62 protein-coding genes and 3 pseudogenes (2 of these 65 running past the window's edge) are annotated in these 54364 nt (G+C 68.6%); 21 read left to right on the forward strand and 44 right to left on the reverse strand.

Annotation, left to right across the window (positions count from 1 at the left end):
• The 3 genes in view from ABD209_RS14995 to ABD209_RS15005 are tightly spaced (at most 25 nt apart) and all read left to right on the forward strand, a layout consistent with a single transcriptional unit that may run on beyond the window.
• On the forward strand, positions 1-260 hold the 3' end of the coding sequence (locus ABD209_RS14995) for a PfkB family carbohydrate kinase (RefSeq protein ID WP_344067637.1). 667 nt of this gene lie to the left of the window's left edge; 260 of the gene's 927 nt are visible here — the last part of the coding sequence; the start codon falls outside the window, past its left edge; it ends in the stop codon at positions 258-260.
• Positions 261-285: 25 nt separating this feature from the next.
• Positions 286-2010 carry a fumarate hydratase gene (locus ABD209_RS15000; protein WP_344067639.1) on the forward strand — a complete coding sequence of 575 codons (1725 nt, stop codon included), beginning with the start codon at positions 286-288 and terminating at the stop codon, positions 2008-2010.
• The gene (locus ABD209_RS15005; RefSeq protein WP_344067641.1) at positions 2007-2645 is read left to right on the forward strand and encodes a carbonic anhydrase; all 639 of its coding nucleotides are present in this window, start codon (positions 2007-2009) and stop codon (positions 2643-2645) included. Before ABD209_RS15000 ends, ABD209_RS15005 begins: the two co-directional genes overlap by 4 nt.
• A gap of 25 nt (positions 2646-2670) precedes the next feature.
• On the opposite strand, the gene ABD209_RS15010 is transcribed toward ABD209_RS15005, so the two are convergent.
• From ABD209_RS15010 to ABD209_RS15020, 3 genes are all read right to left on the reverse strand, one after another.
• Positions 2671-2973: a hypothetical protein gene (locus ABD209_RS15010; protein WP_344067643.1), complete on the reverse strand. Its 303-nt coding sequence runs from the start codon at positions 2971-2973 to the stop codon at positions 2671-2673.
• Between the two features lie 291 nt (positions 2974-3264).
• Positions 3265-4626 (reverse strand): phosphoglucosamine mutase, encoded by a 1362-nt coding sequence (gene glmM, locus ABD209_RS15015; protein ID WP_344067645.1) that lies wholly within the window; start codon positions 4624-4626, stop codon positions 3265-3267.
• A gap of 118 nt (positions 4627-4744) precedes the next feature.
• The gene (locus tag ABD209_RS15020; RefSeq protein WP_344067647.1) at positions 4745-5281 is read right to left on the reverse strand and encodes a PadR family transcriptional regulator; all 537 of its coding nucleotides are present in this window, start codon (positions 5279-5281) and stop codon (positions 4745-4747) included.
• A gap of 29 nt (positions 5282-5310) precedes the next feature.
• Here ABD209_RS15020 and ABD209_RS15025 point away from each other — a divergent pair, with 29 nt between their 5' ends.
• On the forward strand, positions 5311-5595 hold the full coding sequence (locus ABD209_RS15025; RefSeq protein ID WP_344067649.1) for a hypothetical protein: 285 nt from the start codon (positions 5311-5313) through the stop codon (positions 5593-5595).
• Between the two features lie 141 nt (positions 5596-5736).
• Here ABD209_RS15025 and rpsI read toward each other — a convergent pair whose 3' ends face one another.
• Positions 5737-6231, reverse strand: a complete 495-nt coding sequence (gene rpsI / locus ABD209_RS15030; RefSeq protein ID WP_344067651.1) for a 30S ribosomal protein S9 — start codon at positions 6229-6231, stop codon at positions 5737-5739.
• 38 nt (positions 6232-6269) lie between these two features.
• The gene (gene rplM, locus ABD209_RS15035; protein ID WP_324387684.1) at positions 6270-6713 is read right to left on the reverse strand and encodes a 50S ribosomal protein L13; all 444 of its coding nucleotides are present in this window, start codon (positions 6711-6713) and stop codon (positions 6270-6272) included.
• Positions 6714-6958: 245 nt separating this feature from the next.
• Here rplM and ABD209_RS15040 point away from each other — a divergent pair, with 245 nt between their 5' ends.
• Entirely contained in the window at positions 6959-7540 is a 582-nt protein-coding gene (locus tag ABD209_RS15040; protein ID WP_324387685.1) for a winged helix-turn-helix domain-containing protein, read from the forward strand.
• On the forward strand, positions 7537-8811 hold the full coding sequence (locus tag ABD209_RS15045) for an MFS transporter (RefSeq protein ID WP_344067654.1): 1275 nt from the start codon (positions 7537-7539) through the stop codon (positions 8809-8811). The genes ABD209_RS15040 and ABD209_RS15045 overlap by 4 nt, the downstream gene beginning before the upstream one ends.
• Here ABD209_RS15045 and ABD209_RS15050 read toward each other — a convergent pair.
• Complete coding sequence (locus ABD209_RS15050) at positions 8801-9442, reverse strand: LuxR C-terminal-related transcriptional regulator (RefSeq protein WP_344067656.1); 642 nt, start codon at positions 9440-9442, stop codon at positions 8801-8803. The genes ABD209_RS15045 and ABD209_RS15050 overlap by 11 nt on opposite strands.
• A complete protein-coding gene (locus ABD209_RS15055; protein ID WP_344067658.1) occupies positions 9394-10632 on the reverse strand; it encodes a sensor histidine kinase in 1239 nt (412 codons plus the stop codon). Before ABD209_RS15055 ends, ABD209_RS15050 begins: the two co-directional genes overlap by 49 nt.
• Before the next feature lie 141 nt (positions 10633-10773).
• On the opposite strand from ABD209_RS15055, the gene ABD209_RS15060 reads away from it, so the two are divergent.
• Entirely contained in the window at positions 10774-12963 is a 2190-nt protein-coding gene (locus ABD209_RS15060; protein ID WP_344067660.1) for an MMPL family transporter, read from the forward strand.
• Here the strand turns inward: ABD209_RS15060 and ABD209_RS15065 are convergent.
• The 8 genes and pseudogenes from ABD209_RS15065 to ABD209_RS15095 form a co-directional block, all read right to left on the reverse strand.
• Positions 12924-13505, reverse strand: coding sequence for an ATP-dependent metallopeptidase FtsH/Yme1/Tma family protein (locus ABD209_RS15065; protein ID WP_344067662.1), 582 nt, complete (start codon positions 13503-13505; stop codon positions 12924-12926). The genes ABD209_RS15060 and ABD209_RS15065 overlap by 40 nt on opposite strands.
• Positions 13481-13894, reverse strand: coding sequence for a hypothetical protein (locus tag ABD209_RS15070; protein ID WP_344067664.1), 414 nt, complete (start codon positions 13892-13894; stop codon positions 13481-13483). The genes ABD209_RS15065 and ABD209_RS15070 overlap by 25 nt, the downstream gene beginning before the upstream one ends.
• Positions 13891-14532, reverse strand: a complete 642-nt coding sequence (locus ABD209_RS15075; RefSeq protein WP_344067666.1) for a hypothetical protein — start codon at positions 14530-14532, stop codon at positions 13891-13893. The genes ABD209_RS15070 and ABD209_RS15075 overlap by 4 nt, the downstream gene beginning before the upstream one ends.
• A complete protein-coding gene (locus tag ABD209_RS15080; protein WP_344067668.1) occupies positions 14529-14672 on the reverse strand; it encodes a hypothetical protein in 144 nt (47 codons plus the stop codon). Before ABD209_RS15080 ends, ABD209_RS15075 begins: the two co-directional genes overlap by 4 nt.
• Positions 14673-14728: 56 nt before the next feature.
• Positions 14729-15124, reverse strand: a complete 396-nt coding sequence (locus ABD209_RS15085) for a tautomerase family protein (RefSeq protein WP_344067670.1) — start codon at positions 15122-15124, stop codon at positions 14729-14731.
• A 54-nt stretch (positions 15125-15178) separates the two neighbouring features.
• Entirely contained in the window at positions 15179-15673 is a 495-nt protein-coding gene (locus ABD209_RS15090) for a carbohydrate kinase family protein (RefSeq protein ID WP_344067672.1), read from the reverse strand.
• Between the two features lie 55 nt (positions 15674-15728).
• Positions 15729-16103 (reverse strand): annotated as a pseudogene (locus ABD209_RS19875) (PfkB family carbohydrate kinase); the annotation flags it as partial.
• Positions 16100-16765, reverse strand: coding sequence for a TetR/AcrR family transcriptional regulator (locus tag ABD209_RS15095; RefSeq protein WP_344067674.1), 666 nt, complete (start codon positions 16763-16765; stop codon positions 16100-16102). The gene ABD209_RS15095 and the pseudogene ABD209_RS19875, both read right to left, overlap by 4 nt.
• Before the next feature lie 109 nt (positions 16766-16874).
• Between ABD209_RS15095 and ABD209_RS15100 the strand changes: the two genes are divergently transcribed.
• The 8 genes and pseudogenes from ABD209_RS15100 (at position 16875) to ABD209_RS15130 (ending at position 21857) form a co-directional block, all read left to right on the forward strand.
• Complete coding sequence (locus ABD209_RS15100; RefSeq protein WP_344067676.1) at positions 16875-17726, forward strand: alpha/beta fold hydrolase; 852 nt, start codon at positions 16875-16877, stop codon at positions 17724-17726.
• A pseudogene (locus tag ABD209_RS19880) lies at positions 17666-17833 on the forward strand (hypothetical protein); the annotation flags it as partial. The gene ABD209_RS15100 and the pseudogene ABD209_RS19880, both read left to right, overlap by 61 nt.
• Before the next feature lie 47 nt (positions 17834-17880).
• On the forward strand, positions 17881-18714 hold the full coding sequence (locus ABD209_RS15105) for a VOC family protein (RefSeq protein WP_344067678.1): 834 nt from the start codon (positions 17881-17883) through the stop codon (positions 18712-18714).
• Positions 18711-19412 (forward strand): FAD-dependent monooxygenase, encoded by a 702-nt coding sequence (locus tag ABD209_RS15110; RefSeq protein ID WP_344067680.1) that lies wholly within the window; start codon positions 18711-18713, stop codon positions 19410-19412. Before ABD209_RS15105 ends, ABD209_RS15110 begins: the two co-directional genes overlap by 4 nt.
• Positions 19369-20121, forward strand: coding sequence for an FAD-dependent monooxygenase (locus ABD209_RS15115; RefSeq protein WP_344067682.1), 753 nt, complete (start codon positions 19369-19371; stop codon positions 20119-20121). The genes ABD209_RS15110 and ABD209_RS15115 overlap by 44 nt, the downstream gene beginning before the upstream one ends.
• Positions 20118-20468, forward strand: a complete 351-nt coding sequence (locus tag ABD209_RS15120; RefSeq protein ID WP_344067684.1) for a hypothetical protein — start codon at positions 20118-20120, stop codon at positions 20466-20468. The genes ABD209_RS15115 and ABD209_RS15120 overlap by 4 nt, the downstream gene beginning before the upstream one ends.
• Positions 20465-21466, forward strand: a complete 1002-nt coding sequence (locus ABD209_RS15125) for an amidohydrolase family protein (protein ID WP_344067686.1) — start codon at positions 20465-20467, stop codon at positions 21464-21466. The genes ABD209_RS15120 and ABD209_RS15125 overlap by 4 nt, the downstream gene beginning before the upstream one ends.
• 34 nt (positions 21467-21500) lie before the next feature.
• Positions 21501-21857 (forward strand): VOC family protein, encoded by a 357-nt coding sequence (locus ABD209_RS15130; protein WP_344067688.1) that lies wholly within the window; start codon positions 21501-21503, stop codon positions 21855-21857.
• Positions 21858-21899: 42 nt separating this feature from the next.
• Here the strand turns inward: ABD209_RS15130 and ABD209_RS15135 are convergent, their stop codons facing one another.
• From ABD209_RS15135 to ABD209_RS15155, 5 genes are all read right to left on the reverse strand, one after another.
• Positions 21900-24395 carry an alpha-amylase family glycosyl hydrolase gene (locus ABD209_RS15135; protein WP_344067690.1) on the reverse strand — a complete coding sequence of 832 codons (2496 nt, stop codon included), beginning with the start codon at positions 24393-24395 and terminating at the stop codon, positions 21900-21902.
• 49 nt (positions 24396-24444) lie between these two features.
• Positions 24445-24792 carry a PIN domain-containing protein gene (locus tag ABD209_RS15140; RefSeq protein WP_344067691.1) on the reverse strand — a complete coding sequence of 116 codons (348 nt, stop codon included), beginning with the start codon at positions 24790-24792 and terminating at the stop codon, positions 24445-24447.
• Positions 24789-25004, reverse strand: a complete 216-nt coding sequence (locus ABD209_RS15145; RefSeq protein WP_344067693.1) for a type II toxin-antitoxin system Phd/YefM family antitoxin — start codon at positions 25002-25004, stop codon at positions 24789-24791. Before ABD209_RS15145 ends, ABD209_RS15140 begins: the two co-directional genes overlap by 4 nt.
• A 175-nt stretch (positions 25005-25179) precedes the next feature.
• Positions 25180-26892, reverse strand: coding sequence for an ABC-F family ATP-binding cassette domain-containing protein (locus ABD209_RS15150; protein ID WP_344067695.1), 1713 nt, complete (start codon positions 26890-26892; stop codon positions 25180-25182).
• Positions 26893-27070: 178 nt separating this feature from the next.
• On the reverse strand, positions 27071-28327 hold the full coding sequence (locus tag ABD209_RS15155) for an NAD(P)/FAD-dependent oxidoreductase (RefSeq protein ID WP_344067697.1): 1257 nt from the start codon (positions 28325-28327) through the stop codon (positions 27071-27073).
• 124 nt (positions 28328-28451) lie between these two features.
• Between ABD209_RS15155 and ABD209_RS15160 the strand changes: the two genes are divergently transcribed.
• The 4 genes from ABD209_RS15160 to ABD209_RS15175 are packed head-to-tail and all read left to right on the forward strand — an operon-like array spanning position 28452 to position 31552.
• Complete coding sequence (locus ABD209_RS15160; protein WP_344067699.1) at positions 28452-30080, forward strand: helix-turn-helix domain-containing protein; 1629 nt, start codon at positions 28452-28454, stop codon at positions 30078-30080.
• Between the two features lie 36 nt (positions 30081-30116).
• Complete coding sequence (locus ABD209_RS15165; protein ID WP_344067701.1) at positions 30117-30392, forward strand: hypothetical protein; 276 nt, start codon at positions 30117-30119, stop codon at positions 30390-30392.
• Complete coding sequence (locus ABD209_RS15170; protein ID WP_344067703.1) at positions 30389-30811, forward strand: type II toxin-antitoxin system VapC family toxin; 423 nt, start codon at positions 30389-30391, stop codon at positions 30809-30811. The genes ABD209_RS15165 and ABD209_RS15170 overlap by 4 nt, the downstream gene beginning before the upstream one ends.
• 18 nt (positions 30812-30829) lie before the next feature.
• The gene (locus tag ABD209_RS15175; RefSeq protein WP_344067705.1) at positions 30830-31552 is read left to right on the forward strand and encodes a glutamine amidotransferase-related protein; all 723 of its coding nucleotides are present in this window, start codon (positions 30830-30832) and stop codon (positions 31550-31552) included.
• 136 nt (positions 31553-31688) lie between these two features.
• Here ABD209_RS15175 and meaB read toward each other — a convergent pair whose 3' ends face one another.
• From meaB to truA, 6 genes are all read right to left on the reverse strand, one after another.
• Positions 31689-32672 (reverse strand): methylmalonyl Co-A mutase-associated GTPase MeaB, encoded by a 984-nt coding sequence (gene meaB / locus ABD209_RS15180; RefSeq protein WP_344067707.1) that lies wholly within the window; start codon positions 32670-32672, stop codon positions 31689-31691.
• Positions 32669-33100: a type II toxin-antitoxin system VapC family toxin gene (locus ABD209_RS15185; RefSeq protein ID WP_344067709.1), complete on the reverse strand. Its 432-nt coding sequence runs from the start codon at positions 33098-33100 to the stop codon at positions 32669-32671. Before ABD209_RS15185 ends, meaB begins: the two co-directional genes overlap by 4 nt.
• The gene (locus ABD209_RS15190; RefSeq protein WP_344067711.1) at positions 33097-33345 is read right to left on the reverse strand and encodes an AbrB/MazE/SpoVT family DNA-binding domain-containing protein; all 249 of its coding nucleotides are present in this window, start codon (positions 33343-33345) and stop codon (positions 33097-33099) included. The genes ABD209_RS15185 and ABD209_RS15190 overlap by 4 nt, the downstream gene beginning before the upstream one ends.
• Before the next feature lie 36 nt (positions 33346-33381).
• Positions 33382-35541, reverse strand: coding sequence for a methylmalonyl-CoA mutase (gene scpA / locus ABD209_RS15195; protein ID WP_344067713.1), 2160 nt, complete (start codon positions 35539-35541; stop codon positions 33382-33384).
• Positions 35538-37391 carry a methylmalonyl-CoA mutase subunit beta gene (locus ABD209_RS15200; RefSeq protein ID WP_344067715.1) on the reverse strand — a complete coding sequence of 618 codons (1854 nt, stop codon included), beginning with the start codon at positions 37389-37391 and terminating at the stop codon, positions 35538-35540. Before ABD209_RS15200 ends, scpA begins: the two co-directional genes overlap by 4 nt.
• 65 nt (positions 37392-37456) lie before the next feature.
• Positions 37457-38386 (reverse strand): tRNA pseudouridine(38-40) synthase TruA, encoded by a 930-nt coding sequence (truA, locus tag ABD209_RS15205; protein WP_344067717.1) that lies wholly within the window; start codon positions 38384-38386, stop codon positions 37457-37459.
• An 82-nt stretch (positions 38387-38468) separates the two neighbouring features.
• Here truA and ABD209_RS15210 point away from each other — a divergent pair, with 82 nt between their 5' ends.
• The gene (locus ABD209_RS15210) at positions 38469-38771 is read left to right on the forward strand and encodes a DUF2087 domain-containing protein (protein WP_344067719.1); all 303 of its coding nucleotides are present in this window, start codon (positions 38469-38471) and stop codon (positions 38769-38771) included.
• 90 nt (positions 38772-38861) lie between these two features.
• Here the strand turns inward: ABD209_RS15210 and ABD209_RS19975 are convergent, their stop codons facing one another.
• The 12 genes and pseudogenes from ABD209_RS19975 to trxA all read right to left on the reverse strand — a co-directional run bounded on the left by ABD209_RS19975 (position 38862) and on the right by trxA (position 46524).
• A complete protein-coding gene (locus ABD209_RS19975) occupies positions 38862-39671 on the reverse strand; it encodes a sunset domain-containing protein (RefSeq protein WP_486348463.1) in 810 nt (269 codons plus the stop codon).
• Positions 39672-39718: 47 nt separating this feature from the next.
• Positions 39719-40142: pseudogene (rplQ, locus tag ABD209_RS15215) on the reverse strand (50S ribosomal protein L17); the annotation flags it as partial.
• Between the two features lie 112 nt (positions 40143-40254).
• Positions 40255-41280, reverse strand: a complete 1026-nt coding sequence (locus ABD209_RS15220; protein ID WP_344067721.1) for a DNA-directed RNA polymerase subunit alpha — start codon at positions 41278-41280, stop codon at positions 40255-40257.
• Positions 41281-41426: 146 nt separating this feature from the next.
• On the reverse strand, positions 41427-42035 hold the full coding sequence (gene rpsD / locus ABD209_RS15225) for a 30S ribosomal protein S4 (protein ID WP_344067723.1): 609 nt from the start codon (positions 42033-42035) through the stop codon (positions 41427-41429).
• A 31-nt stretch (positions 42036-42066) separates the two neighbouring features.
• Positions 42067-42465 carry a 30S ribosomal protein S11 gene (rpsK, locus tag ABD209_RS15230; RefSeq protein ID WP_344067725.1) on the reverse strand — a complete coding sequence of 133 codons (399 nt, stop codon included), beginning with the start codon at positions 42463-42465 and terminating at the stop codon, positions 42067-42069.
• On the reverse strand, positions 42465-42842 hold the full coding sequence (gene rpsM, locus ABD209_RS15235) for a 30S ribosomal protein S13 (RefSeq protein ID WP_344067727.1): 378 nt from the start codon (positions 42840-42842) through the stop codon (positions 42465-42467). Before rpsM ends, rpsK begins: the two co-directional genes overlap by 1 nt.
• 217 nt (positions 42843-43059) lie before the next feature.
• Entirely contained in the window at positions 43060-43173 is a 114-nt protein-coding gene (rpmJ, locus tag ABD209_RS15240; RefSeq protein WP_022925314.1) for a 50S ribosomal protein L36, read from the reverse strand.
• A gap of 60 nt (positions 43174-43233) precedes the next feature.
• Entirely contained in the window at positions 43234-43455 is a 222-nt protein-coding gene (gene infA / locus ABD209_RS15245; RefSeq protein WP_048549119.1) for a translation initiation factor IF-1, read from the reverse strand.
• Between the two features lie 562 nt (positions 43456-44017).
• A complete protein-coding gene (locus ABD209_RS15250) occupies positions 44018-44542 on the reverse strand; it encodes a hypothetical protein (protein WP_344067732.1) in 525 nt (174 codons plus the stop codon).
• Between the two features lie 203 nt (positions 44543-44745).
• Positions 44746-44958 (reverse strand): hypothetical protein, encoded by a 213-nt coding sequence (locus tag ABD209_RS15255; RefSeq protein ID WP_344067734.1) that lies wholly within the window; start codon positions 44956-44958, stop codon positions 44746-44748.
• A gap of 303 nt (positions 44959-45261) precedes the next feature.
• Positions 45262-45792 carry a VanW family protein gene (locus ABD209_RS15260; protein ID WP_344067736.1) on the reverse strand — a complete coding sequence of 177 codons (531 nt, stop codon included), beginning with the start codon at positions 45790-45792 and terminating at the stop codon, positions 45262-45264.
• Between the two features lie 366 nt (positions 45793-46158).
• Positions 46159-46524 (reverse strand): thioredoxin, encoded by a 366-nt coding sequence (gene trxA / locus ABD209_RS15265; RefSeq protein ID WP_344067738.1) that lies wholly within the window; start codon positions 46522-46524, stop codon positions 46159-46161.
• 422 nt (positions 46525-46946) lie between these two features.
• On the opposite strand from trxA, the gene ABD209_RS15270 reads away from it, so the two are divergent.
• Complete coding sequence (locus ABD209_RS15270; protein ID WP_344067740.1) at positions 46947-49166, forward strand: helix-turn-helix transcriptional regulator; 2220 nt, start codon at positions 46947-46949, stop codon at positions 49164-49166.
• Positions 49167-49247: 81 nt separating this feature from the next.
• Here ABD209_RS15270 and ABD209_RS15275 read toward each other — a convergent pair whose 3' ends face one another.
• The 6 genes in view from ABD209_RS15275 to ABD209_RS15300 are tightly spaced (at most 1 nt apart) and all read right to left on the reverse strand, a layout consistent with a single transcriptional unit that may run on beyond the window.
• On the reverse strand, positions 49248-50009 hold the full coding sequence (locus tag ABD209_RS15275; RefSeq protein WP_344067742.1) for an alpha/beta fold hydrolase: 762 nt from the start codon (positions 50007-50009) through the stop codon (positions 49248-49250).
• Positions 50006-50971 (reverse strand): Rieske 2Fe-2S domain-containing protein, encoded by a 966-nt coding sequence (locus ABD209_RS15280; RefSeq protein WP_344067744.1) that lies wholly within the window; start codon positions 50969-50971, stop codon positions 50006-50008. The genes ABD209_RS15275 and ABD209_RS15280 overlap by 4 nt, the downstream gene beginning before the upstream one ends.
• Positions 50968-52221, reverse strand: coding sequence for a flavin monoamine oxidase family protein (locus tag ABD209_RS15285; RefSeq protein WP_344067746.1), 1254 nt, complete (start codon positions 52219-52221; stop codon positions 50968-50970). Before ABD209_RS15285 ends, ABD209_RS15280 begins: the two co-directional genes overlap by 4 nt.
• A complete protein-coding gene (locus tag ABD209_RS15290; RefSeq protein ID WP_344067748.1) occupies positions 52218-53375 on the reverse strand; it encodes a cytochrome P450 in 1158 nt (385 codons plus the stop codon). Before ABD209_RS15290 ends, ABD209_RS15285 begins: the two co-directional genes overlap by 4 nt.
• A 1-nt stretch (position 53376) precedes the next feature.
• Positions 53377-54255, reverse strand: a complete 879-nt coding sequence (locus ABD209_RS15295; RefSeq protein ID WP_344067750.1) for an ABC transporter permease — start codon at positions 54253-54255, stop codon at positions 53377-53379.
• Positions 54252-54364 carry the end of an ABC transporter ATP-binding protein gene (locus ABD209_RS15300; RefSeq protein WP_344067752.1) on the reverse strand. 829 nt of this gene lie beyond the right edge of the window, so 113 of the gene's 942 nt are visible here — the last part of the coding sequence; its start codon lies off the right edge, out of view — the gene reads right to left on this strand; its stop codon occupies positions 54252-54254. Before ABD209_RS15300 ends, ABD209_RS15295 begins: the two co-directional genes overlap by 4 nt.

Here is a 54364-nt window from a genome sequence, read left to right on the forward strand (position 1 = left end):
TGACGAACTCCGGTGACTTTGTGACCCTGGCCGCACCCCCGACCCGCGTCGTGGATACCGTTGGGGCAGGAGATTCGTTCATGGCGGGGCTACTGTCCGGCTTGTCCTCCAGCGGCCTGATCGGTGGCGTGGACGCCCGCGACCGGCTCCACCGGGCGAGCGTCGCGGACATCACGCCCGCGATCCAGCGGGGCAGCCGCTGCGGGGCCATTACCGTCTCGCACGCGGGCGCCTACGCTCCGAGCTTGGACGAGTTGTGATGACAGCGGGAAGGACCGTGCGGCGATGGCCGATTTTGCGTTCGAACACCTGCTCCCCGGGGCGGGGAGCAATGGCACGGAGCAGACGCCCTGGCGGCTGCTGACCACCGAGGGCGTCGAGGTCGTCGCCGGCCCGGGCGGTCGCCAGTTCCTGCAGGTCGCGCCCGATGCGCTGCGCACGCTGACCGAGACCGCGATGCACGACATCGCGCACTACTTGCGTCCCGCTCACCTGCAGCAACTCGCCACCATCCTCGCCGACGACGAGGCGAGCAATAACGACAAATTCGTCGCCCTCGACCTGCTCAAGAACGCCAATATCGCCGCGGGCGGCGTGCTCCCGATGTGCCAGGACACCGGCACCGCGATCGTCGTCGGCAAGCGCGGTCAGCACGTCCTAACCGACGGCGACGACGAGATGGCGATCTCCGAGGGTGTGTATGACGCCTACACCCGCCTCAACCTGCGCTACAGCCAGATGGCCCCGGTGACGATGTGGGAGGAGAAGAACACGGGGTCCAACCTCCCCGCGCAGATCGAGATGTATTCCGACACCGCCGTCGGCCACGAGACGACCTACAAGTTCCTGTTCATGGCCAAGGGCGGCGGCAGCGCCAACAAGTCCTATCTGTTCCAGGAGACCAAAGCCATCCTCAACCCGGACGGGATGCTGCGCTTCCTCGATGAGAAGCTCCGCGGCCTGGGCACGGCCGCCTGCCCGCCCTATCACCTGGCCATCGTCATCGGCGGCACGAGCGCCGAATACGCCCTGAAGACCGCGAAGTATGCCAGCGCCAAATACCTCGATGCGATGCCCACCTCGGGCGACGCCGCCACCGGCCACGGCTTCCGCGACCTCGGCCTCGAGGCCCAGGTCCTGGAGTTGACCCGCCAGTTCGGGATCGGCGCGCAGTTCGGTGGGAAGTACTTCTGCCACGACGTACGCGTCATCCGCCTGCCGCGCCACGGTGCGTCGCTGCCCGTGGCGATCGCCGTCTCATGCTCGGCCGACCGGCAGGTGCTGGGCAAGATCACCGCCGAGGGCGTCTTCATCGAGCAGCTGGAGACCGATCCGGCGCGGTTCCTGCCCGATGCGACCCATGAGTCCCTCGGCGCCCACGCCGGCGAGGCGGTCGGCGCGGGCTCGACCGGCCAGGGCGCCGTCGTCGCCATCGACCTCAACCGACCGATGCCCGAAATCCTCGCCGAGTTGAGCAAGCACCCGGTCAAGACCCGCCTGTCGCTGACCGGCCCGCTGGTCGTGGCCCGCGACATCGCGCACGCCAAGATCCGCGAACGGCTCGACGCCGGCGAGGAAATGCCGGCCTACCTGCGCGACCACCCGGTCTACTACGCCGGCCCGGCGAAGACACCGGCCGGTATGCCGTCAGGCTCCTTCGGTCCGACCACCGCCGGCCGGATGGACTCCTATGTCGATCAGTTCCAGGCGGCCGGGGGCTCGATGGTCATGCTGGCCAAGGGCAATCGCAGCCAGCAGGTCACCGATGCCTGCCAGGCGCACGGCGGCTTCTATCTCGGCTCCATCGGTGGGCCGGCCGCGCGGCTCGCCCAGGACTGCATCAAGTCGGTCGAGGTCATCGAATACCCGGAGTTGGGCATGGAGGCGATCTGGAAGATCGAGGTTGAGGACTTCCCCGCCTTCATCGTCGTCGACGACAAGGGCAACGACTTCTTCGCCTCGGTGACCAAACCCGTCGCGTTCACGATCGGGAAACGGCAAGGACTATGACAACGAGCCCCGACCGGGTCCTGACCCCGGCCACGGCCTGGAAGCGCCTGCTGGACGGGAACGCGCGGTTCGTGGCGGAGCAAAGCGAACACCCTAACCAGGACATCGGGTTGCGCCACCAGCTGGCGGGCTATCAAAACCCGTTCGCCATCTTCTTCGGCTGCGGCGACTCCCGGGTGGCGGCGGAGATCATTTTCGACCAGGGCCTGGGCGACCTCTTCGTCGTCCGCACGGCCGGGCATGTCATCGACCCCAGTGTGCTCGGGTCGCTCGAGTTCGGTGTCGCGGTGCTCGATTGCCCGCTGATCGTGGTCCTGGGGCACGACTCCTGCGGCGCCGTCAAGGCCGCGATGGAGGCCGTCGCCACGGGGGTTATGCCGCCCGGTTATCTGCGCGACATCGTCGAACGGGTGACCCCGAGTGTCCTGGTCGCGACGCGGGCAGGGCGGACCTCGGTCGAGCAGATCGAGGGCGAGCACGTCGCCCAGACCTGCCACTTGATCGCCGATCGCTCGGCCATCATCGCCGAGCGCATCAGCGACGGCCGGCTCGCGATCGTCGGCGCCGAGTATCACCTCGCCCATGGCGCGGCCCAGGTTGTGACCGTCGTCGGCGACGTCTCAATCGCCGAATGAGCTTGCGCCTGCAGGCGATTCACCTTCATTCGGTCAAGGGCACGGCCATCCGGCCGGTCCCGTATGCCGGCGTGGACGCCCTCGGCCTGACTGGCGACCGCCGCAGGATGGTCGCCGACCGGGCGGGCGAATGGGTCACGGCGCGCCAGTTGCGCGCCCTCTTCCGGGTGGTTGCGGAACCCCGCAGACGGCCGGCGAGGCCGTGGCCCGGCGCCAGCGCTGGATCGACGAGAGCGCCGATTTCGCTGCAGCGCAGGAGATTCCCGTGCACGGATTTCGGCCGAACCGCATCGTGGACGGCGACGTCGAAGCCTTTGCCGAGGGACACCTGCGGCACGGTCGAGGTGGGCGAGGTCAGCCGCCACGTAGATGTGGTTGGGGATGCCGTTGACACCCGACGGTGTCGGTGGTACCAGGGTGGTCGATGCACCTGTGCGATGACGTGACGATCACGTCCCGTGATCTTGGGATAGGGCAGTAGGTGACTTTGGTGTACCCGTGTACATGATCGAAGGCCTGGGGTTGCTCGGCGAGCATGTGTGAATTGGGTCCGCCGCATTGTGGTCCATCGCTATCTGTCCGTTACGCCTCTCGGGCGGGCATGCCCTTTACGCGCCGGTCAACTGACCGGTGGTGCTGAGGCGAGGCAATCCTTGACGACGGCAGCCAGGCGATCGGCAACCGCCCGCGCCTGCTCCTGCGTGGCGGCCTCGACCATCACCCGGACGAGTGGCTCGGTGCCCGACTTGCGCAGCAGCACGCGACCGTTGTCCCCGAGCGCCACGATCTCAGTGGCGACAGCCGCCTGCAGCGTCTCGTCGGACTCGACCCGTGCGGTGTCGACGCCCTTGACGTTGACGAGCACCTGCGGCAGCCGAGTCATGACCGCGGCCAACTCGGCCAGAGGTGTGCGGGTCGCCGCCACGCGAGCCGCGACTAGCAGACCGGTCAGCACACCGTCGCCGGTCGTGCCGTGGTCGCTGATGATCACGTGCCCGGACTGCTCGCCACCGAGGGAGAAGTTGCCCTCGCGCATCTTCTCCAGCACATAACGGTCACCGACGCCGGTCTTGAGCACCGTCACGCCCTCGCGCGACATCGCTTGCAGCAGACCGAGATTCGACATGACGGTGGCCACGAGCGTGTCGTCGGCCAGGGCGCCGCGGTCCTTCATCGCCAGCGCCAGGATCGCCATGATCTGATCGCCGTCGACCACCTCACCGGCGGCATCGACGGCCAGGCAGCGGTCGGCGTCGCCGTCGTGCGCGATGCCGAAGTCGGCGCCGCGCGTGACCACGGCCTCCTGCAGGTGCTCGAGGTGGGTCGAGCCGTAGCCATCGTTGATGTTGAGCCCGTCCGGCTCGCAACCGATCTCGAAAACGTCGGCCCCCGCGAGCCGGAAGACCTCCGGCGAGACCGCGCTCGCTGCCCCATGCGCGCCATCGATGACGACGGTGAGCCCGTCCAACCGGTTGGGCAGCGCGGCGAGGAGGTGCGCGACATACCGGGCCTGGCCGGCGCGGTTGCGGTGGACACGGCCGATTTCGGCACCCACCGGCCGGACCCAGTCCTTGCCGTAGAGCGCGGCGATCTCGTCCTCGACCGCGTCGGGGAGCTTGTGCCCGCCGGCCGCGAAGAACTTGATGCCGTTGTCGGGCATGGCATTGTGCGAGGCCGAGAGCATGACGCCGAAGTGGGCGTCCATGTCGGCCGTCAGGAAGGCCACCGCCGGCGTGGGCAGCACGCCGGCGTCATGGACATCGACGCCCGCCGAGGCGAGCCCGGCAATGACGGCCGCCGCGAGGAACTCCCCCGACGCGCGCGGGTCCCGTCCGACGACGGCCTTCGGCTTGCGACCCACGGCCCGGGCGGGCTCACCGAGCACCTGAGCCGCTGCGATGGACAGGCCCAGAGCGAGCTCGGCGGTGATCTTGTCATTCGCGAGTCCGCGCACGCCGTCGGTGCCGAAAAGTCGTGCCATCAGGGGGTGCCTTCCAAGTTCTGTGGGGGCCGATCGGCCACCAGAGCCGACGTGAATGGTAGTCGTGATCCGCATCGGGCCGCGCCCGCAGGCCGCGCGTCCCCGCCTGCGCCCCGCGTCAGTCCCGGTCGGGCAGGGCACGGAGGGCCTCGGTGGCCCAGGCGAGATGGGCACGGGCGTGATGCTCGCCATACGCCAGCGTGAGCGCGCGATAGTCGTGTTCGGCGCCGGGTGGCTCGGTGTCCATATCGGCCCGGATGGCGGCGAATCGCGCCAGCGCGACCTCGGCACGCTCGATCTCCGCTTCGAGAAGCTCCCGGCTGCGCCCGGGCGGCAGTTGGGTGCCGAAGAACAAACGCAGCAGCAGGCCGTTGCGAGGTGGCGTGGCGTGATGCGGCTCGGCCAGCCGCTCGCGCAGCAGGACTGTGCCCGCCGGGGTGATCTCGAAGCGGCTGCCGGAGGTGCGTCCTGGCGTCGACCGGGCGATCGCGCCGGCCTGCTCCAGGGCGTTCAGCGCCGGGTAGATCTGGCCGAAGCTCTCATGCCAGAAGTCGCCGAGGATCTCGGTTATCGCCGCCCGCACTTCGTAGCCGGTCATCGAGCCAGTGGACAGCGCACCGAGCACGGCGAGTTCGGTCTGGGGGCGGCGCGACACAACGCCAGGATATCTGCTAGATATAAGGCGTGGTAGCTGCCAGATATGTCGAGATCGGGCTGCTGGGCGGGGTGGCCCTATTCCAGGCGGGCCTGGCCGCCGGGCTGCCCTGGGGCTCGGGAAGTCGGGGAGGCACGGCCGCCGCCGATGTCCTCCCGCCCGGCCTGCGCCTCGCGTCGGCCGCCAGCTGCGCCCTGCTGTCCGGCGTGACGTATGCCGTGGTGCGCTCCACCGGCTGGTCACCGCGCGGTTACCGCGGGTGGTGGCAAAGCGGGCGCCCTGGCGCCCGGTTCGTCACACCTACCTACAGGTAACCGTTGAGCGCTGACCGCGGACACAGCAAAGGCGCGGCTCGCCAAGGGAGAGCCGCGCCTTTGCGCTGGGGCCGCAGGCCCGTCGGGGTCCCCGAGAAGTATCGCCCGCGAGCTTGCGAGCGAGGAACCTCGTGGGGTGACTTAGCGCTTGCTGTACTGCGGCGCCTTGCGGGCCTTCTTCAGACCGGCCTTCTTGCGCTCGGGAACGCGGGCGTCGCGCGTGAGGTAACCGGCCTTCTTCAGGGTCGGGCGGTTCAGCTCGGAGTCGACGCCATTAAGCGAGCGGGCCACACCGAGGCGGACCGCGCCGGCCTGGCCGGAGGGGCCACCGCCGTGCACGCGGACGAGCACGTCATAGGCACCGTCGAGCTCGAGCGCCTTGAGCGGCTCGTTCACGATTTGCTGGTGGACCTTGTTGGGGAAGTAGTTCTCCAGCGAGCGACCATTGATGGTCCACTCGCCGGTGCCCGGGACGATGCGCACGCGGGCGATGGCCTGCTTGCGTCGGCCGGTGCCGCCGCCGGGGGCGGAGGCGGTGGGGCGGCGGGCGGGCTCACCGGAGACCGGGCCCTCGGACTCGGAGGTGTATTCGGTCAGCTCGACGTCGTCATCGAGCTCGTAGGTGGTGTCAGTCACGGCGTGATTTCCTTTGTGTCGGTTCTCGATCGGCGCCGTTACTGCGCGACCTGGGAGATCGTGAAGGGCTTGGGCTGCTGGGCGGTGTGCGGGTGCTCGGCACCGGCGTAGACCTTCAGCTTGGTCAGCTGCTGACGACCGAGCGTGGTCTTGGGCAGCATGCCGCGGACAGCCTTCTCGACGGCTTTGGCCGGGTCGCGTTCGAGCAGCTGAGCGTAGGTCTCGGACTTCAGGCCGCCCGGGAAGCCGGAGTGGCGGTAGGCGCGCTTCTGCTGCAGCTTGGCGCCGGTCAGCGCGACCTTGTCGGCGTTGATGATGATGACGAAGTCGCCCATGTCGACGTGGGGGGCGAAGGTCGCCTTGTGCTTGCCACGCAGCAGCGCCGCGGTCTGGCTCGCGAGGCGCCCGAGGACGACATCGGTGGCGTCGATGACGTGCCACTGACGGACGGCGTCGCCCGCCTTGGGGGTGAAAGTACGCAACGTCTTGCCTTACGTGAGATTCGGATGAGGCTCGTATGCCGCGTGCTCCCGCCGGGCGATAGCCCTCGCGGTTGATCCGCCCACCAGGGGCGCACGGCACAACGACTCAAGTTTAGGGGCCCTTCCCTCGCCTCCCAAATCCAGCACCGCGCGCCCAGAGAACCCCCTGACCTGCGCGTATGCCGCAGGGCGGACAATCGCATAATAGTTTTGCAAACGAAGTATGCACATGTATTGTGCATTCTATGAGTGAGTCCGCCGACTTCATCCGCCTGGATTCGACCAGCGTGAAAGTCCTCGCCCACCCCCTTCGCTCGCGCCTGATCGGTGCGTTGCGCATGAACGGCCCTTCCACCGCGACCGCCCTGGCCGCAGCTCTGGGCACCAACTCGGGGGCCACGTCCTACCACCTGCGCAAACTGGCGGAGGTGGGCCTGGTCGTCGACACCGGGGACGGTGACGGCAAGTCACGCGTGTGGGCGGCGGCCTCGACAATGACCCAGTTCGAGGTCAGCGACTTCGACGACGATGACGATGCGGCGACGGCGATGGGCTGGCTGACGCGAGACTGGCTGCGCCACTTCACCGAGAAGTTCGGTCGATGGCTCGATGTCCAGGGCAACTGGCCGGGCGTGTGGCGGAACCGGGCCAGCATGAACGACGACATGGTGGTGGTCACGGCCGATCAGCTCCGGGACATGCACGCCGAGATCGACACCGTCGTCGAGCGCTATCGGCGTGTGGGGCAAGGCAATCCGGAAGCCAAGCGGGTTGCGGTCTATCTGGTGTTCTATCCGATCGACATGGACAAGGCGCCGCGCCGATGAGCACGGCCATGCGGCATACGGCAATGTCCCTGGAGCAGGCGACGCGGATCTTCTATCTGCTCAATTTCACGCGCTGGTTCCCGGTCGGCTTCGTCGTCGGCATCTTCATCCTCATCCAGACCGGACGCGGATTGACCATCGCGCAGGCGATGACGGCAGCCGCAGTCTCGGGCTTCGCCTGCTTCGCCCTAGAGCTGCCGACCAGCGGTTTTGCCGACGCTTTCGGCCGCCGGGCGGTCTACCTGGCCGCTGCCGTGGTCAATGTGCTCGCCGGCGCCGCCTATCTGTTCGCCCAGAACTTCTGGCAGTTCGTGGGGGCGGCGGCGCTCATGGGCACCTTCCGAGCGCTGGATTCCGGCCCCCTGGAGGCGTGGTTCGTCGACACCGTCCACGAGGGCAGTCCGGGCGCGGATGTCGATCAGGAGTTATCCCGCGCGGGCACGGTGCTCGGCCTGGCCGTGGGAGCTGGTGCCCTGATCAGCGGCGGATTGATCTGGTGGCACCCGGTCAGGGCCTTCGCGGCCATCGACCTGGCGGTGGCCGTCTTCGCGCTGCTCAATGTCGTGCATCTGGCTGCGACCTGGCTGCTGCTGCGCGAGGGGCCACGCGCGATCTCCACCGGCGAGCAGGAACGGCACGCCTGGGCTTCGGCGCGCGAGGCCCCTGCGGTCATCGCATCGGGGGTGCGCCTGCTGGCGACCAACAAGGTCCTCCTCGGCATCATCCTCGCCGAGATCGCCTGGTCGATCGGCATGGTCGCCTTCGAGTCGTTGCTTCCTCTGCGCTTGGAGGAATTGCTCGGCAGCGCCCAGGCCGCCGGCGCCACGATGGGTCCGGTCGCCGCGGTCGGCTGGGGCATCTTTGCCCTCGGCACGTGGATCGCCGGCAAGGCGTCGAAACGCTGGGGGGTGGCCCGGGCCGCGATGCTCGGCCGCACCCTGAACGCCACTGGCGTGCTGTTGATGGCGTGGGCGTTCACGCCCGCGGGCCTGATCGCGGCGTATCTGTTCACCTACACCTGGCACGGCGTCAACGGCCCGCCGCACAGCGCGCTGCTGCATCGCGAGGCCGAGGCGCGCAACCGGGCGACCGTGCTGTCGATCAACTCGATGTTCGCCTTTCTGGCCTTCGGCGTCGCCGGCCCCCTCGCCGGTCTGCTGGCCGACCGGGCGTCGATCCGGCTGGCCATGCTCGCCGTCGGGCTGACCAGCTTGCTCGGAGTCGCGGCCTATCTCCCGGCCCGCCGCGCCGAGTGCGCTGTCAGATCTTGAGCCACGCCAGGACGGCTAGCACGCGGCGATTGTCATCGACCGCGACGGGCAGATCGAGCTTGGTGAAGATGTTGTTGATGTGCTTGGCGACAGCCTTCTCGGTGACGAAAAGCGCCTCGGCGATGGCCTGGTTCGAGCGGCCCTGGGCCATCAACTCCAGCACCTCCCGCTCGCGCGGGCTGAGCCGGTCAACCGGCGCGTTGCGCTGCCGATTCATCAGTGCCGCAACGACTTCCGGGTCCAGGACAGTGCCGCCGGCAGCGACCCGACGCACGCTGTCGATGAACTCCCCGGTGTCGGCGACCCGGTCCTTGAGCAAGTAGCCCACCGCGCCCTCGCCCGAGGCGAGCAACTCGCGGGCGTACAACTGCTCGACATACTGACTCAGCACCAGCACCGGGAAGCCGGGCCGGGTGGCGCGAGCCCGGATCGCCGCCCGCAGGCCTTCGTCGCTGAAGGTCGGCGGCAGTCGCACGTCGAGGATCGCCACCTCGGCCTCGGGCAACTGCAGCGTCTCGTCGAGTCCGGCCGAGCCTTCCAACGCCGCCACGACCTCACAGCCGTATGCCCGCAGCAGCCGGGTCAGCCCGTCCCGGAGGAGGACGTGGTCCTCGGCGACAACCACTCGCATGGGATCTCCACAGTGATCACAGTCGGCCCGCCCACCGGGCTCGACATCTCCATCGTGCCGTCAAAAGCCGCCAGCCGCCGAGCGATTCCGGCCAGGCCACTCCCCCGGCCCATATCGGCACCACCGTTCCCGTCGTCACCGACAAGCAGCCGCAGCCGTCCCTCGGGCGCAGCGATGACGACCCAGGCGTTGCGCGCCCCCGAGTGTTTGACGACATTGGCGAGAAATTCTGCCGTCGCAAAATAGGCTGCCGACTCCACCGGAGCCGGCAGGCGCCCCGGCAGGGCCGCATCGACGGTCACCGGGATCGGCAGATCCAGGGCGAGTGCCTGGACGGCCCCGATGAGCCCACGATCCGCGAGCACGGGCGGATGGATGCCGCGCACGACCGACCGCAACTCGCCGAGGGCCGTGCCGGTGCTCTGGCGAGCCTCTTGGAGTAGTTGGCGGGCAAGTTGCGGGTCCCGGTCGAGCAGATCCGCAGCCATCCCGAGGTTCATGCCCAGCGCGACGAGGCGGGCCTGCGCACCGTCGTGCAGATCGCGCTCGATACGCCGGATCTCCGCGGCCGAAGCGTCGACCGCGTCGGCCCGGGAGGTCGTCAGGTCGGCGACCCGGCGCTCGAGGGCGGCCTGGGGATCGGGTCGCAGGATGGCCGCCTCCGTCTCGGTGCGCAACCGCATGAAGAAGTCCCCGAGGATCCACCACACCGGAACGAGCACCACGGCAATACCGATGAGCAGCAACGACACCCAGGTCGGAGCCCCCTCGCCTGCCCACAGCCCGAAGGCGGTCGCGACCAGGGCGATCACGCCCGCGGGCAACGCCGCGGAGAGCGCGGAGAGGATCAGCCCGCCGGATGCGGCGAAGAGGAACCACAGGACGTATTGCCAAAAGGCCCGCGCGCCGAGCCAGCGGCGCACCTGCGGCCAGATGCCGGGTTCGTCGCGGGGCAAGACAGGCACCGGGACCTCGCGGCCGAGGAAGCTCTGCGCCATCGCCGCGTTGACCCTCGCGAAGGCAGCCACCGCCGGTGCCCAGGGCCGGATCAACAGCAGCCCGACGCCGAGGACCGAGAGGCCGAACGCCAGCGAGCCGAAGGCCATCAGCAACGCGACGGGCACGGCCATGAGCATGTGGCCGAGGCCATAGCCGGCCGCCAACCACGGCGAGCGTCGCGTTCGGAACATGGCTCCATCCTCGCCCGCCCGGCCGCCACCGGCAGGGGTGTTACCACCACTTCTCGTTGGGGAGTCAGCGCTCCTGCCCCCCGAAGCTGCTGCCGGAAGGCTCGTCGTGACCCAATCGACCGACTTCCGGAGGCCACAACCATGTCCTGGATCACCGCACTGCCCACCCGCGCTGCTCGCTGGAGCGCAGCCCACCCGTGGCGCGCCATCGGCGCCTGGTTCGCCTTCGTCGCGCTCGCCGTCGGGATGGCCGTTCTGGTGCCGGCCCAATCGACCACCGATGCCGACTATCGGGTCGGCGACTCCGGCCGCGCCCACGCCCTGCTCGAAAGGTCCGGGTTACTTGCACCCCCGGGCGAGGCGGTTCTGATCACCGCACGATCCGGCGCCCTCGATCCCGCGGCGGTGACGAGCGCCGCGCGGCAGCTGACCGACCGGATGACGCGGGCGCCGGGAGTGGCCGCCGTCGCGCCACTGGTCTGGAACGGGGACCGGACCGCGGCTCTGGTGACGATCACCCTCACGGACGGCGCGCAGCACGGAACGGCGTTGACGCGAATCACCGAGTCCGTGGCCGCCGCCAACCCGGCACTGGAGGTGCGGGAGGCCGGGGACCTGACCATCGACGAGGGCATCAACGAGCGCGTCGCCGCAGATCTGCATACAGCAGAGGTGATTTCGTTACCCGTGACCCTCCTGCTCATGCTCCTGGTCTTCGGCGCCCTGGTCGCGGCCGGCGTCCCGGTCTTGCTGGCCGGCACTTCGGTCGCCGCCACCATGGGGCTGGCTGCACCGATCTCTTACCTTGTGCCCGCAGAGCCGACGGTGAACTCGATGATCGTGCTGATCGGGATGGCTGTCGGCGTCGACTACTCGCTCTTCTACCTCAAGCGCGAGCGCGAAGAACGCGCCAAGGGGGCCGGCACGATCGACGCCGTCGAGATCGCGGCGCGCACCTCGGGCCACGCGATCCTCGTCTCGGGCCTCGCTGTGATCGCCTCGCTGGCCGGACTCTTCCTGGCGGGTGGAGCAACCTTCACCTCCCTCGCGACCGGCGCGATCCTCGTCGTCGGCGTGGCCATGATCGCCTCCATCACCGTGCTTCCAGCCCTCCTCGTCAAGCTCGGCCGTTGGGTGGACCGCCCGCGAGTTCCGTTGCTGTGGAGAGTGACTCGTCGTGCCGGTCGACGGGGCACCAGCGCTCGCCTGCTCACGCCGGTCGTGCGCTACCCGCGCACGGCACTTGTGATCGGCCTCGCCGCCGCCATCGGCTTGTCACTGCCGGCGTTCGGGATGCGCCTGCACCAAGCCAGCCTCGCGACGCTGCCTCAGGACATCCCCGTCGTCGCGACGGCCGGCCGGATTGCAGCCGAGTTCCCGTCACAAGGAAGTCAGGCCGTCGTCGTCGTTGAGGCGCCGGCGGACGACCAGCCGCGGGTCGCGCAGTCGCTGCGCGCGTTGTCCGCCGCCGCCGTGGCGACGCCCGCCTTCGTGCCCACGGAGGGCGACACGGTGACCACGTCCGCGGACAAGACGGTCACCCGACTAACCCTCGCCATCCGGTATGCCGAGCAGGACCCCCGCACCGACGATGCCATCCAGAGGTTGCGAACGTCATTGGCACCCAACGCACTCGACCGGCTCGGCGCGCAATACGTCATCGGCGGCGACGCCGCCTGGAATCTCGATGTCACGCAGCGGCAACTCGATCGGCTGCCCTGGGTGATCGGCTTCGTCGTCGCTTTGACACTGGTGATGATGGGCCTGGCCTTCCGCAGCATCCGACTGGCGATGCTGTCCGCGGGACTCAATCTGCTCTCTGTCGGCGTCGCTTTCGGCGTGATGCGCCTGGTCTTCCAGGACGGCCACTTCGCGTCCGCCTTGGATTTCACCAGCCCGGGATACCTCATCGACTGGGTGCCACTCGTGGTGCTCGCGGTCCTCGTAGGCCTGTCCATGGACTACCACGTCTTCGTTGTCAGCCGGGTGCGCGAGTATGCCGAGCAGGGTCTAGGTGCCCGCGCGGCAGTCCGGCTAGGAATCACCGACACCGCCGGTGTCGTGACGAGCGCCGCGGCCGTCATGGTCTCGGTCTTCGCGATCTTCGCGGCGATGTCGCTGCTGGAGATGAAGATGATGGGAGTGGGGCTGGCGGTCGCCATCCTGCTGGATGCCACGCTGATCCGGCTGGTCATCCTCCCCTCAGCTCTCGTCCTCCTCGGCGACGGGCCGTGGCAGCGCAGGACACCCCCGGTGACGACCGCACCGGCGTCCTCGACCGTGCTCCGGCCTCAGTCGCGGCGGGTCGTGGAATGGAGTGCAGCCCGATAGGACGGCATGGTCAGATGACCTTCGGTGCGCACGTGGGTGGTGATGCTGTGCTCGCCCAGCAGGGCGGTCACGGCATTGCTGTCCAGACGGCCCGCGGTGACAAGCGCGCCGGACAGGGCGAGCAGGGCGGACTTGTGGTCGCCGAGTTCGGCGCGCCCCTCGGCGACGAGGCGGGCGATCATCTTCTCGATGTCCGGCTCGGCGACCGTCCGGTCCATCGCATACTCCGCACCCAACATGTAGTTCAACTGGAACTCGTGATCGAAACCGAAGCGGCCGACGAAGTCGATGATCATCGAGGTGGCTCGCTCCCGGTCCACGCCCCGGCCGACCGAGGCCAAGGACTTGCCGAAAACGAGTTCCTCGGCAATCCCGCCGGCGAGCGCAGCCTTGGCCTGGCGGATCAGCGCATCAGCGGTCTCATAGACCGGATGCGGCGTGGTGAAGCCGCCGACATAGGTCGACGCCACCCGCGCGGTCAGTTGAAGCGGGGCGAGGCCGAAGAGAACGGCATACATCAAGGCATGCCCCGACTCGTGCACCGCTGCATTCGCGATCTTGTCGGGGGAACTGCTTTGCCGGACCCGGTCCAGACGTCCGGTATATAGGGCCAGCTCACGGTCTCGGCGCCGACAAGCGCCTGCAGCGATTGCGCGGTCTCGTCATAGGCAAGAGCGATGCGGGAATCCCCGGCCAGAATGGCACGGAAGAGCAGCTTGGCCAGGTTGTTGTCCAGGATGTCGGCGACGCTTGAGAAGACCGGCCGCACGCCCTGCACCGGAAAGACGCCATTGCGATGGATCAGGTCGTGCACGCTCTGGTCGATGGTGACCTCGACCCCGAATCGCTCGCGAATCCCCGCGCAGACGCGCTCGACCTCGCGGCGGATCAGCTCGACAAAGTCCTTGTGCCGCAACGACGTATAGATCAAGTGGGTGTGCCGAAGTGGGCCACCTGCTCGGGTTTGAAGCGCCGCGTCAGCGCGGCCTTGACGTCGACCACGGTGACCTTGTCGGCATAGGCCGCGAAGACGTCAGCGTCCACATCGGCCTCCGCGCCAGCCGTCGCCATGGTGAAGGCCTCGTCGAGATTGCCACTGATGAGGATGAGGCTGCGCGAGCAGTCGATCGGTTCGTAGACGGACTTGACGACCTGCTCGTGCCGAGCGCGCTTGAGGGCCTGCTCGGGAGTCATCCGCGCCAGGACCTCGAGCTCGTCGATCAGCCGCAACTGGGACTTCAGTTGTCGCGCCTCCCAGATGCCGATCGTCGGATCCGGGATCTCCTCACCGGCCGCCCGCCGCCGCGCCTGCTCGGCCACGGTGTAGGACAACGTCGCGATGAGGAACTGCAGGTCGGGATTCTCACGGCGCGCCAGCCGCCCGTCGCTGAGCAGCTCCCAGAAGTCGCTGAACTTCGTGTTGGGGACCGGATTCCCCTCGTGGTCAAGGGTATTGAAGCGGTGGATCTCATCGACGAGCATGAAGGTCGGTTTGCCCTCCAGAGCCCCTGACTCGGAGAGCCGGGAGACGACCGAGGTGTGCCAGGTCGTGCTGTCGGCATTGGTCAACTCGATCTCGACGAGCGATCCGCGAGGTCGAGCGCGCGCACCAACCGCCGCACGAGCTCGGTCTTCCCGACGCCCGTCATGTCCCAAAGGTTGACGATCACCGGGCGCGACAGCAACTCCGGAGCGACAAACCAAATCATCACGGCGTCGCACAGTTTGCGGAAGGTGGGGTGCAGGGGCGGCGTTCCGGGGGTGGTCAGACGTTGATGTCGAAGCCAAGATCGACGTCGCTGGCAGGGCGGCCGCCGCTGATCCCCCAGTTCTCGGGCGGGCTCTCCCGCAACAGGATCGAGACGAGCCCTCGCGGAATCCCGAGGGTTTCGAGTCGTTCGACGATCTCGCGATAGAGCGCACGCTTGTCCTCGATCGACCTGCCGCTGAAGCAGTCAATGGTGACGCGCGTGTCGCCGTCCGGCTCACCGTCGGCAAGACCGTTGAGCATCCGATGCGGCTCGTAAGCCTGAAGGCGGATGTAGCGATCCTCATCGGGGATCCGGAACGCCGCGACCAGGCTCGCGTGTACCGCCTCGATGATGGCCGCTTCTTCCGCGCGGGTATAGGCGCGGCGGACTTCGATGAGCGTGCTGGGCATCGGCACACCCTGCCACACCGGCGGCAGGGGCGGTGGCGGCATTTCCCCGAGGCTTCACCCCAGGGCAGCCAGGGCGCGCCGAGCGCGATCACGAGCAGCAGGATCTGCCGACCAGCCGAGCGCGCCGGCGTGCTCGACCGACGCGGTGGCAACCTCGGCGGCGAAGGTGAGGATGCCGGCATACATGCTGGGGTCGGGGACGGATGCCAGCGCGGCGAGGGTCGCGCCGTGCAACACGTCGCCGGCACCAAGGGTGTCGATGACACGACGAGCCACAGGGATTGCGACCACGGATTCCGTTGCGCCGGAGCGTAATCGGAGGGGACCGGCAGCGCCGCTGGCGGCCGCCACTCGCGCACCCGCGCCGAGACACCAAGCGAGCGGATCGCCCCCATCACCAGCACGGAAGTCTGCCGAGAGCAGGGCGAGATCCACGTCCGGCAAGTAGCTCTCCATGCCGTCCTTGTAGCTGCCACCGTCCAGCAGCACCGGCAGGTGCCGCTCGCCCCGCGCGAGCGGCAGCTGCCGGTAGCGACCCCCCGTGCCCATCGACCAGCACGGCCGCGGCTCCCGCGACGGCTTCCGCACAGCGGGCGGCAAGATGTCCGGAGTCGCCCAAGTGCGGGGGCGCCCCGCCCGACACCACCGTTCTCGACCCGTCCGCGGCGTTGATCATCACGCTCGACATCGGCGACGGATTCGGTTGCCTGGCAACGGGATCGACCCACTCGACCCCCTCGGCCGTCAATGCCGACCGCACCCACCCGGTCAGTGGTGAGTCGCCAAAGGGAGCGATCAACCGGGCGCTGAGACCTAGTGCGCTCGCCACACGCGCGGCATTGGCAGCCGGCCCGCCGACCTCGATTCGCTGACTGAGCCCCAGGATCTTATGGTCCGGACTCGGCGGGCCGGCGACGACGTGGACAAGATCGACGGTGACGAGGCCGGCGCAAACGACCGTGCGAGTCACCCCGGTCATGGCACAGCCACCGCCGCGAACCACTGCGCCACCCCCGGCGATCCTGGCAAGGGACGAGCGCAGATCTCCTGCGCCTCCTGAGCCGAGACCCCCAACATCCTCAGGACCCCTGCGGACACGGCGTCGATGGCCGAGGTCGTCAAACCCGGGGTGACGACGGCGGCTCGCATCAACCCGAGCAGCACGCCGCCGACTGCGAGGAGGTGCACCTCGGGGTCCAACGCGATGAACCGGCCCGAGTCCACGCCGGCGCGCAGATCGGCGAGGGCGGCCTGCCGCAGACCCCGGTCGACCAGCAGGATCTCGCTCCCCCGCGCCAGCACGGGCGCGAAGAGATCCGGCTGGGCGGCGCCCAGACGCCCGGTTATCCGGAAGCTGAGGGCGAAGACCTCGGCCGGGTCGGGCAGCGGTTCGGTGAGGCTGGTCACCCACGCCGAGTACGCATCCAGCACATCGAGGACCGCCTCGGTGAACAACTCGTCCTTGCCCCCGGGGAAGTGATTGAAGAAGGAGCCGAAGCCCACGCCCGCCCGCTTGGTGATCTCCTCGATGCTGGCAGTCTCCCGGCCCTCGGCCAGCAGTTGTCTCGCCGCAGCGAGGAGCGCGGCCCGGGTGCGCGCCCGGCGCTTCGAATGCCCGGTGGGTGCGGCTCCGGTGCTCATCGATCCTCCTGAGATGACGAGTTCATCATATTCGGCTTGACATTTGTGACGTTCTTACTTGATGCTTTCATCACAGTATTTTGATGAGTTCATCACTTTAAGGACAGGCATGAGCCTCTTCGAACGGTCTGTGCGCGTCGGCGCCCGGGACATCCGCGTGGCCACGACCGGGAGCGGGCCGGAGCTCGTCCTCCTGCATGGCGGCGGCCCTGGTGCCAGCGGGGTGGCCAACTGGACCCGCAACATCCCGGCGCTGGCCCGGCACCTCTCCCTCGTCATCCCCGACCTGCCGGGCTACGGCCGATCGAGCAAGCACCTCGATCACGACGACCCGTTCGGCGACCTCGCCGCTGCTATCGGCGGCCTGCTCGACGCGCTCGACATCCCGCGTGCGCACCTCGTCGGCAACTCCTATGGCGGTGGCGCGGCGCTGCGGCTTGCCCTCGACCGGCCGGATCGCGTCGACCGGATGGTCCTCAACGGCCCCGGCGGCATCGGCACCACCCGTGCGCTGCCGACGCGCGGCCTGAACCAGTTGCTCGACTACTACGGCGGGGAGGGACCGAGCCGGGAGAAGTTGGCGACCTTCATCCGTGAGTCGCTGGTCGCCGACGCCTCCGCGATCACCGACGAGGTCATCGACGGCCGCTATCGCGACAGCCTTGACCCGCAGGTCAGGGCCGATCCGCCGCTGCGCCGGCCGAGCGGTCGGACCGCCCCACGCACGATCTGGCGGATGGACCTGACCCGCGACGCGCGCCTGGCAACGTGCACCGTCCCGACGCTGGTCATCTGGGGCACGCTCGACAAGGTCAACCGACCGAGCGGCGCCCCGCGGCTGGCGCACACGATGCCGGACTGCAGCGCGTATCTCGCTGCGGGCGTTGGCCATTGGGTTCAATGGGAGGCGCCCGATCTCTTCAACCGGCTCGCGATCGACTTCCTCGGGGCCGGCGCGTGACCCGCCCCGACGTCTTCGGCGCCATTCATCTGGGCTATGTGGCGATCGAGACCCAGCGCTTCGCCGACTGGCGCCGCTTCGGCGCCGACGCCATCGGCCTTCACGTCGACGAGCTGACCCGCGACACAACCCGCTTCCGCTTGGACGAGCACGTATGCCGTTTCTCCTCCAGCGCGGGCCCGCCGAGGACGTCACGGCGCTGGGCTGGCAGATCGACGACCAGGAGACCTTCGAGATCGTCCTCGCCCGCGTTGCCAACGCCGGCGTGCGCGTGAGTGAGGCGACACCGGAGGAATGCAATCTGCGCGGGGTCGAACGGCTGTGGCGCTTCCCCGGACCGAAGGGCATGGCGACCGAGATCTTCACGGCCCCAACGACATCCACGGCACGGCTGCGCATGCTTCAATCGGGCTTCGTCACCGGCGCGTCCGGGATGGGCCATGTCGCCATCACCGCACGTCAACCCGATCGCGTCCGCGGCTACTACGACCGCGTCTTTGACGCCCGCCTATCAGGCTGGGTCCAGGAGAACATCGCCGGCGCTCGCCTCCGGATCCGCTTCCTACGGGTCAACGGGCGGCACCACTGGGTGGCCGTCGCCGGCGTCCAAGGCCTGCGCATCGACCCGATCCGGACCGTGATTCAGCATCTCAACACCCAGGTCGAGTCGCTCGATGACCTGCTCGCCGCCTATGAACGCGTCATCGCACACGGCTTCCACATGCAATGGAGTGCCGGCCAGCACACCACTGACCGGGAGTTGTCCTTCTATTGCGTCACCCCCTCGGGCTTCGAGTGGGAGCTTGGCTGGAATCCGATCGTCGTCACCCCCGACCTCGAAGAGCATTGGGCCCCAAAGACATACGACTCGATCTCCATCTGGGGACATACGCCGATCGGCGAGTCCGTCCTGACCCGCCTGACGCAATTCCGGTATGCCGCCGCCTCCCTGCGCGGCGGTCGTCCCGAGCTTCCGGTGTTGCGATGAACCGCGACGAGGCTGGAGTAGTGCGGGACGAGGTGGCCTACGACGTCTGTGTCGTCGGGCTCGGCCCCACGGGTTTGGTGATGGCGCACCTGCTCGCCCTGCGCGGCCTGACCGTGCTCGCCCTCGAGCGGGAGCCGCAGTACTACGGGATGGCCAGGGCCGTCTATACCGACGACGAATGCCTGCGTATCCTCCAGGCCGCCGGACTCGCGGACGAGCTGCACGCCGACATGCTTGTCGGCCTGCCGGTCCAGTGGATCCGGGCGGACGGGCGGGTGCTCGCCCATTTCCACGACCCGAGTCGACGCAATGGCTGGCCGACATCGAACTTCCTGTATCAACCGGCCTTCGAGTCGACTCTGGAGCGCCGTCTGGCAGAGCGGCCGGGCGTGACCATTCGCCGCGGACGGTCCGTGACGTCTGTCGAGCAGGACGATGACGGCGTGAGCGTTCACCACCAGGAATGCACGGGCGCCGGCTACGGCCGACGTGACGCCGAACTGGTCGACGGGACGAGCGAGGTCACCCGTGCGTCCTATCTCGTTGCCGCCGATGGCGGCCGTAGCGGCGTTCGTACCCAGCTCGGAATCTCCATGTCCGGCAAGAGCTTTCCGCAGCGCTGGCTGGTCGTCGATCTGCGCGCCCCAACAGGGGGTGGATGCGTTCGGGCACCTGCCCTACTTCGACTTCATCTGTGATCCCGCACTGCCCACTGTCAGCTGCCCACAGCCCGGGCGCAGACATCGTTTCGAGTTCATGCTCCAGGACACCGACGACTCGGCCGACTTCGAATCGCCTGCACGCGCCAGGCAGTTGCTGGCTCGGCACCTCGATCCCCAGGACGTCGTGATCGACCGGCAACTCGTCTACACCTTCAATGCCCTGGTCGCCGACCGGTGGCGCGCGGGGCGGATCTTTCTTGCCGGCGACGCCGCGCACATGACGCCGCAGTTCATCGGTCAGGGCATGAATGCCGGCCTTCGGGACGCGGACAACCTTTCCTGGAAGATCGCGGATGTCATTCTGCGGCAGGCCGATCCGTCCTTGCTCGACACCTATGAGAGCGAGCGGCGGCCCCACGCCAAGTCGATGATCGATATCAGCGTGTTCAACAAAGACATCGTCTCCACCGCGCGCCCGGGCGCCATCCGGGCCCGCGACCTCGGCATCGGCGCCACGATGCGCGTCCCGGGACTGCGGCGGGTGCTCACCGAAGCAAAGCTCAAGCCGCGGCCGCGCTACCGACGCGGCTCCTACTTCGGTATGCCGCGTGGCCCGCTCGGTGTGGAAGCCACCCTGGCGCCGCAGCCGGTCGTGCGCACGCGCGCGGGTGGCTCGGCCCGCCTCGATGACGCCACCGGATCCGGGTGGGCGGCCATCGGGATCGGCGTGGATCCACGCAGGTGATCGATCCCCTTCAGTGGGCGCCGGTGCAGCCGACCTGGACGCGGCTCTTGCCCGCCGGTGGGCGGCCGCGATCGGTGACGGGCCGGCGCGAGCCTGACGACCCGGAGTTGATCGACCTCGAGGCGCAGGATGCGATGCTCGCGCACTGGCTGCGCCGAGCGAGCATCACGACCGGCGACGTCGTCGTCCTGCGACCGGACCACTACGTCTTCGCCATCGTCCACGCAGCCCCCGGCGGCTTCCCTTCCCGCGCTGGCTCTCGGCGTGCTGCGTCGGAACGAACGGGCGCGCGCGCAGTCGGGCTGTTGCATAGCCGCTATCCGAGCAACGAGAAGGTGTCGCCATGAGCAAGAGTCCCAGGCGCATCGACGTCCACCATCATTACATCCCCCCGGCCTACAGATTGTTGTTGCGCGAGAAGGGGATTCGACCGGGTGGAATCTCCTTACCCCGGTGGGCCGCTCCCATGGCCTCGACAGTCATGGCGGCCAACGGGGTCGAGACGGCCGTCGTCTCGGTGTCGACGCCCGGCGTGTGGTTCGGCGACGTCGCCGAGGCCCGCCACTGGGCCCGGCGGGTCAACGAGTTCGGGGCTGCCTTGGTGGCCGACAACCCACGTGGCTTCGGCTTCTTCGCGACCCTGACGCTTCCCGACGTCGACGGCGCACTGGTGGAAGCGGCATACGCCCTGGATGTGCTCAAAGCCGACGGCATCGTCCTGTTGGCCAACAATGCCGGGATCTACCTCGGCGACCCCCGCTTTGCGCGGCTGTTGGCCTTCCTGGACGAACGCGGCGCCGTGGTCCTCATCCACCCCGGTGAGTTGCCCGGTGAGCCGGTCGAGAGGTTACCCAGCTTCGCCGCGGACTTCCTCCTCGACACCACCCGCTCCGTGCTGAGCCTGATGTCAACGGGTGCCCTAGAGCGGTATCCCCGGATTCGGTTCATCCTCGCCCACGCCGGCGGCTTCGTGCCCTATATCGCCCACCGCCTCATCCTGGCGACCCTGCGCGACGAGCCGAAGATCAAGGTGGCCGGCCTCCTCCTCAACCGCAAGCGTGCGGTGGCTGCGCGGATGCACGTGTTCAAACGGTTCTGGTACGACACCGCCCTCTCCTCGACGCCGGCGGCCTTCCCCAGCCTGCTCGCTGTCGCGGACCCCAGCCGGATCGTCTTCGGGTCGGACTTCCCCTTCGCCCCCGCGCCGGCGGTGAAGTTCATGCGTGCCGAGTATGAGGACCTCTCCCTCCCGGCAGAACTGCGAGCCGGCATCGACCGCCGTAACGCCGAAGCTCTCTTTCCTCGCCTCGCCACTGCCAGATCCCACGGTCCCGGTGAGGGTTGACTCTGACACCGTTAGAGGGCCCATCCTGAAGGACATGACATTCACCCCAGCCGCAACCACCCTCGACTGCTCCGATGTCGCCGCCGTCTCGGCCTTCTGGTCGGCGACCCTCGCCCGCCCGCTGGATCCCGGCGCCACGAGCTATTTCGCGAGGATCTCCGCCGACGGACCCGGCGCGGGGACATGGATGTTCATCGGTGTGCCCGAGCCCAAGACGGCGAAGAATCGCCTGCACATCGACTTCGTCAGCGACGACCGCATCGCCGAGGTCGAGCGCTTGCTGGGCTTGGGCGCGACGAGAGTGAGCGACCACGACGAGTTCGGCCACCGCTGGAGCACCCTGCGCGACGTCAAGGGCAACGAGTTCTGCGTCGCCGACGCGCCCGCCTGACCAAGCCCCCCGCCCCAATCCCCCCGTCGAGCGGCTTCCCGGTCACGGGGCCAAGGCGGTGGCGTTGTGCGTCGCTGAGTCGTAGGTCAGGGTGACCGGAGCCGTGTCGCCCGGCACCGAGAACGGGATATTGGCACCATCCTTGGCGCCGTCGGCGCCATAGTTCTCCGCCCACGAGCCGCCGATCGCGATCTTGAACTCGTAATCCCCCTTGGGCAGCGACGTCAGCTTCAGGGTGAAGGTGCCGTCGCCGTCGGGGTCGGTCAGCGCCGTCGCCGCGCACTCCGGCTGCCAGTCACCCGGGCAACCCGCCTCATCCTGGAAGCTGCCCGCAGCAATCACCTCAGCACCATCGCTCTGCGGCGCAGCGACTTTCGCCGTCATCGACCCGTACGACGTCTGCCCGTCGAGCGTGCGCGCGACAGCGACGATGTCGTAGCTGCCGGCCGACAGCGAGCCGGTGTCGATATAGAGCCCGTATGCCGCGTTGTCGTCAGTCCCGAGGACGCGCCAGTCCGCACTCCCCTGTTTGCGGATCGCGAAGGTGACCTCCGCAGGAAGGTCCCCAGCGAGAGTCGCTGTGACTTTGGCCTGGCCGTTCAGCGTCCCGCCGGTGCCCCCCGCCACCGTCACTGGCGGAGCCGCAGAGGCTTTGGGCACGGCGGCGCCGGCCTTGAGCACCGTCACGGCTCGTGCGGGCACGACCATCTCCAGCTTCCCGTCCGCCCCCGCCTGCGCGCCGGCACCGCCGAGGAGCGAGGCGAAGGCAATGCCCGGCGATGCCGTCGGCACCGAAACCCGTTGCTCCTCCTTGGCGTTGTTGGCCGCGACGAGATATTCCACCCCGGAGTCCCGGTCGATCCGGGAGAAGGCGTAGACACCCTCGCCGTCCGCGGCATACCGCTCGATCTGGATGCCGGTCGCAAGCGCGGGGTTGTCAGCGCGCAGGTCCGTGAGCGCCGCAATGTGTTGGTAGAGAGGCACATCGGTGTCGTAGCGATCGCGGGCGCCGGGGTGACCGCCGATGATGCGGTCCGCGGCGTACTGCTCGACCCGGGTCTTGAACAGGTCCTGGCGCGCATCCTTATCGCCACCCCAGCCGACAAAACCTTGCTCGTCGCCGTAGTAGGTGACGGGCTGACCGCGAGTCAGGTACATCAGCGACATGGCGAGCTTGTCGCGCTGGAGCAGGTCGTCATCGTCGTCCGCCGCGCCGACGAGGAAGGAGCCGATTCGGCCCATGTCGTGATTGCCGAGGAAGGTCGTCACGACGTACGCATTGGAGTCGGCGTCGAGATAGGTGTCGTCGGCGGCATACAATTTGCTCAGCAATTGGGCGGAGTGACCGGAGACGAAATCGACTGCCGCACTTTGGAATCCGAAGTCCAAAGTGCCGGGCAACCGACCTGTGGTCGAGTAGAGCGACATCACCGCAGGCGAGGTGTCGTAGACCTCGCCGAACATGAAGAACTCATCGCGGCCGGCGGCGCGCGCATGCGCCATCAGCGCCGGCCCGAACTTCCGCCAGAAATCCAGATTGACATGTTTGACGGTGTCGATCCGGAAACCGTCGATGCCGAAGTCGATCCACTTCTCGTAGATCGCGATCATGCCGTCGAGGACCTTCGGGTTCTCGGTGAACAGATCGTCCAGGCCGCCGAAGTCGCCGTAGGTCGATGATTCGCCCTCGAAGGTGGAGTTGCCGCGGTTGTGGTAGAGCGTGCGGTCGTTGAGCCAACTCGGGGTCTTCGCCTCGGCGTCCGCGGCACTGCGGAAGATCGGCACATAAGGGAAAGAGGTCGCGGCAGACAGCGCGGGGAACCCGGCACGGTCCGCCACCTCGGCATCGTCGAAGGACTTCCCCGCCGCATCCTGGTACGGCGAATCCGCCTTGGAGACATACGAATACGTGCCGCTCTCGTAGTCGATGACGTCGGCGGTGTGGTTGGTGACGATGTCGAAATAGACCTTCATCCCCTTGGCGTGGGCCGCCGCAATCAGAGCCGTCATCTCGTCATTCGTGCCGAGATGCGGGTCGATGCGAGTGAAATCGGTGATCCAGTAGCCGTGATAGCCGGCGCTCGCATCCTCACCGCTGCCCTGCACCGGCCGGTTGACGAAGGACGGCGTCAGCCAGATCGCCGTCGTCCCCAGGCCCTTGATGTAGTCCAGCTTGCCCTGCAGACCCGCGAGATCGCCGCCGTGGAAGAAGCCCTTGTCGGTGGGGTCGAAACCAGTGGTGACGCGATCACCGCTCAGCCCGCCCCGGTCATTCGCCTTCTCTCCGTTGGCGAATCGATCGGTCATGACGAAGTAGAAGTTCTCGTGCCGCGGCGTCGCGACCCGCTTCGCCAAGGCCGCGACCTCAGCCCCCGACAGGCTCACCGGTCCCGGAGGCCTGCCCGCCGCACCCGCCGTCCCGGTCGAGGGGGAGGGCGATGAGGGATCCGACCCGCTGCGGCGAGTCACGCCATACGCGACGAGGGCACCCATGAGGACGCCGATCAGGGCGAGGATCAGGGAGCGGCGACGGATCACCCTGGCAGGCTATCCCGCGGACACCGAGAAGACCGGCGCGCGGGCCACGTCAGGACGGGCGCCGCGGGATCCCAGGCCGGGTGATTCCGACCACGGTGACCAGTTCGTCAACACCCACGAAATTACCGGGGCTGGTGGTGAACAGCGGAAGGTCGTTCGCGCACGCGACGGCCGCGATCTGAAGATCGGCGACGCGCCGGCGCGGTTGACGGCCGATCCCGGCCACCGCTGCGCAGATCCGACCGTAGGCCCGAGCAGCAGAGGCATCGAATGGCAAGGGGTGGAATTCATGCTCGGCACGCTGCAGCACATCCATGCGGGCGGCGCGCTCGCGTCGGGCCACGACGTCGTCACCGACCACGAGGTGCACGCCGGCACACAACTCGGCCAGGGTCACGGCACTGGTAGGTCGGGCGTGGCCGCCTCGGCAGAGGACGCTGCGAAGTCCGCGCGACTGACGAATCGTCGACGTCGGGGCAACGGAACCAGTTGACGGATGTCTCTGCCCTCACGCGTCACGGTGAAAGACTCCCCAGGCTCGACGGCGTCCATGATCTCGCGTGATCGCAAGCGCAGGTCGCGTTGGTTGATGGCGACAGGCTGCGTCACGCGCTCTTGGTAGCACCGTGCGCCACGACGTGCTACGCGGGGACTGAGCGTGAACTCGACGACTGGCTCTGCTGTCGTCGGGTGGCACCACGCAGGTGGGCGCACAGTGGCGGGTTCCCAGGATCACGAATGCCGGGAACCATCGCGGCGATACTCGTCGCGCGGAGGACCCGGCTCAGCGCGGGCGCACCACGCGGGTCTCGTCCCACACCGGTTCGGGCGATTCGTAGACCCGGCCGTCCGCGCCGAAGACGAGGAACCGGTCGAACTGCCGCGCGAACCACCGGTCGTGCGTGACCGCGACCACGGTCCCCTCGAAGGCGTCGAGCGCCTCCTCCAAGGCCTCCGCGGAGTGCAGGTCGAGATTGTCCGTCGGCTCGTCGAGCAGCAACAAGGTGGCGCCGGACAACTCCAGCAGGAGGATCTGGAAGCGCGCCTGCTGACCGCCCGAGAGCATCTCGAAGGTCCGCTCGCCCGCCATTGCCAAGCCGTAGCGATCGAGGGCCTTGGCTGCCTCCTCACGTGCCTTGCCGGCGCGATGGTCGTCGCCGCGATGGAGGATCTCGATCAGCGAGCGGCCGTGCAGGCTCGTGTGGTCGTGGGTCTGGGCGAACCAGCCCGGCCGGACCCGCGACCCCAGCCTCGCGACCCCGCTGTGCGCCACGGGCGTCGGCGCGAAGTCCCCGACCGGCCGGTGCTCGATGTCCGGATCACTCCCGCCGGCGGCGAGCAGACGCAAGAAGTGCGATTTGCCGGAGCCATTCGAGCCGAGCACGGCGATGCGCTCGCCGAACCACAACTCGGCGTCGAAGGGTCGCATCAACTGGGTCGCCGTGCCGCCGTCAGCGGCGCCGATCTGCAGTTCCAGGCGCTCGGCCACCACGGCGCGCTTGGCCGTTCGCCCGCCGGTCAGCCGCATACGAACGTTCTGCCGCAACGGAACTCGCTCGGGCGGCCCGGCTTCCTCGAACTTGCGCAACCGGGTCTGGGCGGCTTGATAGCGCGAGGCGAGACCGTCGTTGTAGGCCGCCTTGACCTTATACATCTGCACGAGGTCCTTCAGCTTCTGCCGCTCCTCCTCCCAGCGGCGCAGCAACTCCTCGAGCCGTTCGTTGCGCTCGCGGCGAGCCTGCTCGTAGGTCGTGAAGGATCCCGGGTGCACCCAGATCGTGGCGCCCGCCGGATTGGGTTCCAGGGTGGCGATCCGGGTGGCGGCCCGCGACAACAACTCGCGGTCATGGCTGATGAAGAGCACCGTCTTGGGCGAGGCGACCAGCGCCTCCTCCAGCCAGCGTTTGCCGGGCACGTCGAGATAGTTGTCCGGCTCGTCGAGGATGAGCACCTCCTCCGGTCCGCGAAGCAGCGCTTCGAGGACGAGCCGCTTCTGCTCTCCGCCGGAGAGGGTGGTGACCTTGCGCCACTGCGCCTTCTCGACCGGCACGCCGAGCGCGGCCATGGTGCACTCGTCCCAGAGCGTCTCGAGCTCGTAGCCGCCGACATCGCCCCAGTCGATGAGCGCCTGGGCGTAGGCCATCTGGTCGGCCTCCTCGTCGCGCTCCATCATCGCCAGCTCGGCCCGGTCGATCTCGGCCGCGGCCCGGCGCACCGGCTCGGCGGCGGCCATGAGCAGCAGGTCGCGAACGGTCTTGTCGTCGCGGACCTGCCCGATGAATTGGCGCATGATCCCCAGCCCACCGGAGCGGACGATGGTCCCGTCCTGACCGGGCAGGTCGCCCGCGATCAGCCGGATCAGCGTGGTCTTGCCGGTGCCGTTCGGCCCGATGAGCGCGGTCCGGCTGCCCTCCCCGACCCGCAGGTTCACTTCGCGCAGCAGCGGCCGCCCGTCCGGCAGCGTGAATGCGACTCCCGCGATATCGACATGACCCACGGGTCACGATCATCCCGTATGCCGCCCACTCCCCTCAACGCTTTTCCTCGCCTCCAGCCCCGTCGAGTGGCCGGTTCAGCCCCGTCGAGTGGCCGGTCCAGCCCCGTCGAGTGGCCGGTCCAGCCCCCTCGAGTGGCCGGTTCAGCCCCGTCGACGCGCGCTGTGGGGCGGCTGCGCGTCATCGGGTGGGCGAGAAGGGCAGGAGTTCCTGCGGCACCAGGCCGGTCGCGATCTGCTGGGCAAGAAGTTGGCCGGTGACCGGGCCGAGGGTGATGCCCCACATGCCGTGTCCGCCCGCAACATACACGCGCGGATTGGCGGTGACGCCAATCAGCGGCAGGCCGTCGGAGGTGCACGGGCGCGAGCCGACCCATTCGTCCTTGCGGTTGTCCAGGTCCGCGCCGGCGAGCAGCGGGCGGGCGGCCTCGACGATCGCCTTGACCCGCCGCCGGTCGAGCGGCGCCTCGGGCCTGCGGAACTCCATCATCCCGGCGACGCGCAGCCGGTCGCCGACCGGAGTGCAGGCCACGCGGGCGGCGGGGAAGTAGACCGGGCCATTGGGCACCCGGTCCATGGCGACCGAGAAGCTGTAGCCGCGGCCGGCCTGGACGACCTTCTTGACGCCGAAGTCGCGGGCGAGCAGCCCGAGCCAGGCCCCCGTCGCGATGACGACCGCATCGAACTGCTCGGTCTCGCCGCGTTCGGTGGTCACCGACATACCGGCCGGGTCCTGGTCGATCCAGCGCACGGGGGTCGCGATCTCCAGACGGGCACCGCGGGCGCGGACCGAGTCGGCGAGGGCGTTGACATAGACGCCGGGGTTGACATAGCGCTGGTCGTGCAGGAGCAGCGCGGCGCCGATCTCGTGGGACAAGGCGGGCTCGATCGCGCGGGCCTGCTCCCCGGTGAGCACGTCGAAGCGGATGTCCTGGCCGGCCTCCTTGATGTGCGTCATCTCTTCCAGGAGGGTCTCGCGCTCGGCTTCGGTGCGGTAGGCCGCGATGAACGACTTCGCCTCATACGTCTCGGCGTCGACGCCACCTGCCCCGAGGGCGTCGAAGGCGGCGAGCGCGCGGTCGTTGATGGGGACCAGCGAGCCCATCGCCTTCTTCCACGCCGGCATCGTCGAGCGCTTGGTGAAGCCGGCGACGAACTTGAGGAAGAACTTGTCGGCGCTCGGCGGGACGTAGACCGGCGAGCTGGGATTGAGGACGGCGCGCACGCCGTACTTGAGCACCGCCGGCTCGGGCAACGGGGTCGCGATGCCCGGGGTCAGCCAGCCGGCGTTGCCCCACGACGAGCCCGACGCGACATCCTGACGGTCGAAGACGGTGACGTCCATCCCGTGCTCTTGGAGGAACCAGGCGGTCGAGAGGCCGACCATGCCGGCGCCGACGATGGCGATCTTCTGCGGGCGAGGGGACGAGGCGGGCATGTGGGGGCCTTTCGCGAACGAGGGGTATGCCGCGTCCATGGTCCCGCGCCCTCGCGCCAGATCTCTTGTTCCTTGCGTCCAAGTCATTGGGTTGCTTTTGTGACGAAAGCACTAGGCTGCCATGATGATCGCGCTGGCGGACGTGACCCTCACCCTGCGCGGGCAGATGGTCGTCGTCGGCCCGGGCACTGGCGCACCGATCGACGACCTCGTTGTCATGGAGTCACCGCGCGAGCACATCGGCGGGCCGGGCGATCTGGTCCTCGGGGTCTGCCTCGACACCCCGAAACGCGCGCTGGCCGCCGTGGAGCGCCTCGGGGACCGCGGTGCGCCCGGACTCGTGGTCCGGACTCGGCCGGCCGCCGATCCCGAGGTGGTCGCCGCGGCGCACCGGCGCGGCGTGGCCTTGGTGGCCCTGGCCGAGAACGCGAGCTGGGCGCACGTCATCCAGGTGCTGCGCGAGGCCCTGAACCGGGCCGCGACCGGCGCCCCACGAACCGTCGCCGACGACCTGTTCGCCCTCGCCGATGCGGCGGCCGGCCTAGTCGAGGCGGCGGTGACCATCGAGGACGCCCGCCACCGGGTGCTGGCGTATTCCTCGCGCCAGCACCGGGCCGATCCGGCCCGCGTGTCGACCATCGTCGGCCGCCGTGTCCCCGCCGCCGTCGTGTCCACCTTGCGCGCCGGGGGTGTCTTTCGCCGGATGGCCCGCAGTGACGAGCCGTTCTTCCTCGCTGCCGGCGTCACTCCGGACCTCGGGGCGCGATTCGTGGTGCCGGTGCGCGCGGGGGGTGAGTGGCTCGGCTCGATCTGGTGCGCCGTGGACGCCCCACCCGCTGCGCCTGTGATCGAGGAGCTGCGCACGATGGCCGCGGCCGTGGCCTTGCAGTTGCTGACCCAGCGCGCGCAGACCGACCTGACCCGGCTGGTCTGGCTCGACCGGCTCCGGCAGTCGCTGGTGGAGCCGGCCGCGGACGCGGCGACCTGGCTGCCGACCGGTCCATGGCGGGTGGTGGTGCTGGCCGGGACGCCGGACCCGGCCGGCCGGCCGCTTTCCGAGAGTGCCCGTGAGCTGCCGCTGCTCGATCTATGGGTGGCGACCCTGCGCCGGCGGGGCTGGCCGCAGCCGGCACTGGTGGATGTGGCGGATGGCGTTTTCGCCATCGTCACCGACGCCGCTCCCATCGCGAGGGGACGGGAAGGCCACGATCCGCTCGCTCGCGACGGCATCGCGCCATCCACCGTCGGGCGCGCGGGCACGTGGGCGTGGCTGCGGGCGGCCGTCGAGGATGTCGCCTCGGCCGGCTGCCTGGTCACCGCCTGTGCCGCGACGCCGAGCGAGGTGGCGGCTGACCTGCCGCGCGCTCGGCGCGAGGCGCTTGAGGTCGCCGAACTCTATGCCCCGCACGGAGATTCGACGGTCCGCCAGGCGGATGAGGTGTGGCCCGCGCTCACCATCGCCCGCGCGACGCGGGCCGTCGGTGGTGACCGGCCGATCGGGCCCCTTGCCGCCCTCGCTACCGACCCGGCGGACCAGGAGCGGGATCGGCATACGCTCCGGGCCTGGCTCGACCACCCAGGCGCGCCGCGGCGCGCCGCTGCCGAGCTCGGCGTTCACGTCAACACGGTGCGCTACCGGATGGACCGGATTGCGGCCCTGCTCGACGTCGACCTCGACGACAGCGATGTCCGACTCGCCCTCCAACTCCTGCTACGCGCCCACCACACCCCTGACCCGTTCCCACCGAACTGACCTGCGCAACCACATGTGCATGTGTAGAGTTGCTGAATGAGCCCCCTGGAGCGACGCCTGCACGTCCTGATCGACCAAGCGCGCTACGACCAGCTCACCGCGGAGGCCACGCGCACCGGCCGGTCTGTTGCCGATATCGTCCGCTCCGCGATCGACCTGCACTTCGATGAGGACCGCGACCAGGCCCGTCGCGCGGCTGCGGCCCGGTTCCTGCTGGCATCGGCGGACTCGGATTCCGAGCCGGGCGAGACGTGGGAAGAGATGCTGGCCATCCAGGAGGCCGAGTTGGACCGCCGGCTCGACCTCGCGTGAACCAGCGCCCGAATCTGTTCCTCGACACCCCCGTATTCCTCTACGCCCTGGGCAAGGCGGCCCCTGCCAAGGCCGCCGCCCAAACCCTGCTTCGCGACGCATCGGTCGGGCAGTTGCGCCTCCACACGGGGGCGGAATGCGTCCAAGAGGTCATCTTCCACCGCCTCCGTTCCGGCTCCCGGAACCTCGCGGTCAATCAGGTCCACGCGATCAGGGAGCTCTGCGTCGTGCACCCGATGGACGATGCGGTCTTGGATCGAGGGCTGGAGTTGATCGAGGAGGCTGGGGCCCGCGGGCGCGACGCCTTCATCGCCGCCACCGCCCTGCTGGCCGGATTCGATCACATCGTGACCACGGACACCCGGTTCGTCGATGTGCCCGGCCTGCGCCCGGTGGACCCGCGCGACCTCGCCGGCTGACCCGGCACAATCGCCCGTATGACCGTCCGCATCGGCATCGCCGGCGACCTCACCCCCGCCTACCCCTCCCATCGCGAGATCGAGGCCGCACGGGGCCTGCTCGGCGACGACGTCGAGACGTCGTGGGTGGCGAGCGACGGACCGGGGGCCGCGGAGATCGTGGCGGGAGCCACGGCATACGACGGTCTGTGGATCGCGCCCGGCAGCCCGTACGCCGATGACGCCGCCGTTCTGGAGGTCATCCGGTGCGCGCGCGAGCGCGCGATGCCGCTGCTCGGCACCTGCGGCGGCCTGCAGTATGCCGTGCTCGAGTTCGCCCGTAACGTCCTGGGCAGCCCGGGGACGCACGCCGAGATCGACGGGGTTGACGACTCGAATGCCGTTGCCCCACTTGCCTGTTCGCTCGTAGGCCAGGAGCGCCTGGTGACGCCGACGCCTGGGACGTGGTTCGCAGACCTGGTCGCCGGCGAAGCGTTCGTCGGGATGCACTACTGCGGCTACGGCCCGACTCAGAAGACCGTCACCGACCTGACCGAGAACGACTGGCAGGTCGAGTCGAGCGCACCCGATGCACCGGCCGAAGTGCTGCGGTTGAAAACCCACCCGTTCTTCGTGCTGAGCCTCTTTCAACCTCAGATAGGGGCCATCAAACACGGTCGCGTGCACCCGCTCCTCCACGCCTTCGTGGACGCCGCCCACAGAGGCGCGAATAGCGAGCAGTCACACGCGATGGATGGCTGAGGCAATGGTCTCCCTCTGCGTTCGCAGGACCTGGTCCCGGACCGGCCTCTCGACGGGGCTGAACCGGCCTCTCGACGGGGCTGAACCGGCCTCTCGACGGGGCTGAACCGGCCTCTCGACGGAGGAAGTGGTGCGGTCAGGGGAGGAATGCCTGCAGGATGCGGTCGGCGGCGTCGACGGCGCTGACCCGCCCGGCGCGGACGTCGGCCTCCAGATCGGCCCGCTGTCCACGCACCGCCGGGTGGGCGCGGACAGCGTCCTCCAGGTGCGCGTCCACCATTGCCCACATCCAATCTTGCTGCTGCTGCGCACGGCGTGCCGCGAGCGAGCCCTCGGCCTCCAGATGCGCGCGATGGTCGAGGACGGCCTGCCAGACGTCGTCCAACCCAGAACCGGTCTGCGCCGAGCAGGTGAGCACCGGCGGGCGGCGGACATCCTTGCCCGGCAACATCAATCGCATCGCCGCACTCAGATCCCGCGCGGCCACGCGCGCCCGCCCCTCCCCGTCGCCGTCGGCCTTGTTGACGGCGATGACATCGGCGAGCTCGAGGATGCCGCGCTTGATCCCCTGCAGTTGATCCCCCGCCCCGGCGAGCGTCAGCAGCAGGAAGGTGTCGACCATCTCCGAGACGGCGATCTCGTTCTGCCCGACGCCGACCGTCTCGACGATGAGCACGTCATACCCGGCGGCCTCGAGGATGAGCATCGACTCGCGCGTCGCCCGCGCGACGCCGCCGAGATGTTTCCCGCTCGGGCTCGGCCGCACGAAGGCCTCCTCGCGCGCGGTCAACTCCGCCATCCGGGTCCGATCCCCGAGGATCGAACCGCCGGTCCGGCGCGACGAGGGGTCCACGGCGACGACGCCGACGCGCGAGCCGCGCTCGATCAGCCGCACCCCCATCGCGTCGATGAAGGTCGACTTGCCCGCCCCGGGCACACCGGTGATCCCGACCCGCACCGAGGCGCCCGTATGCGGCGTGATCGCCGCGATCAGTTCGCTCGCCTGGGCGCGGTGATCCGGGCGCGACGATTCGACCAGCGTGATCGCCCGCGCCACCTGCGCACGCGAACCGTCGCGGACGCCCGCGACCAGCGCCCCCACATCAATCGCCGGCCTCATGGTTTGCCCTGCTCCCGCGGCTGGAGAGGAGGTTCCACGCGGGTTACCGTGCCGACCCGATCGATGGCCCGATCGAAGGACGCAACGTGTCCAACCCCTGAGGACTCGGCACACGCGACCAGATAGGCCTCGGCGAAGTCCAACGGCAGCACTTCGTAGACCTCCACCGCCCTGAGGATCAGGTCCACGTCCAGACACGACACAGCCGAGAACCTGACCATCGACCGAACCGCCGTGGCAACGCGCTCCCTGGGTGCCTGATAGAACGACTCGAGCACGTAGATTGTCTCTGCCACAACCAGATCCGTGAGCAGCAGGCTCCCCGGAGCCGCGGCTCGGAGGAAGGCGGTTGCCCGGGCAGCCATCGGCGCCGGATCGCGCGTCAGATGTCGGACCAAGACATCGGTGTCAACGAATGCCTTGGTCATCGTCGATCACGTGAGCGTTGCTCCCTCGTCAACCGCCTGACATCGTCCCAATCGACATTGCGCCGTGCTGCAGGAACGGCGATGGATCCTTCGAGATCCAGGAAATCAGGGATCCGAGCCAGCACGGCGCGACCTTCCTCAACTCGGAACACGATGTCGTCTCCGGCCTCCACACCCAGCGCGTCTCGCACCGACTTGGGCAGCGTAATCTGCCCCTTCGAGGTGACCTTGGCCGCGACATCCATGACCACTCCTTACTCTTCGCCTAAAGTAAGGATAGCTCAGGCATCCAGGCGCGCCCGGAGGTCTTTGATCAGGTCGACGGCCGCACGAGAGATGACCGTCCCGGGCGGATAGATCGCATCCGCGCCCGATTCGCGCAGTTGCGCGAAGTCCTGGCTCGGGATCACGCCACCGACGACGATCATCAGGTCCTGACGCCCCAGGGCGTCCAACTCCGCCCGCAGCGCCGGCACCAGGGTCAGGTGCCCGGCCGCGAGGGAGGACACCCCGACGATGTGGACGTCAGCCTCGACGGCCTGGCGCGCGACCTCGGCGGGAGTTTGGAAGAGGGGGCCCACGTCGACGTCGAAGCCGAGGTCGGCGAAGGCGGTCGAGATGACCTTCTGCCCGCGATCGTGACCGTCCTGCCCCATCTTGGCGACGAGGATCCGCGGGCGCCGACCCTCGGCCTCCTCGAACTCCTCGACCAACTGCTGCGCGGTCTTGACACCCTCGTCGTCGCCGACCTCCGCGGAATACACGCCACCGATGGTACGGACCTGGGCCGTGTAGCGGCCGAAGACCTCCTCCATCGCGCTGGACATCTCACCGACCGTGGCCATCGCTCGGGCGGCCTCGATCGCGCATGCCAAGAGATTGGTCTCCAGAGTCCCGTCCGAGTCTCGTGCTGCGGCAGTGAGTTTCGCGAGAGCGGCACGGCATACGTCCTCGTCGCGCTCGGCGCGCAGTCGCTCGAGCTTGGCGATCTGTTGCGCGCGCACGGCGGCGTTGTCGACCTTGAGGACGTCGATCTCCTCGTCGTCCTCGACCACATAGGTGTTGACGCCGATGACCGGCTGCTGCCCGGAGTCGATCCGCGCCTGGGTGCGCGCGGCTGCCTCCTCGATGCGCATCTTGGGGATGCCGGCCTCGATCGCCTTTGCCATCCCGCCGGCGGCCTCGACCTCCTCGATGTGCTCCCACGCGCGCGCCGCGAGGTCGTGCGTCAACTTCTCGACGTATGCCGATCCCGCCCACGGGTCGATGGTCCGGCAGGTGCCCGACTCCTGCTGGATGACCAGCTGGGTGTTGCGGGCGATGCGGGCACTGAAGTCCGTTGGGAGAGCGATAGCTTCGTCGAGGGCATTGGTGTGCAGCGACTGGGTGTGGCCCTGGGTCGCAGCCATCGCCTCGATGCACGTCCGGACGACGTTGTTGAAGACGTCCTGCGCAGTCAGCGACCAGCCCGAGGTCTGGCTGTGCGTGCGCAAGGACAGCGACTTCGGGTTCTGCGCGCCCTGCTCCTTGACCAGCCGTGCCCAGAGCAGCCGCGCTGCCCGCAGCTTGGCGACCTCCATGAAGAAGTTCATCCCGATCGCCCAGAAGAAGCTCAGCCGCGGCGCGAACCTGTCGACATCGAGACCGACCGCCTTGCCGGCCCGGATGTATTCGACACCGTCGGCGAGGGTGTAGGCGAGCTCGAGATCCTGCGTCGCCCCGGCCTCCTGCATGTGATAGCCAGAGATCGAGATCGAGTTGAAGCGCGGCATCTTCGCGCTGGTGTAGGCAAAGATGTCCGAGACGATCCGCATGCTCGGCGTCGGCGGATAGATGTAGGTGTTGCGGACCATGAACTCCTTGAGGATGTCGTTCTGGATGGTCCCGGCCAACTGATCCGGCGCGACGCCCTGCTCCTCCGCGGCGACAACATAGAGCGCGAGGATCGGGATCACCGCGCCATTCATCGTCATCGACACCGACATCTGATCCAGCGGGATGCCACTGAAGAGCGTGCGCATGTCATAGATCGAGTCGATCGCCACACCGGCCATGCCGACGTCACCCTGCACCCGCGGGTGGTCGGAGTCGTAGCCCCGGTGCGTCGCCAGGTCGAAGGCGACCGACAAACCCTTTTGTCCCGCAGCGAGATTGCGCCGATAAAAGGCGTTGGACTCCTCGGCGGTGGAGAATCCGGCATACTGCCGGATCGTCCACGGTTGGTTGACATACATCGTCGGATAGGGCCCGCGCAGGAAGGGCGGCGCTCCCGGCACCGTCTGGAGGAAGTCGAGGCCGTCGAGGTCGTCGGACGTATAGACAGCCTTGACGTCGATGCCCTCCGGTGTCGTCCACGCGGGAGGCAGGTCACCGGAAACGGCGTCCGACGCGGCGTCGCCGCCGATCAGCGCAGACGTCGTGAAATCGGGAATCGTGCTCATCGCTCGGCTCCCTCCGCCGGGGCGCCGAGTCTGTCGAGGAGTCCGCTCAAGAACGCGACGACATCCATGCCGTCGTAGATCTCGCCGTCCACGTCTGTCTCCCCCAACTCCCGCCGCGCGCGGCCGGCGACATAGATCGTCTCGGTGCCGGCCGCGCGAAGGGCGGCGACCGCGTCGGCCGCGCCGGCGGCATACCCCTTGGGCGAACTCGCCAACACCACCGGTCCCGTATGCCGTGCCTCCCCCACCGCGGTTCCCGCGCCTTCGACGGTGGTCGCGACGATTCCGCCAGCCGCGAGCAGATTGGTCACGAACATCTCCCGTGCCCCGAAGTCGCGACGGCTGCCCAGCGCGACGACAGTGACCGCGGGCGGGGAGCCGTGCTGGGCGGCATACGCCGAAGCCCGGTCGCGCAAGACCTCCCACACCTGCGAATCCCGGTGCGGCGCAAGGCCACCAGCGGGCGCCGAGACCCGGGTGCGACGTGTCAGGGCAGTCTCCCCCGTGAGCGGGAACATGCTGACACCGGTCAACGGCTCGCGCCGGTTGGCGATGCGCGCCGCCTCCTCGTCGCGGGTCGCGGCGATGCGGGCAGCGACGATGCCCTCGGCGATGGCCCGCGGCATACCGCCCGCGGCCTCAATCTCCTGGAAGGCCGTCCAGGCGGCGGCGGCGAGTTCGTCGGTCAGCGCCTCGACATACCAGGAGCCGCCGGCGGGGTCGGTGACCCGCCCGACATTGGCCTCGTCGGCGAGGACGATCTGGGTGTTGCGGGCTAGGCGGCGCGAGAACTTCTCGGGCAGCCCGGCGACGGTGTCATAGGGCAGGACCGTGATGGCGTTCGCCCCCCCGACCGACGCCCCGAAGGTCGCGAGCGTCGAGCGCAGGACGTTGACCCACGGATCGTCGCGGGTGAACATCCGCAGCGCGGTGACCGCATGCGTGCGCGCGCCGCGGTCGGGCCCGGGCACCCCACACAGCTCGCCCACGCGCGCCCACACCCGGCGCAGAGCCCGCAACGCAGCCGTCGTGAGGAACTGATCGGCGGTGGCCGAGACACGAAACTCGATGTGCCTGAACGCATCCGCAGCTCCGACGCCGTCCGTCTCGAGCCGCCGCAGATAGGCGACGCCGGTGGCCACGGCATACGCGATCTCGTCGACGGCGCTCGCACCGGCGTCGCGGTAGACGCGCGAGTCGACGGTGATCGCTCGGACGCTGTCCACCCTCGCGGCCTTCGCGACATAGCCCGCGAGCCCGCCGAGGTCGGCGGCCGCACCCGTGCGCGCAGCGGCGCTGATCGGGTCGAGTCCGAGGTTGCCGCCGGCGCCGTTGGCACCACTGAGCACCACGAGGAGTGAATCCGCTGCTTCGGCTTGGTCGGTCACCGAGGACACCACGACAGGAGCGAGATCCAAACGGACGTCGGCGAGCGCCTCCGCGAGGTCACCGGCGGCCAACCCGTCGGCACCGATATGGACCCAGACCGAGGTGACGCCGTGTTCGAGATCGTCGAGGATCGCCGCGCGGGTGAGCGCCACGTCCGGGTCGTCATGCAGCTGGCGCACGTCCCACGGCATGCCGACCGGGCGCAACTCGCGGCCGCGCGTGAAGGGCATCTGCCCAGGCATACCGAGGGCAGGGGAGTCGTCGGGCGCGAGATAGAGGGGATTGATCACGACCCCACCCGGCACCTTGCTCCGCAGGCTTTCCTCAGCCTCGGTGGGCGAGAGCTTCGCGTCCTCGCCCCTGGACTTGTTGACCACACCGGCGACGAGGTCCTGCCACGCCTGATGCGTCTGGGGCGGGAAATCGGCGGCGAGGGACATCGCCTCGGTGGTGCCGGACATACGTGCGCTCCTTGGGTAGGGGCTGGAAGCGGCGCACCGGACTGGCGGTCGGGCGCCGTCGCCGATCATTTCCAGCCTATCGAGGGCGGTGGTAGGCCCGGACCGCTTCCCGGGAGAGGTTGCGCACAATGGCCGCCCTCACGCGCCGGGCGGTTGTGTGCGACCTCACCGCGGCGCGCCCGCGCTTGCTCCGCCCGTGCCCCGAGTTCCGCGTCCGGCGGATACCGCACCTCCTCGAGGCTGAGGCCGTGCGCCGGCATCACCTTCACCCGCGGATCCCGTATGCCGGCGCGCAGCACCTGTGCAGGGAAGCTCACGTCCACACGCCCGAGCCCCACCGGGACGACCGCGCCGACCAATGCGCGGACCATCGAGTGGCAGAAAGCGTCTGCCTCGACGGTGGCGACCAGCGTCTGGTCTGCGTCGCGTTCCCAGGAGTATGCCAGCAGCGTCCGGATCGTGCTCGCCCCCTCGCGCCGCTTGCAGAAGGCCGCGAAATCGTTCAGCCCCAAGAGTGTTCGGGCGGCCGCATCCATGGCGGCCGCATCCAGGCGGTCGGCCGCGACGACGGTGTCGTGCCGGCGCAGTGGGTCGAGCGTGGCCTGGTCGTCGCAGACTCGGTAGGCATAACGCCGCGCCGTCGCCGAGAAGCGCGCGTCGAAGCCGTCGGCAGCGACAGCTACCCGGTGCACGACGACATCCGGCGGCAGCACGGCATTGAGCCGATCCACCGCCGCCCGCTCGGGTGAGCGGTCACTGCGGCCAGGAAGCGCGGCATACGGGCCGTCGGAGATGTCGGCATGCGCGACCTGCCCGCGCGCGTGCACCCCGGCATCGGTGCGGCCGGCGACAACCAGCCGCACCGGTTCGGACACCCGCAGGATGGTGGTCAAGGCTGCGGCGAGTTCCCCCTCCACCGTGCGTTGCCCGGGCTGGGCGGCCCACCCGGAGAAGGCGGTGCCGTCATACGCGAGGTCGATCCGCAGGCGAGGCACCTCGGCAGCCTAATGTCCGCCACCGACAGCAGACACTCGAAAACCACCTGCGCGCGCAGCGAGTCCGGATGAGGATGGAGTCATGGACCGACCCCTTTTGGCCGATGCTCTCAAGCACCGCGACGTCGTGCTGCGGGCCTTCGTCGGCGCCGACGGCCGCCTCTCAAGCATCCCGACCAAGCTGATCAAGCGTCTCGTCGTCCTCGACTTCGTGGCCCAGGATTTCGAGATCGGGCGTACCTATCCCGAGGCCGACGTCAATGCGATCCTCAAGCGCCGGCACGACGACCACGCCGCGCTGCGCCGTTACCTGGTCGAGCAGGAGTTCATGGGGCGCCGGGACGGCCACTACTGGCGCTCGGGCGGGACCGTATCCGAGGACTGACCCGACGCCGCGCGCATGCGGGTCGCGCCAGGACAGAAAACGGCCCCGCGGGAGCACTCCCGCGGGGCCGTCGACGTATGCCGGCGTGGCTCAGGCCTCGTCGACCTGCTGCTTCGCAGCGCCACCGGCCGGCTTGAAGCCGGCCTTCTCGGCGGACTCGGCAGAGTCGAACCAGACCTCGGCCTCAGTGGCGTCGTACCACCGCGAGCCGGGGACGTGGAAGAGCATGGAGTCCTTGTTGCCCTTGACGTCGTGGCCGGCCGGAGCGGAGCCATCGGCGGCCGGCTCGGCCGAACCCTTGCCATACTCCGCCTCGACGAAGGCGACCGGCTCAGCGGCCGCCTTGCGCGAGCCAGCCTTGCGGAAGCCCGCGGCCTCGGCGTCGGCAGCCGACTTGAACCAGAACTCCGCCTCGGTGGCGTCGTACCACTGGCCATCCGGCTCGTGGTAGAGGCCGCTGTCGGCGTTGCCTTTGACGGTGTAGCCCGCCGGGGCAGAGCCGTCTGCGTTCGGGGCGGCAGCGCCGGCCGGCAACTCGGCCGCAGCCGGAGCGGCGGCGTCGGCGGCAACGTCGGCCGCAGCCGGAGCGGCGGCGTCGACAGCCGGGGCGTCGGCAGCACCGCTCAACCCGGCGGCCTTGGTGGCAGCAACCGGCTCGGAGGAGGTCAGGTCCGCGGCCTCCGCAGAGGCACCAGCGGCCGCGACGTCGGTCTCGGTGCCCTCGACGGCGGCGATCTCGTCAGCGACCGGGGCGACCTGAACATCCGCGGTCGCGGCGTCCTGGACATCGGCAGCACTGGCCGAGCGCACGTCGTCGGCGCTGGCCGAGGCGAGCACGGCGGCGTCATCCGCGGCGGCGCCGGCGGCGTCCTCGATTTCGGCGACGGGAGCGTCGGCCACCGGGGCCTCCGCGACGGGGGCTGCCGCCTTGTCCGCCTTGGCCTTGTCCTTGGCGGAGCGCTTGGTGGCGCCCTCGGCTTCGGCGACGACGGCCTTCTTCGGCTTGGCCGAGACGGGCTCACGCACGAGCTCGATCACGGCCATGGGGGCGTTGTCGCCCTTGCGCGCGGCGATCTTGGTGATGCGGGTGTAGCCACCCGGACGCTCGGCCATATCGGGCGCGATCTCGACGAAGAGGCGGTGGACGACGCCCTTGTCCTTGAGCGTCGCGATGACGCGGCGGCGGGCGTGCAGGTCACCGCGCTTGGCGAAAGTCACCATGCGCTCGGCGAGCGGGCGCATGCGCTTGGCCTTGGCCTCGGTGGTCGTGATCGAGTCGTGCTCGAAGAGCGCCGTGACGAGGTTGGCGAGAATCAGCCGCTCGTGAGCGGGACCGCCTCCGAGGCGGGGACCCTTCGTGGGGGCAGGCATGTCATTTCTCCTAATGCAAGAGGTCTAGAGATCGTCGGGGTCCCCGCGAAGTAGCGCAGCTGGGTCCCACGGTCTGCGTGGGCGGAACGAGCGTAGAACTTCGTGGGGTGTCTCAGAGCTGCTCGTCTTCGGCGAAGGACAGATCGTCGTCCTCGTCGAAGGCGTCGTAGCCGGCGTCGAGGGACGACGGGTCGAATCCGGGCGGGCTGTCCTTGAGGCCAAGGCCCATCGAGTGCAGCTTCGCCTTGACCTCGTCGATCGACTTGGTGCCGAAGTTGCGGATGTCGAGCAGGTCCGCCTCGCTGCGCCCGACGAGCTCACCCACGGTGTGGATGCCCTCACGCTTGAGGCAGTTGTAGGAGCGAACGGTCAGGTCGAGGTCCTCGATCGGCAGCGCCAGGTCGGCGGCCAGGGCGGCATCGGTCGGCGAGGGGCCCATGTCGATGCCCTCGGCCTCGACGTTGAGCTCGCGGGCCAGGCCGAACAGCTCGACCAGAGTCTTGCCGGCGGAGGCCATGGCGTCGCTCGGGGCCATCGAGTTCTTGGTCTCGACGTCGACGATCAGCTTGTCGAAGTCGGTGCGCTGCTCGACACGGGTGGCCTCGACCTTGTAGGTCACGGCGAGGACCGGGCTGTAGATCGAGTCGACCGGGATGCGGCCGATCTCCTGGTCGCCGGCCTTGTTCTGCTGCGCCGAGACGTAGCCGCGGCCGCGCTCGACGATCAGCTCCATCTCGAGCTTGCCCTTGTCATTCAGGGTCGCGATGTGCAGGTCGGGGTTGTGGATCTCGACGCCGGCCGGCGGGGCGATGTCGGCAGCCGTGACGGCGCCGGCGCCCTGCTTGCGCAGGTACATCACGACCGGCTCGTCCTCTTCGGAGGAGACGACCAGGCCCTTGATGTTGAGGATGATCTCGGTGACATCCTCCTTGACCCCGGGGACGGTGGAGAACTCGTGCAGCACGCCGTCGATGCGGATGCTGGTGACCGAGGCTCCGGGGATGCTCGACAGGAGCGTGCGGCGCAGGGAGTTGCCGAGGGTGTAGCCGAATCCGGGCTCGAGTGGCTCGATGACGAACCGGCTCCGGTTGTCGGCGACGACCTCCTCGGTCAGGACGGGACGCTGTGCGATCAGCACTGTTTTCTTCTTTCCCGACGGCACCCGCTATTTGATGCCGACGTATGCCGCGGTCTCCCGCGGCCAGGCACGTCACCTCTGTCTGCGACGTACCGAACCCTTGTGCCGCACTGCCGCGAGCGGCACTGCGGCACAAGGGTTTTGGATCAGTTCTTGCTGTAGAGCTCGACGATCAGCTGCTCGGTGAGCTGGGTGTCGATCTGCTCGCGGACGGGCAGCTGGTGGATCAGGATCTGCAGCGTGCCGGGGACGACCTGCATCCAGGCCGGGACCGGGCGCTCGCCGAAGGTCTCCCGCGCCAGCTGGAACGGGAAGGACTCGATCGACTGCTTGCGGATCGTGATGATGTCAAACTGCTCGACGCGGTAGGACGGGACGTCGACGCGGTGGCCGTTGACCTCGAAGTGGCCGTGCGTGACGAGCTGACGGGCGTGCCGACGGGTCCGGGCCAGGCCGGCGCGGTAGATGACATTGTCCAGGCGCGACTCGAGGATGGTCAGCAGGTTGCTACCGGTCTTGCCGGGGCGGTTGGCTGCTTCCTCGTAGTAGCGGCGGAACTGCTTCTCCATGACGCCATAGGTGAAGCGGGCGCGCTGCTTTTCCTGGAGCTGGGTGAGGTATTCCTTCTCCTGGATCCGGCGACGGCCGTGCTGACCCGGGGGGAAGGGACGGATCTCGAAGTTCTTGTCGCCGCCGACGAGGTCGAGCTTGTAGCGACGGGACTTCTTGGTGATGGGGCCGGTGTACCGAGCCATGACTAACTACTCTCCGTTTCGGGAAGCGGGCTCAGACGCGGCGGCGCTTGGGCGGGCGGACACCGTTGTGCGGGCTGGGGCTGACGTCCGAGATGGCGCCGACCTCCAGGCCTGCAGCGGTGAGGGAACGGATGGCGGTCTCACGACCCGAGCCGGGGCCCTTGACGAAGACGTCGACCTTGCGCATGCCGTGCTCCATCGCACGCCGAGCGCAGGCCTCGGCGGCCATCTGCGCGGCATACGGGGTGGACTTGCGGGAGCCCTTGAAGCCGACCTGGCCGGCAGAGGCCCACGAGATCACGGCGCCCGAGGGGTCGGTGATCGAGATGATGGTGTTGTTGAACGTGCTCTTGATGTGGGCCTGACCCACGGCGACGTTCTTCTTGACCTTGCGACGGACCTTCGACGTCGCGCGAGCCTTGGGAGGCATTACTTACCAGCCTTCTTCTTACCGGCGACGGTGCGCTTGGGACCCTTGCGCGTGCGGGCGTTGGTCTTGGTGCGCTGACCGTGGACCGGCAGGCCCTTGCGGTGGCGCAGGCCCTCATACGAGCCGATCTCGACCTTGCGGCGGATGTCCGCGGCGATCTCGCGTCGCAGGTCACCCTCGATCTTGACATTGCCTTCGAGGTAGTCACGAAGGGCGACGAGCTGGTCGTCGACGAGGTCCTTGACGCGGGTGGACGGGTCGACACCCGTCGCCGCCAGCGCCTGCTGGGACGTCGTCCGACCCACACCGAAGATGTAGGTCAGGGCGACCTCGACGCGCTTGTCGCGCGGGAGGTCGACTCCAACAAGACGTGCCATGTGGTGGCATTCCTTTTCTGTTCGTCCGGAGGTTTCGGGTGCAGCGCCAGTCGGGGCGTCGGTCAACGGCGGCGGATTGTCGTATGCCGGTGCGCTCCCGTCCGCGGCCTCCGGGCCGCGGGTGACGTCCTGGCTCTCCAGGGGTCGGGTGCTGCGTTCATCATTGAGTTGTCTTGCGTCTGGTCGAGGACCCTGTGAGCAGGTGCTCGGTCGGGGATCAGCCCTGGCGCTGCTTGTGGCGCAGGTTGTCGCAGATCACCATGACCCGCCCGTGACGGCGGATCACCTTGCACTTGTCGCAGATCTTCTTGACGCTCGGCTGAACCTTCATCAGTCTTTTCCGGTCGTCTCGATCGGCTGGCCCGCGGACCGGTCGGCCCGCGGGGTCTTGCTAGCGGTAACGGAAAACGATGCGCCCGCGGGTCAGGTCATAGGGGCTGAGCTCCACGACGACCCGGTCCTCGGGGAGGATCCGGATGTAGTGCTGGCGCATCTTGCCCGAGATGTGGGCGAGAACCTTGTGACCGTTGGTCAACTCCACCCGGAACATTGCGTTCGGGAGAGCTTCGACGATCGTGCCCTCGACCTCGATGACACCGTCCTTCTTGGCCATATCCTCCGTCAATCCATGTTGGCGACCGACCCCTCTAGGGGTGGGACCGGTCATACGAAATCGGCCCAGTGTGCAAGGCAGGGTGCGCGCGCACACGTGACCGACGCTCCAGTCTACGGGAGGATGGCGGACACCGGAAATCGCCGCCGGTCCGACGACCGAGGTCCGGCTCACCGTCGTCAACTCGTCCGTCTCGATGTCTCAGAGCCGGACGTGGTCGTCGTGGTTGGAGGGGTGTCGGGAACGTGCGCCACCCCAACAACGAGCCGGCCGTCGCCCGATATCGACTGGCCGTTCAGGGGATAGATCGAGTGAGGCAGCCCATACTCCATGTGCGTGCGGCTGCCGCGCTGTCGGCAACGCCTCGCAAGCCGCCATGCCAAAACGCTAAAACCGCTGACGACCCGGTGACAATGGCTGAATCGGCGCCCGACGAGGCGTGGATCGGTCCACTCTCGGTAGGGGAGGCACAGCGGGCGCTATACCGCGCACTTTGACTCCCCTACCGTGAGTAACTGGCAGTCGACGCCTCACGCGAGCGACAGCCCACAGCAGATCCCGGTCAGCGCACGCTGACCGGTGTCACTGTTCCGGTCTGCCAGTTCCACACCATCACCTGGCGCGACGGGTTGTCGGCATCGGCAACAACAGGCGCCGTGCCGGCCAGCGCGGGTTGGCGGTTCGGTTCATACAGGGTGGCCAACGCTGCGGCCGAGCTCGGGGGGTCCATGGACCGGTCGACGATGTGGATAAATCCCTCCCGGCCATCGCTCACGCTGACCACGGCGCGTCGCCCGGTGCGGTCGATGTCATAGCTGACCAGGCTGAGCACGCCGTCTCTGCTGTCATCGGCGACCCGGAAGGTCCCCGCGGGATTGCGCACGGACACCGCCCACCCGGTTATATCCGCCGCGTCCTTGTACCACTGGCGCGAGAAGCTGACACCGGCGTTACTCGCGCGTGGGCGGCCGCTGACGTCGTAATACCCCTCGACGTCGGTGTCACGGTGCACGATCGAGACCGCGTTCGTGGCCCGGGACCACTGGTTGATGCTGCTCGAGCCGTCCATCGAATAGAAGGCGACCATCCGGGCTGATCGAGGGCTGCATGGAGCGGGCGGCTTGCTGGCTCCCCGCCGGCGTCAGCGAGACTCTCGTTGTCCGGCCCCCCGGAACATCCCGGAGGAAGACGTCGCCTGCGCGGTTCGTGTCACCGGGCACGAGATTGCCCGCGGCGGTCGCGAAGACGACATACCTGCCGTCGGCCGACATGTCGAGGTCTTCGCACCACTCAATCGTTGGCCTGGCCGGATGTCGAGACCGAGACCCGGATGATGGCGCCAGTTGTCAGGTCCGCGCGGAAGACCCCGGGCATCCGGGTGCCATCTCCCGGCACGAGGTTGGTCGCATCGGACCTGAAGGCAACATGCCGGCCGTCATCGGACACCACCGGCCACGAACTGGCCCCATCGGCCTCGGCGCCTGCGACCCCCTTGGAGATCAAGACGGGTGGTGCCCGCGACCCGATCCCGGATGAAGATGTCCGGATACTTCCCGGTGTCGTTCGGCGCGAGGCTCGTCGCCGTCGAGGCGAAGACGACGAATCGACCGGTCGCCAGAATATCGGGTTGCATCGAACTGCCGTTCCCGAGCGCGGGCGGAGCAGCTGCCGTTGGTGCGGCCCCCGCCAGTGCGGCACAGGCGGACCGGGCGGCGATCGTCCAGGAGCGGATGCTGCGCATGGCCGAGCGTAGGCCCGGTCAGGCCTCGATGCCGACGCGCACCGGAGCCGCGGGCAGAACGGCTCCTACATCATCTGCGCGTGATTCTCGGTCACGAGTTCGTCGCCGATCTCGACGCCCTCAAGGTTCAGGACCTTACGACGAATAATGTTGCTGCGCATATAGATCGCTGGAGCATCATTGGTGATGACGTGCATGGCCTCATAGATCCGATAGGCCTGCGCCGGCGCCCGATCGCTCGACCAGGCACCCACGAGGTGCGTCTGACCCACCGACAGCGAGAGCCGGTATGCCGCATCGGTCCGGTTCTCGATCTGGAGGTCGAGCGCTGGATAGGCGCACGTCGCGCCCGAAGCGAACGGCTGCGTCCGCGCGTTATCGGGGAAGACGTCATAGGTGTGCCGCCAGCGCTGCACCACCGTCAGGGGCGTATGCAGCGTCATCCAGTAGATGAGGTTGGTCAGTTGGCACAGACCGCCACCCACGCCCGGCCGAAGGGTGCCTTCGTCGAGGACCACGCCCTCGAGGAAGCCGCGCTTGGCGTTCGGATTGCCGACGAACTTCCAGAAGCCCAGTCGCTGCCCGGGGAGCAGCACGCGGCCGTCCAATGGAGAGAGACCGCGAGGCGAAGGTTGGTGATCTTGTTGTGCTGCACCTGCATCGGCAGTCCCTGCAACCGACGCAACATCGGCGTCGAATGCTGCATCACGGCATACGGGAAATCGTCGGGAGTCGCGACGTGGAGGTCGAGGTCGGCGCCGCAACGCCGCCACTGCCACTCACGCTTGGCGCGCCGCACCCCGGGTCCTGCCCAGCGTTACACGAACTGCCGTGCCGTGGTCGCGTCCATGCCCTTCTCCCCTTCGAGGCGATGCGTGTCCTTGTCACTGTGACGCACATCGTCGGGGAAAGGTTGGCGGCGCGGCGCGAGGGCCAGCGCCAAAAGGCGGCCGGTGCGGCGATCAGTCCTTGGGCGCGCTGACCAGCTGGCTGCGGACTTGCTCCATATCGAGTCCCTTCACGGCCTCGATGACCTGCTTCAGGCCCGCTGCCGGCAGCGCGCCCGGCTGGTTGAAGACGAGGATGCCCTCACGGAAGGCCATCAGCGTCGGGATCGAGGTGATCTGCAACTGCGCGGCCAAGAGCTGCTCCGCCTCGGTGTCGACCTTTCCGAAGACGAGCTCCGGGTGCTCCTCGGACGCCTTCTCGAAGACCGGCGCGAACTGGCGGCACGGGCCGCACCAGGCTGCCCAGAAGTCGACCAGGATGATGTCAGTGGACATGACCGTGCTCTCAAGATCCGCGGCGGTCAGAGTGCGGGTCGCCATGAGATTCCAGCTTTCACTCGGGTGTTTTGAATGCCAACACACCAGGCCCGTCCGCACATTCCCGCGGCAGAAGTCTTTACCCAATCTTGGAACTCTCTTGGTTCCCCGGGTTTCGCGCCGTTGTTACGGTCCGAGTGCGGAACCGATGCCGACACTACCGACGAGCACTCGACTGCTGTGGGTCCGCGCCCACGGCTTGGCAGGGGGTTGCCACCATGACACAGACGACCACGAGACGACCATTGGCGACGGGAAGTCGCACACCAGGACCTCGCCCATCCGCCCCGCCGGCACCCATAGCGCCCGAGCCAGCGGATGTCGCCGCCGAACAAGCGTATGCCGATCGGGTTGCCGCCCTTTTCGATGGCCCGCCGGGCGCAGAACCAGTGCTCGCCGTTCTCAACGGTCCGGTGGGATGTGGTGTGACCGGCATCCTGCGTCGCGCCACGACGGCCGCCGGGGTGACCAGCGGCTGGGTGCATGTGCTGCCAGGCCGCAGCGACGGCGCGCAGGGCGCGATGGCGCAGTGGACGCGTGCCGACGGGACGGGTGAGCAAGGCACGACTGCGGGCCCGAGCTTGGCCGACGTCCTCGACGAACTCAGCGGCGAACTCCCGCCAGGTTCCGTGCTAGTGGTGGACAGCTTCCACAGCCTGACCATGGCCTCGGCCAACTCATTGATCGTGTGGAGCCACGCGGCTCGCCTGCGCGGTGTCCACGTCCTGATCGGCTTCCATCCGGCACTCGACCAAGCCGGCGTCGCTCCACTGCTCAATGTTCCGTCCACCACGACCTGGATCGATGTCCGGCCGCTGCGCGAGGAGGAGCTGCGCGCCGACCTGGCCGCCGGCCTGCCCTGGGCTGCGCCCGGGCTGCTCGACGTGGCCGTTGACGCGTGCGCAGGCTCCTCCCTGCTCCTGCGCGCCCTAAGGCGGGCCTTGGCCGGCGAGGAAAGCGTAGACGCCAACGCCCTGTCCCGGGCGCACGCGTCGGCGCTCGAGTCGGGCACCCTGCGCCTCGTCGCCGACCAAGGCCCCGACGCCCTGACTCTCGCGCTGCTCAGTGCGCTGGTGCGTCCTGTCCACAGCGCCCGGGCGGCTGCCGAACAACTCGGGCTCCCCGGCGCAACAGCAGCCCGGCTCGAAGTTCTGCTGACCGAGTGCGGGTTGCAGCCGAATACGCGGGAGTCGGCTGGGGTCGTGCATTCCGTGCTTGCCCGACGCGCGCCGATGGACGTACGCCGCGTCGCCGCGGGACATGCGCACAGCTTGCTCTCGGCCACCGCGGGCAAGGGCCAACTCTTCCGGCTCCGAGCGACCGTCGGTGATTCCCTGACCGGGATGCTGCCCCTGGCCGAGGCTGCCTATGCGGAGGCGTGGGCGGAGGGCGATCCGGACACTGCGGCCGCGGTAGCCACGACCATGCTCACCCGGTCCGCCGACCCGGCCGAGTTGGCGTGGGCCAAGTCCGCAGCCATGCGGTGTTGGGCCGGCATCGACTGGAACGCGTTCGCCAACCACGTGGCCTGGCTCGACGAACCGGCGGTGGCCCCGTTGGTCGCCGACCTGGATTTATGCGACTGGCTGCGCCTCGAAGCGCACACCGTGGCGCGCGAGGTGTTTGGCATCAGTGGTGCTGGCGAGTTGCGTCAAGCGACCCGGCTCGCCAACCGGGCGCTTTACGGTTACGCGGCAGAACCCGATGTCAAGAATTTGGATCAGGCAATCAGCGGGCAGGGGATTCTCAGCGTCAGCGCGCCCCTCGCCAGTCGGTTAGCTCTGGCATGGTTCGGTCTTGCCGACTACGAGGCGGCCCACCGGTGGGCGTCGGTCGCCGCGTTCACCGCCTCCGAAAGTGAACTCGCCGATTGCGCAATGGGCCACCTGGTCGGAGCACAAGCCCTGATCCGGCTCGGTCATTTCGACCAGGCCGAGCAACAGGCGCAGGCAGGTGCCGAGCTGTTCGCCGCGTTCGGCGCATCAAATTTGGAGGCGTTCGCGCGCCTGTCCGCGATCCACGCCGCCGTGGAGGCCCGGCGGCCCGTGACCGCCTTGCCCGACCCCATCGCCAACCCGCATCCGGGACTGGCCCTCTATCGCACCTACCTCGCCGCCCGCTGCGACCTGCTGGCAGGGCGCCCCGACCAGGCCGTGCGCCAGCTTTTCGAGTGCGGTCGGGCCCTGACCAAGTGCGGGGTTGTCAACCCGTCGCTCGTGAACTGGCGGCCCCACCTCGCATCGATCTTCCGCGCGAAGGGCCAGGCGGACTTCGGCCAGCACGTCGAGACAGACCTGGTCGCCGCCTGGCGCGAGTGGGCGGCGATCGAGCCCGCCGCTGCCGCCCGGCGAAGCACGGTCCTCGGTGCCCGGGCGGCAGAAGTCTTCACCGACGACGAACAGCCCGTGAGCGCCCCGACCCTCGACATGCTCTCCCCCGCTGAGCTGCGCGTCGTGGATCTCGTCGTGAAGGGGATGAGCAATCGCGACGCCGCCAAGACACTCTTCCTCAGCAAACGCACCGTCGACACACATCTGGGAAATGTCTACCGGAAGCTCAGCCTCTGTTCCCGTGAGGACCTCGTCGAGTTGATGAAAGTGCTTGCGCCCCAACGTGGTGAGTGCGCTCTGAGCGTCTTCGGCTGACACCCTTCAGCAGCCGCCCCACCCGGTGGCCTCCGGATGCACCGAGCGCGGGCACCGGTTGTGGACATCGCGGACCCCCGCTCAGGCGGGCGCTGCAACCTTGTCGAAAAAGTCGGCCAGCACGGTGGCGCATCGCTCGGGTTCTTCGAGGATCGGCAGGTGGCCGGCACCCGGAATCGTCAAGGTTGCGCAATGCGGCACCGTCGCGGCGATCAGCTCGGCGTTCGCCCGGAACTGCGGCATGTCCTCGGTGCCCACGACGAGGAGCACTTCCGCTTCAACGCGGCCGAGCACATCGGCGTCCTGCACGGTGCGCGCCAGGGAACTCATCGCGCCGGAGCGCAACTCCTCGAATCGGTGACCCGAGATCTCGGCCGCCATCGCGTCATACCGGGCAGGGAAGCGTCGCAGGCCGGCGAAGATGGGTGGGGGGTCGTTCATCCACAACCGCGCCAGCGCCGACCCCGGACCGAGGTGGCCGATCTGCATCATCAGCAGCAGGTACTTCGCTCGAGCCTGCGGGTCGTCGGGCACCCCGCTGAGGGTGGGCGCGGCGAGCACGAGCCGATCGACGAGATCGGGGCGCTCCACGGCGACCTGCAACGCAATGCTCGACCCGAAGGACAGGCCCACCAAGTCGCGAGCACCATTGCGCTCCATCTCCTGGGCCACCCCCGCGGCCCAGCCGCTCATGCTCGCCGGGGGCCGCTCGCCCGCGTTGACGCCGTGCAAGGGCAGATCGATCCCGACATGATCACGCCCCGGGATGAGCGACCACAACTCGCGCCAGATCCGAGAGTTCATCGTGTAGCCGTGCACCCAAGAGACGGGTGTCTCGCTCATACTCGGGCCCCCTGACGCCTGCGAGCGGGGGCGAGTGGGAAATGCGCGACGAAGTCGCGGAAGGCCACGACGTTGACATCCTCCGGGCCAAGGTCCCAGGTGGCGTCGGGGTCGAGATTCGCCCAGACGACGCAGTCCTGAGAGATGGCCAATCGAGAGCCGTCCACGATGTAATCCAAGGGTTGGCCGGCGTCGCCGATGACCGCGACGCGCACCTGGGTGCCGTCGGGGGTCGGGAGCGCGCCGGTGAGGATGATTGGGTCGCCGGTTCCGCTGCCGAACGACGTCGCCACGACCGTGGGGCTGAAGGCCACCGCCCGGAAGGCCGATCGGTGCGCGGCGCGCGAGCCCGATCCGCCGAGATAGTCCGCCGCCGCCTTGCGGTAGCGCAGGTCGTACCACGGATCGGCCATGGTCATGAAGTCACCACCGATGGACAGCGTGCCGTCGGCGGCGCGCACAGTGACCATGCCCTGCAGGCTCGGCACTCCGTGCACCGTCGGGAAGTGCTCGATGTCGAAGGCGTTCTCGACGACGAACTCCACCGGGACGTCGACCGCCCGGTCGACGGCCGGCCGGATCTCCCTGCCCGTTGTGAGCCGCCGGATGGCGTCGGGAAAACCATTGTCCCCCAATTCATCGTCGCCGAAGCGGACGAAGAGCAGCTCACCGATGTGCACCGTGTCGTATGCCTGCACACTCGGCCGGGTGGGGTGCGTCCCGACCCGGATCAACCGGCCGTGGAAGGGGCAGACGACACAGTTGCCCCGGACGCTCCCACCGATCGCGAGGTTGGCTCCGCGGTGCGGGCACGTCGAGTCGGCCACCTGGAACGCTGGTCCGTCGGCGCCCTCGCTTCGCACGATCATCAGCCGGCGATCACCAACGGTGACCGGGGTCAGCTCTTCGGTGATGGCAGAGGTGAAGGCCAGGAGATACCAGCCGGCGTGCAAATCCGTCATGCCACGTCCTTCGTCTGAGCAGTTGCCAGGATCTCGTCGCCGGCGCGAAGCCCGCTGCGGATGGCACGGTCGAGATAGGGATGTCCGACGTCGGCGTGGGTCGCCTCACCGGCAAAATGGATGCGCCCGAAGGGTTTTCGCCAGCGCGCAGCGGCCGTGCTCGAGGGATCGGGCGCCATGGTGAAGGCCCCCCGGGACCACGGCTCGGCGCTCCAATCCTGAAGCGCGACCTCGCGGGTCGGGTCCATGCGGTGGCACCCAATACCGGCGAGCGTCTCGGCCACCCGCTCGGGCTGCGCGGCCCAGTGTGCAGCGGTAGGAGCCTCGGTGCCCTTGGACACCAGCATCACGTGCTGCTCGCCTCGATGCCAGGTGAAGAAGCCCAGCTCCGGGTCGAAGACGAAACCGTCAGTGGTGGCCGGTGCCGCCACGGGGACGCCGGCGACCACCGCGGGTGCTGCCGGTAGCTCGCGCGCGGCGTCAACCTTGGCTTGCGGCAAACCGGCGATAACCACCGTGCCATCAGCGACCAATGGTGGGGGAGCGGTGAAAACCATTGCGCGCGAACGCCATACGGCTCCGGACGTGGTGATGGCTCGCACTCCCCCGGCCGTGGATTCGATGGCTACCACCGGAGCGCCGAATGCGATCCGCTGGCCCTCGGCGAGACGTCCGGGGATGGTGCTCAGGCCGGCGTCGAGGAGGAATTTCATTCCTGCCGGCGGGGCCAGAGCGGCATCGGCGAGTAGCCGCCCGAGGAGCACATCACCGATCGCAACGCCGCTGACCTGCTCGACCCACTGCCGGGCGGCGAACTCCCCGGCCCCGGTGACCCCAGCCATCCGAAGGGCGGCCGAGACCGTCAGGCCACCGGCCATCGGGCCCAATCGACGCCTCAGACTGCGCAGCCGCTGATGGGCAGCCAGCGGGGCGACCAGATCGCCACGCGCGTCCAACGCATGCGTCGACCCGTCGATCCAGACCGCGCTGTCGATCAGCGCACCGTCGATCCCCGTCGCCTCCGAGTCCCGGTCGACCAGCGACCAGACGGGGTGATCGCTACCGTGCAGCACCTGGGCGCCGAGTTCCATCGGGCGCACGCCCGGCGCTTGGTGTGTGAGCACGCGGCCGCCGACCCGTTCCCGCGCTTCGAGGACCACAACCTCGTGACCCGCCTTCTGGATGCGGCGGGCCGCACTCAGGCCGGCGACGCCCGCGCCGACGACCACGACATCCACGTCGGGAGTCATGCCAGGTCCAGGACGGTCGAGATCGGACGGCGAGGGAACGCACTGGCTTGCCAGACAAGGGGTTTGGCACGCAGCGCGATCTGCGGATGTGCACTCAGCAGCGTCGTCAACAGCACGGGGAGCGCCGCGCGCACCAGTCCGGCGCCCAGGCAGTAGTGCGGTCCGGCGCCGAAGGCGAGGTGGTCGCGAGGGTGGTCGCGATCGGCCCGGATCTCCCCAGGCGCGTCAAAGCCCGACGGATCGCGATCCGCCGATCCGATGTGCACGAGAACCTGGGTTCCGGCAGGCACGATCCCCGAGGGCAACGCCACATCGCGATCCGCCCGCCGGGAGACGAAGGGAATGGGCGTATGCCAGCGGATCGCGTCCTCGCACCACCGTGCCGCGAAGCCCTTCTCGCGCACGATCCGAGCGCGCAGTTCGGGATCGCCCAGGACACGATGCACCGCGACGGTCGTCAACTCCGCCAGCGGTGACCAGCCGCCGACCGTGGCCAGCGTGATGATTCCCAGGGCGTCGGGCCGATCCAGTCCGCTCGCGGCCAATTGCGCCAGCGGACTGCCGGCGAGGGCGGCGTCCATCAACTCGTCGGCGAAAGCGTGCAGGGCAGCTACGGCATCCTGGCCGGCGCGTGCCGAAGCCGGCCGGGGCATCGGATCCAGCGCCACCGCGACTGCGCGTGCGTGCCTGTCGAAGGAGGCGACCTGGTCAGGCGGGATGCCGAGCACGGTGGTCAGGACGCGGGTGGCATAGGGCTCGCTGACATCCCGGGTCAGGTCGCTGCCCGAATGCAACGGCGCGACAACCGCACCGGCCGCTGCAGCCAGCCCGGGGAGCACCCGGCGCAGGGCGGGCGGGCCGAGCAGGGCAGCGCCCGGGCGGCGCAGGCTGTGGTGCTGCGGCCCATCGGTATTCAGCATGGAGACTGGCGCGCCGGATGCCTCCACGCGACGGGCCTGACCGCCGGCCGCGGTGAAAGCGGGCTCGATGAAGACTGCAGCACAATCCTCGTAGCGGGTCAGGACGATCAGATCCGTCCCCGCGAGGGCATGCAGCGGGTCGTTCTCGCGCAGCCAGGCCAGCGTGGGCTCGGGATTGAGCAGGAAGGCGAAGGAGAAGAGCGGCGCCACGGGTGAGTGTGTGGCAACGGACATCTCACTTGACCTTCGGACCGCGCCACTTGAAGGTGGCCATCGTCAAGAAGCCGGCAACGCACACCCAGATGGCTAACGCGATCGCCACCGCGGGGAGGTTCCACGAGCCACCGTGTTCGACGACCTGGAAGTCCTCGGGGAGGAAGACATACCGGAATCCCTGCGTCAGCCACTTCAATGGAAAGAGTCCGGCGGCGTTCTGCATCCACCCCGGCAGCTGGTTGAAGGGGAAGAAGACACCCGAGATGAACTGCAGCACAAGGAAAGGCGGTGTCACGATGGCCGCCGCGGCCGACGCTGAAGGGATGATCGCCGTATAGGCCAACCCGCACAGCGCCATCGCTGCGGTGCCCAGGACGAAGACCCAGGCGAAGACCGCCCAGTGCTTGCCGTCGGAGGGCAACTGCAGGCCGAAGAAGGCCGTGCCGATGCCGACGAGGATGATCGTCTCCAGCAGCGAGGTCACGGCGACCAGGACGACCTTGCCGACGAAGTAGGCGCCCTTGGGCATCGGCGAGCTCGCCAGTCGCCGCACCAGGCCGAGTTCGCGCTCCAGGGCCACATTGATGGCCAGGCCGGTGAAGGCGGTGCTCATCACTCCGGCCGCCACAATGCCGGCGACGAAGTACTGCTTGAAATCGGTGTCGGTGCCCTCGATCTTGCCTGTGAAAATCGAGCCGAAGATGACCAGCAAGATGATCGGCAGGGCGAGGGTGAAGACCAGCGACTGAACATTGCGGAAGAAGATCCGCAGTTCGGCGGCGGAGCGCACCCGCGAGGCGGCAAGCAGGCCGGGCAGGCGTCGTTCGGTCCGCGTCGGCACGGCGCGTGCCGCAGGCGCGGTGGCACTCGTTCCCGCGGTGGAGATGGTGGTGGTCATCGCTTCGCGTCCTCTCGCTGGATCAGGCGCAGGTAGGTGTCTTCAAGGGTCGGCCGGTGCACGGACAGGCCGGGGATCTCGTGGCAGCCGTGCTCGCGGGCATACGGGA

Source organism: Nostocoides vanveenii, from assembly GCF_039531165.1.
Lineage (GTDB): Bacteria > Actinomycetota > Actinomycetes > Actinomycetales > Dermatophilaceae > Nostocoides_A > Nostocoides_A vanveenii.

Excerpts from the sequence above, each read along its gene's own strand:
- ABD209_RS15060 (WP_344067660.1), top strand. The coding sequence starts at position 10,774 with ATGTCCTGGATCACCGCACTGCCCACCCGCGCTGCTCGCTGGAGCGCA.
- ABD209_RS15105 (WP_344067678.1), top strand. The coding sequence starts at position 17,881 with ATGCCGTTTCTCCTCCAGCGCGGGCCCGCCGAGGACGTCACGGCGCTG.
- ABD209_RS15090 (WP_344067672.1), bottom strand. The coding sequence starts at position 15,673 with ATGGGCACGGGGGGTCGCTACCGGCAGCTGCCGCTCGCGCGGGGCGAG.
- ABD209_RS15005 (WP_344067641.1), top strand. The coding sequence starts at position 2,007 with ATGACAACGAGCCCCGACCGGGTCCTGACCCCGGCCACGGCCTGGAAG.
- infA (WP_048549119.1), bottom strand. The coding sequence starts at position 43,455 with ATGGCCAAGAAGGACGGTGTCATCGAGGTCGAGGGCACGATCGTCGAA.
- ABD209_RS15200 (WP_344067715.1), bottom strand. The coding sequence starts at position 37,391 with ATGTCCGGCACCACCGAGGCGATGTCCCTCGCCGCCGATTTCCCGCCC.
- ABD209_RS15295 (WP_344067750.1), bottom strand. The coding sequence starts at position 54,255 with ATGACCACCACCATCTCCACCGCGGGAACGAGTGCCACCGCGCCTGCG.
- ABD209_RS15280 (WP_344067744.1), bottom strand. The coding sequence starts at position 50,971 with ATGACGGATTTGCACGCCGGCTGGTATCTCCTGGCCTTCACCTCTGCC.
- ABD209_RS15155 (WP_344067697.1), bottom strand. The coding sequence starts at position 28,327 with ATGCCCGCCTCGTCCCCTCGCCCGCAGAAGATCGCCATCGTCGGCGCC.
- ABD209_RS15110 (WP_344067680.1), top strand. The coding sequence starts at position 18,711 with ATGAACCGCGACGAGGCTGGAGTAGTGCGGGACGAGGTGGCCTACGAC.
- ABD209_RS15285 (WP_344067746.1), bottom strand. The coding sequence starts at position 52,221 with ATGACTCCCGACGTGGATGTCGTGGTCGTCGGCGCGGGCGTCGCCGGC.
- scpA (WP_344067713.1), bottom strand. The coding sequence starts at position 35,541 with ATGAGCACGATTCCCGATTTCACGACGTCTGCGCTGATCGGCGGCGAC.
- rpsK (WP_344067725.1), bottom strand. The coding sequence starts at position 42,465 with ATGCCTCCCAAGGCTCGCGCGACGTCGAAGGTCCGTCGCAAGGTCAAG.
- ABD209_RS15080 (WP_344067668.1), bottom strand. The coding sequence starts at position 14,672 with ATGATTTGGTTTGTCGCTCCGGAGTTGCTGTCGCGCCCGGTGATCGTC.
- ABD209_RS15130 (WP_344067688.1), top strand. The coding sequence starts at position 21,501 with ATGACATTCACCCCAGCCGCAACCACCCTCGACTGCTCCGATGTCGCC.
- ABD209_RS15160 (WP_344067699.1), top strand. The coding sequence starts at position 28,452 with ATGATCGCGCTGGCGGACGTGACCCTCACCCTGCGCGGGCAGATGGTC.
- ABD209_RS15185 (WP_344067709.1), bottom strand. The coding sequence starts at position 33,100 with ATGACCAAGGCATTCGTTGACACCGATGTCTTGGTCCGACATCTGACG.
- glmM (WP_344067645.1), bottom strand. The coding sequence starts at position 4,626 with ATGGCACGACTTTTCGGCACCGACGGCGTGCGCGGACTCGCGAATGAC.
- ABD209_RS15045 (WP_344067654.1), top strand. The coding sequence starts at position 7,537 with ATGAGCACGGCCATGCGGCATACGGCAATGTCCCTGGAGCAGGCGACG.
- ABD209_RS15095 (WP_344067674.1), bottom strand. The coding sequence starts at position 16,765 with ATGAGCACCGGAGCCGCACCCACCGGGCATTCGAAGCGCCGGGCGCGC.
- ABD209_RS15000 (WP_344067639.1), top strand. The coding sequence starts at position 286 with ATGGCCGATTTTGCGTTCGAACACCTGCTCCCCGGGGCGGGGAGCAAT.
- ABD209_RS15210 (WP_344067719.1), top strand. The coding sequence starts at position 38,469 with ATGGACCGACCCCTTTTGGCCGATGCTCTCAAGCACCGCGACGTCGTG.
- ABD209_RS15290 (WP_344067748.1), bottom strand. The coding sequence starts at position 53,375 with ATGTCCGTTGCCACACACTCACCCGTGGCGCCGCTCTTCTCCTTCGCC.
- ABD209_RS15055 (WP_344067658.1), bottom strand. The coding sequence starts at position 10,632 with ATGTTCCGAACGCGACGCTCGCCGTGGTTGGCGGCCGGCTATGGCCTC.
- ABD209_RS15040 (WP_324387685.1), top strand. The coding sequence starts at position 6,959 with ATGAGTGAGTCCGCCGACTTCATCCGCCTGGATTCGACCAGCGTGAAA.
- ABD209_RS15190 (WP_344067711.1), bottom strand. The coding sequence starts at position 33,345 with ATGGATGTCGCGGCCAAGGTCACCTCGAAGGGGCAGATTACGCTGCCC.
- ABD209_RS15050 (WP_344067656.1), bottom strand. The coding sequence starts at position 9,442 with ATGCGAGTGGTTGTCGCCGAGGACCACGTCCTCCTCCGGGACGGGCTG.
- rpsM (WP_344067727.1), bottom strand. The coding sequence starts at position 42,842 with ATGGCACGTCTTGTTGGAGTCGACCTCCCGCGCGACAAGCGCGTCGAG.
- rpsD (WP_344067723.1), bottom strand. The coding sequence starts at position 42,035 with ATGGCTCGGTACACCGGCCCCATCACCAAGAAGTCCCGTCGCTACAAG.
- ABD209_RS15125 (WP_344067686.1), top strand. The coding sequence starts at position 20,465 with ATGAGCAAGAGTCCCAGGCGCATCGACGTCCACCATCATTACATCCCC.
- ABD209_RS15175 (WP_344067705.1), top strand. The coding sequence starts at position 30,830 with ATGACCGTCCGCATCGGCATCGCCGGCGACCTCACCCCCGCCTACCCC.
- ABD209_RS15250 (WP_344067732.1), bottom strand. The coding sequence starts at position 44,542 with ATGGTCGCCTTCTATTCGATGGACGGCTCGAGCAGCATCAACCAGTGG.
- ABD209_RS15100 (WP_344067676.1), top strand. The coding sequence starts at position 16,875 with ATGAGCCTCTTCGAACGGTCTGTGCGCGTCGGCGCCCGGGACATCCGC.
- ABD209_RS15165 (WP_344067701.1), top strand. The coding sequence starts at position 30,117 with ATGAGCCCCCTGGAGCGACGCCTGCACGTCCTGATCGACCAAGCGCGC.
- ABD209_RS15085 (WP_344067670.1), bottom strand. The coding sequence starts at position 15,124 with ATGCCCAGCACGCTCATCGAAGTCCGCCGCGCCTATACCCGCGCGGAA.
- meaB (WP_344067707.1), bottom strand. The coding sequence starts at position 32,672 with ATGAGGCCGGCGATTGATGTGGGGGCGCTGGTCGCGGGCGTCCGCGAC.
- rpmJ (WP_022925314.1), bottom strand. The coding sequence starts at position 43,173 with ATGAAGGTTCAGCCGAGCGTCAAGAAGATCTGCGACAAGTGCAAGGTG.
- ABD209_RS15275 (WP_344067742.1), bottom strand. The coding sequence starts at position 50,009 with ATGAGCGAGACACCCGTCTCTTGGGTGCACGGCTACACGATGAACTCT.
- trxA (WP_344067738.1), bottom strand. The coding sequence starts at position 46,524 with ATGGCGACCCGCACTCTGACCGCCGCGGATCTTGAGAGCACGGTCATG.